Origin of the sequence: Thalassospira sp. MBR-102, assembly GCF_040549275.1 — a bacterium.
Taxonomy (GTDB): domain Bacteria; phylum Pseudomonadota; class Alphaproteobacteria; order Rhodospirillales; family Thalassospiraceae; genus Thalassospira; species Thalassospira xiamenensis.
In genome coordinates this window covers 115,344-164,519 of record NZ_JBEPTC010000015.1, presented here as the reverse complement: position 1 = coordinate 164,519, position 49,176 = coordinate 115,344, and the positions used below count along the sequence as shown (strand labels likewise).

The 49,176-nt window shown below is 55.6% G+C and carries 47 protein-coding genes (1 of these 47 cut by a window edge); 27 read left to right on the top strand and 20 right to left on the bottom strand.

Translation table 11 applies throughout. The annotated features are described in order from the left end of the window. Window positions 1–176 precede the first annotated feature (176 nt). Together ABIE64_RS20830 and ABIE64_RS20825 are read right to left on the bottom strand one after the other, a co-directional pair. Window positions 177–1,265 carry a helix-turn-helix domain-containing protein gene (locus ABIE64_RS20830; protein ID WP_354378494.1) on the bottom strand — a complete coding sequence of 363 codons (1,089 nt, stop codon included), beginning with the start codon at window positions 1,263–1,265 and terminating at the stop codon, window positions 177–179. Window positions 1,266–1,537: 272 nt separating this feature from the next. Then, entirely contained in the window at window positions 1,538–3,190 is a 1,653-nt protein-coding gene (locus tag ABIE64_RS20825; RefSeq protein WP_354378493.1) for a GMC family oxidoreductase, read from the bottom strand. A 635-nt stretch (window positions 3,191–3,825) separates the two neighbouring features. On the opposite strand from ABIE64_RS20825, the gene ABIE64_RS20820 reads away from it, so the two are divergent. Genes ABIE64_RS20820 through ABIE64_RS20805 form a run of 4 tightly spaced genes read left to right on the top strand, consistent with a single transcriptional unit; the run spans window position 3,826 to window position 6,355 of the window. After that, window positions 3,826–4,125: a BufA1 family periplasmic bufferin-type metallophore gene (locus ABIE64_RS20820; RefSeq protein ID WP_063092010.1), complete on the top strand. Its 300-nt coding sequence runs from the start codon at window positions 3,826–3,828 to the stop codon at window positions 4,123–4,125. A gap of 55 nt (window positions 4,126–4,180) precedes the next feature. Further along, complete coding sequence (gene bufB, locus ABIE64_RS20815) at window positions 4,181–5,056, top strand: MNIO family bufferin maturase (RefSeq protein ID WP_354378492.1); 876 nt, start codon at window positions 4,181–4,183, stop codon at window positions 5,054–5,056. Next, window positions 5,053–5,805, top strand: a complete 753-nt coding sequence (locus ABIE64_RS20810; protein WP_354378491.1) for an HvfC/BufC family peptide modification chaperone — start codon at window positions 5,053–5,055, stop codon at window positions 5,803–5,805. Before bufB ends, ABIE64_RS20810 begins: the two co-directional genes overlap by 4 nt. A 22-nt stretch (window positions 5,806–5,827) precedes the next feature. Then, window positions 5,828–6,355, top strand: a complete 528-nt coding sequence (locus tag ABIE64_RS20805) for a DoxX family protein (protein ID WP_354378490.1) — start codon at window positions 5,828–5,830, stop codon at window positions 6,353–6,355. A gap of 2 nt (window positions 6,356–6,357) precedes the next feature. On the opposite strand, the gene ABIE64_RS20800 is transcribed toward ABIE64_RS20805, so the two are convergent. Further along, complete coding sequence (locus tag ABIE64_RS20800) at window positions 6,358–7,074, bottom strand: GntR family transcriptional regulator (RefSeq protein WP_063091818.1); 717 nt, start codon at window positions 7,072–7,074, stop codon at window positions 6,358–6,360. 367 nt (window positions 7,075–7,441) lie between these two features. Here ABIE64_RS20800 and ABIE64_RS20795 point away from each other — a divergent pair, with 367 nt between their 5' ends. The 4 genes from ABIE64_RS20795 to ABIE64_RS20780 all read left to right on the top strand — a co-directional run bounded on the left by ABIE64_RS20795 (window position 7,442) and on the right by ABIE64_RS20780 (window position 12,244). Beyond that, the gene (locus ABIE64_RS20795) at window positions 7,442–8,572 is read left to right on the top strand and encodes a TRAP transporter substrate-binding protein (protein WP_074624814.1); all 1,131 of its coding nucleotides are present in this window, start codon (window positions 7,442–7,444) and stop codon (window positions 8,570–8,572) included. A 1-nt stretch (window position 8,573) separates the two neighbouring features. Further along, window positions 8,574–9,170 (top strand): TRAP transporter small permease subunit, encoded by a 597-nt coding sequence (locus ABIE64_RS20790; protein WP_354378489.1) that lies wholly within the window; start codon window positions 8,574–8,576, stop codon window positions 9,168–9,170. 6 nt (window positions 9,171–9,176) lie between these two features. Next, on the top strand, window positions 9,177–10,502 hold the full coding sequence (locus tag ABIE64_RS20785) for a TRAP transporter large permease (RefSeq protein ID WP_354378488.1): 1,326 nt from the start codon (window positions 9,177–9,179) through the stop codon (window positions 10,500–10,502). A 158-nt stretch (window positions 10,503–10,660) separates the two neighbouring features. Beyond that, window positions 10,661–12,244, top strand: a complete 1,584-nt coding sequence (locus ABIE64_RS20780; protein WP_354378487.1) for a gamma-glutamyltransferase family protein — start codon at window positions 10,661–10,663, stop codon at window positions 12,242–12,244. Between the two features lie 58 nt (window positions 12,245–12,302). Here ABIE64_RS20780 and ABIE64_RS20775 read toward each other — a convergent pair whose 3' ends face one another. Further along, on the bottom strand, window positions 12,303–13,295 hold the full coding sequence (locus ABIE64_RS20775; protein WP_354378495.1) for an aldose epimerase family protein: 993 nt from the start codon (window positions 13,293–13,295) through the stop codon (window positions 12,303–12,305). A gap of 205 nt (window positions 13,296–13,500) precedes the next feature. Here ABIE64_RS20775 and ABIE64_RS20770 point away from each other — a divergent pair, with 205 nt between their 5' ends. From ABIE64_RS20770 to yjfF, 4 genes are all read left to right on the top strand, one after another. Then, on the top strand, window positions 13,501–14,451 hold the full coding sequence (locus tag ABIE64_RS20770) for an ABC transporter substrate-binding protein (RefSeq protein ID WP_063091823.1): 951 nt from the start codon (window positions 13,501–13,503) through the stop codon (window positions 14,449–14,451). 138 nt (window positions 14,452–14,589) lie between these two features. Further along, entirely contained in the window at window positions 14,590–16,095 is a 1,506-nt protein-coding gene (locus ABIE64_RS20765) for a sugar ABC transporter ATP-binding protein (RefSeq protein ID WP_007092503.1), read from the top strand. 41 nt (window positions 16,096–16,136) lie between these two features. Next, window positions 16,137–17,165 carry an ABC transporter permease gene (locus ABIE64_RS20760; RefSeq protein WP_051682342.1) on the top strand — a complete coding sequence of 343 codons (1,029 nt, stop codon included), beginning with the start codon at window positions 16,137–16,139 and terminating at the stop codon, window positions 17,163–17,165. After that, window positions 17,155–18,132: a galactofuranose ABC transporter, permease protein YjfF gene (gene yjfF, locus ABIE64_RS20755; RefSeq protein ID WP_062953028.1), complete on the top strand. Its 978-nt coding sequence runs from the start codon at window positions 17,155–17,157 to the stop codon at window positions 18,130–18,132. The genes ABIE64_RS20760 and yjfF overlap by 11 nt, the downstream gene beginning before the upstream one ends. Window positions 18,133–18,578: 446 nt before the next feature. Here the strand turns inward: yjfF and ABIE64_RS20750 are convergent, their stop codons facing one another. Then, window positions 18,579–19,328: a FadR/GntR family transcriptional regulator gene (locus ABIE64_RS20750; RefSeq protein ID WP_082822678.1), complete on the bottom strand. Its 750-nt coding sequence runs from the start codon at window positions 19,326–19,328 to the stop codon at window positions 18,579–18,581. A gap of 600 nt (window positions 19,329–19,928) precedes the next feature. Between ABIE64_RS20750 and ABIE64_RS20745 the strand changes: the two genes are divergently transcribed. Both ABIE64_RS20745 and araD1 read left to right on the top strand, forming a co-directional pair. After that, window positions 19,929–20,702 (top strand): SDR family NAD(P)-dependent oxidoreductase, encoded by a 774-nt coding sequence (locus ABIE64_RS20745; RefSeq protein ID WP_354378486.1) that lies wholly within the window; start codon window positions 19,929–19,931, stop codon window positions 20,700–20,702. Between the two features lie 66 nt (window positions 20,703–20,768). Then, window positions 20,769–21,758 (top strand): AraD1 family protein, encoded by a 990-nt coding sequence (araD1, locus tag ABIE64_RS20740; RefSeq protein ID WP_354378485.1) that lies wholly within the window; start codon window positions 20,769–20,771, stop codon window positions 21,756–21,758. Between the two features lie 232 nt (window positions 21,759–21,990). Here araD1 and ABIE64_RS20735 read toward each other — a convergent pair whose 3' ends face one another. Together ABIE64_RS20735 and ABIE64_RS20730 are read right to left on the bottom strand one after the other, a co-directional pair. After that, a complete protein-coding gene (locus ABIE64_RS20735) occupies window positions 21,991–22,716 on the bottom strand; it encodes a hypothetical protein (protein WP_354378484.1) in 726 nt (241 codons plus the stop codon). Window positions 22,717–22,847: 131 nt separating this feature from the next. Continuing rightward, entirely contained in the window at window positions 22,848–23,222 is a 375-nt protein-coding gene (locus ABIE64_RS20730) for a helix-turn-helix transcriptional regulator (protein WP_354378483.1), read from the bottom strand. A gap of 290 nt (window positions 23,223–23,512) precedes the next feature. Here ABIE64_RS20730 and ABIE64_RS20725 point away from each other — a divergent pair, with 290 nt between their 5' ends. Both ABIE64_RS20725 and ABIE64_RS20720 read left to right on the top strand, forming a co-directional pair. Next, entirely contained in the window at window positions 23,513–23,767 is a 255-nt protein-coding gene (locus tag ABIE64_RS20725) for a type II toxin-antitoxin system Phd/YefM family antitoxin (RefSeq protein ID WP_354378482.1), read from the top strand. Beyond that, window positions 23,764–24,018, top strand: a complete 255-nt coding sequence (locus ABIE64_RS20720) for a Txe/YoeB family addiction module toxin (protein ID WP_354378481.1) — start codon at window positions 23,764–23,766, stop codon at window positions 24,016–24,018. The genes ABIE64_RS20725 and ABIE64_RS20720 overlap by 4 nt, the downstream gene beginning before the upstream one ends. A gap of 26 nt (window positions 24,019–24,044) precedes the next feature. On the opposite strand, the gene ABIE64_RS20715 is transcribed toward ABIE64_RS20720, so the two are convergent. Further along, window positions 24,045–26,774, bottom strand: coding sequence for an AAA family ATPase (locus tag ABIE64_RS20715; protein ID WP_354378480.1), 2,730 nt, complete (start codon window positions 26,772–26,774; stop codon window positions 24,045–24,047). 18 nt (window positions 26,775–26,792) lie between these two features. Between ABIE64_RS20715 and folD the strand changes: the two genes are divergently transcribed. Further along, complete coding sequence (gene folD, locus ABIE64_RS20710) at window positions 26,793–27,671, top strand: bifunctional methylenetetrahydrofolate dehydrogenase/methenyltetrahydrofolate cyclohydrolase FolD (protein WP_354378479.1); 879 nt, start codon at window positions 26,793–26,795, stop codon at window positions 27,669–27,671. A 351-nt stretch (window positions 27,672–28,022) separates the two neighbouring features. Here the strand turns inward: folD and ABIE64_RS20705 are convergent, their stop codons facing one another. The 5 genes from ABIE64_RS20705 to ABIE64_RS20685 form a co-directional block, all read right to left on the bottom strand. Further along, window positions 28,023–28,901, bottom strand: a complete 879-nt coding sequence (locus tag ABIE64_RS20705; RefSeq protein WP_354378478.1) for an SDR family NAD(P)-dependent oxidoreductase — start codon at window positions 28,899–28,901, stop codon at window positions 28,023–28,025. Next, complete coding sequence (locus ABIE64_RS20700) at window positions 28,861–29,574, bottom strand: SDR family oxidoreductase (protein WP_354378477.1); 714 nt, start codon at window positions 29,572–29,574, stop codon at window positions 28,861–28,863. The genes ABIE64_RS20705 and ABIE64_RS20700 overlap by 41 nt, the downstream gene beginning before the upstream one ends. Before the next feature lie 97 nt (window positions 29,575–29,671). Then, window positions 29,672–30,346, bottom strand: a complete 675-nt coding sequence (locus tag ABIE64_RS20695; protein ID WP_114110020.1) for a peroxiredoxin-like family protein — start codon at window positions 30,344–30,346, stop codon at window positions 29,672–29,674. 63 nt (window positions 30,347–30,409) lie between these two features. After that, on the bottom strand, window positions 30,410–31,180 hold the full coding sequence (locus ABIE64_RS20690; RefSeq protein WP_354378476.1) for an enoyl-CoA hydratase/isomerase family protein: 771 nt from the start codon (window positions 31,178–31,180) through the stop codon (window positions 30,410–30,412). A 53-nt stretch (window positions 31,181–31,233) separates the two neighbouring features. Next, entirely contained in the window at window positions 31,234–31,875 is a 642-nt protein-coding gene (locus tag ABIE64_RS20685) for a glutathione S-transferase family protein (protein WP_354378475.1), read from the bottom strand. A 117-nt stretch (window positions 31,876–31,992) separates the two neighbouring features. Here ABIE64_RS20685 and ABIE64_RS20680 point away from each other — a divergent pair, with 117 nt between their 5' ends. Beyond that, complete coding sequence (locus ABIE64_RS20680) at window positions 31,993–32,871, top strand: LysR family transcriptional regulator (RefSeq protein WP_354378473.1); 879 nt, start codon at window positions 31,993–31,995, stop codon at window positions 32,869–32,871. Between the two features lie 241 nt (window positions 32,872–33,112). On the opposite strand, the gene ABIE64_RS20675 is transcribed toward ABIE64_RS20680, so the two are convergent. Continuing rightward, window positions 33,113–34,321, bottom strand: a complete 1,209-nt coding sequence (locus ABIE64_RS20675) for an MFS transporter (protein ID WP_354378472.1) — start codon at window positions 34,319–34,321, stop codon at window positions 33,113–33,115. A 126-nt stretch (window positions 34,322–34,447) separates the two neighbouring features. Between ABIE64_RS20675 and ABIE64_RS20670 the strand changes: the two genes are divergently transcribed. Further along, window positions 34,448–35,389, top strand: coding sequence for an AraC family transcriptional regulator (locus ABIE64_RS20670; protein WP_354378471.1), 942 nt, complete (start codon window positions 34,448–34,450; stop codon window positions 35,387–35,389). A 19-nt stretch (window positions 35,390–35,408) separates the two neighbouring features. Here the strand turns inward: ABIE64_RS20670 and ABIE64_RS20665 are convergent, their stop codons facing one another. Continuing rightward, window positions 35,409–35,981 (bottom strand): helix-turn-helix domain-containing protein, encoded by a 573-nt coding sequence (locus ABIE64_RS20665; protein ID WP_354378470.1) that lies wholly within the window; start codon window positions 35,979–35,981, stop codon window positions 35,409–35,411. Window positions 35,982–36,076: 95 nt separating this feature from the next. Here ABIE64_RS20665 and ABIE64_RS20660 point away from each other — a divergent pair, with 95 nt between their 5' ends. Next, window positions 36,077–36,586 (top strand): GNAT family N-acetyltransferase, encoded by a 510-nt coding sequence (locus ABIE64_RS20660; protein WP_354378469.1) that lies wholly within the window; start codon window positions 36,077–36,079, stop codon window positions 36,584–36,586. 23 nt (window positions 36,587–36,609) lie between these two features. Here the strand turns inward: ABIE64_RS20660 and ABIE64_RS20655 are convergent, their stop codons facing one another. Further along, complete coding sequence (locus ABIE64_RS20655) at window positions 36,610–37,227, bottom strand: LysE family translocator (RefSeq protein ID WP_354378468.1); 618 nt, start codon at window positions 37,225–37,227, stop codon at window positions 36,610–36,612. Window positions 37,228–37,316: 89 nt separating this feature from the next. Continuing rightward, complete coding sequence (locus tag ABIE64_RS20650) at window positions 37,317–38,078, bottom strand: IclR family transcriptional regulator (RefSeq protein WP_354378467.1); 762 nt, start codon at window positions 38,076–38,078, stop codon at window positions 37,317–37,319. Window positions 38,079–38,217: 139 nt separating this feature from the next. On the opposite strand from ABIE64_RS20650, the gene ABIE64_RS20645 reads away from it, so the two are divergent. Together ABIE64_RS20645 and ABIE64_RS20640 are read left to right on the top strand one after the other, a co-directional pair. Next, entirely contained in the window at window positions 38,218–39,933 is a 1,716-nt protein-coding gene (locus ABIE64_RS20645) for a thiamine pyrophosphate-requiring protein (RefSeq protein ID WP_354378466.1), read from the top strand. Window positions 39,934–40,079: 146 nt separating this feature from the next. Next, entirely contained in the window at window positions 40,080–40,478 is a 399-nt protein-coding gene (locus ABIE64_RS20640) for a cupin domain-containing protein (RefSeq protein WP_354378465.1), read from the top strand. Window positions 40,479–41,264: 786 nt separating this feature from the next. Here ABIE64_RS20640 and ABIE64_RS20635 read toward each other — a convergent pair. Further along, window positions 41,265–42,161: a LysR family transcriptional regulator gene (locus tag ABIE64_RS20635; RefSeq protein ID WP_354378464.1), complete on the bottom strand. Its 897-nt coding sequence runs from the start codon at window positions 42,159–42,161 to the stop codon at window positions 41,265–41,267. Between the two features lie 116 nt (window positions 42,162–42,277). Here ABIE64_RS20635 and ABIE64_RS20630 point away from each other — a divergent pair, with 116 nt between their 5' ends. From ABIE64_RS20630 to ABIE64_RS20615, 4 genes are all read left to right on the top strand, one after another. Beyond that, a complete protein-coding gene (locus ABIE64_RS20630) occupies window positions 42,278–42,907 on the top strand; it encodes a hypothetical protein (RefSeq protein WP_354378463.1) in 630 nt (209 codons plus the stop codon). A gap of 237 nt (window positions 42,908–43,144) precedes the next feature. Further along, window positions 43,145–44,959 (top strand): alpha-amylase family glycosyl hydrolase, encoded by a 1,815-nt coding sequence (locus ABIE64_RS20625; protein WP_354378462.1) that lies wholly within the window; start codon window positions 43,145–43,147, stop codon window positions 44,957–44,959. 136 nt (window positions 44,960–45,095) lie between these two features. Beyond that, the gene (locus ABIE64_RS20620) at window positions 45,096–45,566 is read left to right on the top strand and encodes a hypothetical protein (RefSeq protein WP_354378461.1); all 471 of its coding nucleotides are present in this window, start codon (window positions 45,096–45,098) and stop codon (window positions 45,564–45,566) included. An 89-nt stretch (window positions 45,567–45,655) separates the two neighbouring features. Then, complete coding sequence (locus tag ABIE64_RS20615; protein ID WP_063091844.1) at window positions 45,656–46,147, top strand: hypothetical protein; 492 nt, start codon at window positions 45,656–45,658, stop codon at window positions 46,145–46,147. Window positions 46,148–46,171: 24 nt separating this feature from the next. Here the strand turns inward: ABIE64_RS20615 and ABIE64_RS20610 are convergent, their stop codons facing one another. Beyond that, the gene (locus ABIE64_RS20610) at window positions 46,172–47,401 is read right to left on the bottom strand and encodes a glycosyltransferase family protein (protein WP_007089289.1); all 1,230 of its coding nucleotides are present in this window, start codon (window positions 47,399–47,401) and stop codon (window positions 46,172–46,174) included. Further along, complete coding sequence (locus ABIE64_RS20605; RefSeq protein WP_354378460.1) at window positions 47,394–48,224, bottom strand: HAD-IIB family hydrolase; 831 nt, start codon at window positions 48,222–48,224, stop codon at window positions 47,394–47,396. The genes ABIE64_RS20610 and ABIE64_RS20605 overlap by 8 nt, the downstream gene beginning before the upstream one ends. 298 nt (window positions 48,225–48,522) lie before the next feature. Here ABIE64_RS20605 and ABIE64_RS20600 point away from each other — a divergent pair, with 298 nt between their 5' ends. Then, on the top strand, window positions 48,523–49,176 hold the 5' portion of the coding sequence (locus tag ABIE64_RS20600; protein ID WP_354378459.1) for a substrate-binding periplasmic protein. 285 nt of this gene lie beyond the right edge of the window; only the first 654 of its 939 coding nucleotides appear in the window; its start codon is at window positions 48,523–48,525; the stop codon falls past the right edge of the window.

Here is a 49,176-nt window from a genome sequence, read left to right as displayed (position 1 = left end):
CAGAAGTGAAACCTGCCTGCGCCGATGGTACTTTGTCTTAAGGCACGGGAGAGTAGGTCACCGCCGGGCCTTCTAAACACAGCTCCATATTCCCTGTTCAACGATTGAATAAACCCCTGACCTTTACTGGTCAGGGGTTTTGTCGTTTCATGCCGGTCTGGTTGCGCGAAAGGCGGTTATATTTCCCGATGCCGTTCGATTTCACGTTCAAGAGCGCGAAGCCGGATCAGGTTTGATGCCGCATCGGCAGTTGTCGAGAGCGCATCGCGTTCCGGCTGGCTCAATGATCTGGGAATTTTATCTATGACGCAGACCGACCCAAGGGCAAAGCCGAGCGGGTCGCGCACGGGGGCCCCGGCATAAAAGCGAAATCCGAAGGGCTCGGACAAGGCCGGATTGGTCGAAAAATGAGGGTCTTTCGTCAGGTCTTCGATAACTGTCAGGTCGTTTTCGTAAAGGGTTTTGTTGCAAAACGCCCAGTCGCGCGGGGTAGAGTCCCCTTCGAAACCCGTGCGGGATTTGAACCACTGTTCCGTCTGGGTTACCAGCGTGAACATGGCAACCGGCGATCGGGTGGCGAATGCGGCCAGATTGACAAGGTTGTCAAAGCTTGCCTCCGGGCCGGAGCCGACAAGGCCGGACTGTCTTACGGCTTCGAGCCGGACGCGCTCGTTCCAGGGGAGCGGATAGCCCGTGGGGGCGGCTCTTTTTTTGGCTGACGCAGTCAGATGTTTGAGGATTGCGGCACTGGTGGCCGCGACATCGGGATAGAGGGGCAATTGCAGCCGGTCATGGCCGATGGGATTGACTGCTTTTTCCGTGTTTTCCGTGTTTTCAACCGATGAGATGATGATTGTCTGCCGGAAGCGCTGATCAGCTTGCAGCTCGGCCAGCAGTTTCCTGTTGTTACCTGACGCGGCATTTTCAATAAGAACAAGCATCGGGCAGGCAAAGGAGAGCCATTTCCGGGCTTCCAGCGCGTCTTCGGTGACGTCCAGTAAAAGACCCGATCCCTTCAGGCCATGTGTGCGCCAGTCGGGAGCCCGGCCTTCGCCCGCGAGGATGATGGCCCGGGCGCTTAGCGGCAGGTATTGTTCGGGCGTGTTGTGTTCCACCAGATCCATGACTGCCTGGCGCGGTATGCGACGATGCCCGCCGGGGGTTTTCCATGAAGGGAGCTGGCCGCTTTCGACCCAGAGCTGGGCGGTTCGTATGGATACGCCCAGAATTTCCGCCGCCTTGGCTGTCGTCAGGATATCTTTCACATCAATCACCCATTTCTTATAAGCAATGAAATAGCAAAATTTGCCAAAAGTGCAAGAAATGGAAAGTTTGACGGCGCGGTTTGATCGTCGCGAGACTGCTTTTGCGCCCTTCTGGCGAGGAAGCTTCCTTATGGCCGAAGGTTGCTGCCTGCGCGATCTTTCCCGGTGGCGTTGCCGTTGGCGCGAGTGTCGGTCATCAAAGGGCAGGTCATTAAGGGTGTGAGGCCGGAAAAGAAAATCTTTCCGGCCTCACGAAAAGCAACAGCGGGGGGCTATGAGGGATCAGGGCGCTGTTGCTTTATTCCGGCGGCAAGTTGCGTATCGTGTGCGGCAAGGATCATGTCCGCAGCACGTTCGCCAATGACAACGCAGGGCGCCATCGTGTTGCCGGTCGTGATGCGCGGCATGATCGAGGCATCGGCGATGCGGAGGTTTTCGATGCCATAGACTCTGAGCCGGGCGTCAACCACGGACATTCTGTCGAGGCCCATTTTTGCGGTACAGGATTGATGCCAGTATGTGACGGCCGAGTTGCGGACAAATTCGACAAGGCCAGCATGATTGCGTGATCGTGGCGCGGTTTCGCCGCGAACCAGCGGGGTGAATGCCGAATGGTTGCCGATTTCGCGGCATAATTCGACCGCGGCAAGGGCTGCTGTCACGTCTTCGGGGGCGCTGAGCGCATTTGGTTCGATAAGCATATTATCGTACATGGTCGGACCGGATAGGCGCAGCCGTCCGCGGCTTTTGGGTTGGGCCAGTCCGGCAAACATTGTCCAGCCATGTTCGGGGGTTTCCAATTCTGCTTCGGCAGGTGAGGGAACGGGGAATTCAAGCTGGCATTGAAGGATGTCGGGTTGCTGGAGGCGGGAGTTGCTTTTCCAGTACACGGTTGCCTCGCATCCGCCGCCGCCGACGTCCTCGGGCTTGCGATATTCCCATGTACAGCCAAAGGCGATGTGATCCTGATGGTTTTGACCGACGCCGGGCAGGTGTTGACGTACCTTGATGCCATGTCTGTTCAGCTCGTCCTCGGGACCGATGCCCGATTGCATCAGCACTTTGGGGGTGTTGACCGCACCAAGAGACAGGATCGTTTCGCAGGTGGCGCGGAACTGTCGGATTTTACCGTCGAGCATGACCTCGACACCGACGGCCTTGTTGCCGTCAAGTATCAGGCTGGAAACAAGCGCGCCGGTCAGGACCGTCAGGTTTGGCTGGTGCATGGCCTTGTAGGTATAAGACCTGAAAACGGACTGGCGTTTGCCATCCTTGATACGCAGATCGGCAATCGCCGCCCCGCCGGTGCATTCCATCATCCGCCCGTTCGGGCTATCGAATACCGGTATGCCCAAAAGACCAGCGGCATCGACCATGGTCTGTGCAATGGGTTGCGGGGAAGAGGGTTGTGCGACATAGGCCGGGCCGCCTTTGCCACGGCGCGCCGGATCCGGTGTGCCCTGCCAGTCTTCGATGCGGCGATAATATTCCAGAACCGATTTATAGCCCCATTCCGGATCACCGGATTTGGCGGCGAAATAGTCCCAGTCCTCTTTGTGGCCGCGCGACCAGACCATCACGTTGATGCTTGATCCGCCGCCCAGTCCCTTGCCCATGCTGAGCGGTAATCTGCGCCCGTTGAGCGATGGGGCGGGTTGCCCCATGAAGCTCCAGTCACGTTCACTGCCAAGGTTTACGGGCCATTGAGCAGGTTCCATGACGGAGGGGGCGGTATCGTCGCCACCGGCTTCGAGCAGCAGGACGCGGATGTTTTCGCGTTCGGCAAGCCGTGCGGCAATGACGCAGCCGCTTGATCCCGCGCCGCAGACGATGAAGTCGTAATGCGAGCGCAGATTGTTGCGCAGTTCATTCTGGTTTCTAAGCACGTCTGTGTGGATCTGTATGTCTTCGCTGATCTGGTTCATGTGAGCCTCCATGACACCGGGTTATGGCAAACAGGAATCTCCATAGGGTGCTGTGTGAAAAGAGGCAACAGAAATTATCAATTTTATCAAAATTATCAAATTTGAACTAAAATTCCGTGTTTGATGATCTGTGGCGCGGGTGAGGTTTTTGTCCTGTCTGATGCAGGCGTCCGGCAGGAGGGAGAAAGCCGTGAAATGGGGGCTAATTAATTGTTTTAAAAAGATTATTTCTTGGATGTGATTCGGCGCCATTTGACGGGTTCATGGTGGTCGTGTGAGGTTTTTGTTGCCAGTAATTGTGGCTTGGGAGGAAGAGTGGTGATCACCTGAAAGTGATAATAATGATGGAAATGAAATTGAGTTTTCGGGTTTTGGGGGCGGCTGACGAGGTCTGATTTCGGATTCCCGATATCGGAGTCCGCTTATCCGCGTCGGGGATTTTGCGGTGCGAGTCCGGTGTTTGTTCGACGCACGTGAGGTGATGATTTCACGCGTCCGTGATGAAATGCCGGGAAACTCTCACACTGACTTGATATTTCGTGTGCCGAAGTTGCAATGACGATGATCCGCCCGCCTGCTACCAGAAAGACATCGCCAACACCGGCGATCGGGTTTCACGCAAGAGGGATGACATCATGAAAAATGCATTGGTATTGGGCGCAGCGCTGACGGCGGCTGTTTCGCTTGCTTCTGTTCATTCTGCGCAGGCAGAGGGTGCCAAGGAGAAATGCTTTGGCGTATCGCTTGCCGGGCAGAATGACTGTGCCGCCGGGCCGGGCACCACATGTGCCGGGACATCGAAAGTTGATTATCAGGGCAATGCCTGGAAGCTGGTCCCGGCCGGGACATGCGCGGATATGAGCTTTACGACGGCTGATGGGCGCAAGGTTATGGGAAGCCTTGAGGCGCTTGAGCGCGATCTGCCGAAGTCCTGATGTGATCATGCCGATCCGCCAATGCGGGTCGGCATCCTTTTTTCGGGGGCTTGCCATGATCAATAGCCAAAGCAGCAACAGATTGCCAAATCGGGCCGGTGTCGGCTTCAAGGGCGAACACGCCGATGACGTGATCGGCCAGCCCAAGCAGGTCGGCTGGTTTGAAATCCATCCGGAAAATTACATGGTGGCCGGTGGGCCGCGCCTGGCGGTGCTCGAAGCCTTGTGCGCCGATTATCCATTATCGATGCACGGGGTTGGACTGTCCCTTGGCGGCGGGGAGAGGCTTGATCCCCACCATCTGGCCGATCTCAAGCGTCTGGTGGATCGGTTTGAGCCCGCGATGCTGTCGGAACATATTGCATGGTCAAGCCATGACGGGCTTTACATGGCCGACCTTTTGCCAACACCGATGACGCAAAAGTCGCTTGATCAGTTGGTTGAGGCGATTGACGAGGTGCAGGTGGCAACGGGCCGTAAAATCCTGATTGAAAATCCGACCTCGTATCTTGCATTGCCGCAAAATTCGATCCCGGAAATCGACTTTATTACCGAAGCCGCGCGACGTTCGGGCTGCGGGCTTCTGATTGATGTAAACAACATTTACATTTCGGCCTGCAATCTGGATTTTGACGCGGGGGATTATATCGATGCGATCCCCGGTGATCTGATCGGGGAAATCCATCTGGCCGGGCATGAGGTGGATGCCAATGCTGATGAGAAGGTTCTGATTGATACCCATTCCCGACCGGTAGCCGATCCGGTCTGGGAGCTGTTTGATCGGTTGATTGCGCGGATTGGCGCGCGGCCGACCCTGATTGAATGGGATAATGATATGCCCGATTGGGCGACGCTTCGGGCCGAGGCGGCGCTTGCGGACCGGCATATTGCGCGGTTTTCGGGGGTTGACCCCTTGCGGGTGGTGTCATGAGCGACGTTGAGGCTTTTCAGGTGGAATTTTCCCGCGCGTTGATGGCAGGCGACCCGTCGGCGCGGCCTGTGGGCCTTGACCCCGCGATGGCGGGACGGTTTGCGATTTATCGCAACAATGTCCATCGCGGGCTTGGTGATGCGTTGATCGCGGCCTATCCGGTGGTGGCGAAGCTGGTGGGGGAAGATTTCTTTCGGGCGATGGCGCAGGCGTTTTTCCGGGGCGAGAAAGCACGCCCCGGGTCGCTTGCGCTTTATGGGGCCGGTTTTGCCGATTTCATTGATGGTTTCGATGTCGCGGCGTCAGTGCCGTATCTTTCCGATATGGCGCGGCTGGAACGCGCAAGGCTGGAAGCCCTGCATGCGGCCGATGATGCGGTGACCACGTCGGAAATGCTGCAAGGCATTGTGAATGATCTGGCGTCGGTTGCCTTTGTGCGTCATTCGGCCTGCTTTCTTGTGCGGTCCGGTTTTCCCATCCATGCGATCTGGCAATGCCAGCAGGAAGGGTCGGAAAAGCGGCCTATTGTGCAATGCGGGGAAAATATCCTGATCACCCGGCCTGACATGACGGTGCAGCAAATCCTGCTGGACGATGCCGGGGCTATTTTTGCAGGAAGGCTTTTGGATCAGGCACAGGTTGCCGATGCCTTTGCTGCCGCAATCGCCCGCGATCCGCAATTTGATGTGACATCCACCTTTGCCCAACTGATTGCCGCCGGGGCGTTTGCCGGTTTGAGGGAGACATAAAATGCAAACAGCGATCAAAAGAATGACAGGGCTGCATAGGTGCCTGTTTGGTGCACTTGAAGCGCGGACCGATGGCTGGTTCATCGGGCTTTCGGCAAGGGTGTGGTTTGCCGCGATTTTACTGCCTTATTACTTCAATAGCGCAATGACCAAGGTGGCGGGGGATAGTTTCCCCAGTGCCGGGGCGTTTGCGCAGATCGTGCCGTCGATTGCCGATCAGCATTTATATGACACGGCAGCCATTCCGTTTTTCCCTTGGCATATCATTGTGATTGCCGGGACTTTGGCGGAATTCGTTTTGCCGGTTCTGATCGTGCTGGGGCTGTTTACGCGTTTGGGGGCGCTTGGCATGATCGGGTTTGTGGCGGTGCAGACCGTGGTGGATATCACAGCCCACGGTGCGGCGGCGGGCGCGCTTTTTGACGGGCAGCCCGATCAGTTGATCGATCAGCGGATGCTATGGGTTTTTGTGTTGCTGATGCTGGCGATCAAGGGGGCGGGTAAATTTTCGCTTGATCATGTTCTGGGGCGGCGTGCGCGCGACGGATGAGGTTATTTGGCGATCAGAAGCGCCCGATGGTCGCTTTCGGCGCGGAGCGTTGCCAGATATTCCTGACTGACGTCATGGACTGACATGATGTGGGCGTAAAGCAGTTCTTCGGCGGCCTTGTGATCGCCACGCAGGATGGCATCGACGATGCCCTGATGTTCCTCGTGCGAGGAGGCGAGGCGGGGCAGGCTGTTGAATTGTACCCGGCGGAAGGGGGCGACCCGCCGACGCACGGCCTGGGTGACTTCGACCAGCACGTCATTATGGGTTCCGGCATAGATCGCATTGTGAAATTCACGGTTCTGGCTTTCATAAGCCGGGCTGTCACCCGAGCGCATGGCATGGGCCAGTTCGTGATGCAGTTCTTCGAGCGCGTGGCGTTCGCCACTTGTCATGCGTTTGGCAGCCAACCGCCCGCAGGTTGCTTCGAGTTCGGCCATGCTTTCAAACATCGCGGTCAATCGTTCCGGCGTTGCCAGCGAGACATAAACCCCGCGATTGGGGATTTTTTCGGCAAGTTCGGTCGCGGTCAGCAATTGCAGGGCTTCGCGGACCGGGGTGCGAGACACGCCAAAGCGTTTTGCAAGCTGGGTTTCTTCAAGCCGGGCACCGGGAACAAGCACGCCGGTGACAATATCGTCTTCGAGAGACTGGCAGAGTTTTTGCGCAATGCCGACCGGTTCGGGTGAAGGTTGCGGGGCCTGCTGCAGATGGATCATGTGCCGTTTCGACCCTTTGATCTTGTTGTTGATTGATGCTCGGTGCTCTTTTCGTGCTTTTTTGGCACCCTATACATCCGATGTATACATGATATTTCCCGCAAAATCCAAGCGCAACTGTCGCGTGCAGGATTCCGTCCCCGGCGTCACCCTGCAATATGTTTAATTAATATGCATATATGTAGTGCAGCAATTAAATATGATTAAAAAATAAACAGCAAAAGAAAGTCTGTTGAGGTCTGAAATAAGTTAACTTATTGAAATATAACAGATGGCACGTCGGTTGCACGGTGTATACATAATGCGGGCCAAGATCCGTTCGATGATATTATCCGCGTATTGCGCTTTCTCTATCAGGGAGACACCGATGACCAACCTTAAAAGACGCGACTTTCTGACGAAATCGGCACTCGGCACGGCGGTAGTCGGGGCGGCGGCCGGGGCGGCTGTTTTTGCGACGCCGCATATCGCGCGTGCCCAGGAGAGCTTTAACTGGAAGATGACCAACGCCTATGGTCCGGGTTCGCCGTTTTACGTGACCGGCCCGGGCAGCCCCGAGGATTTCTGCAAACGTGTGACGGAAATGTCGAGCGGGCGTCTGAACATCCAGCATTTTGCCGCTGGTGAACTGATCCCCGCCCTTGAAGGCTTTGACGCCGTTCAGGCCGGTACGGTCGAGATGAATGCGGCCAATGCCTATTTCTGGGCGGGCAAGATTTTTGCCGCACAGTATTTCACCACCGTTCCGTTTGGTTTGAATTTCCAGGGAATGAATGCGTGGCTGTATCATGCGGGCGGGCTTGAGCTTTGGCATGAACTGTATCAGCCCTATGGCCTGATTGCGTTCCCGATGGGCAATACCGGCGTTCAGATGACCGGCTGGTTCCGCGAACCGATTGAAAGCCTTGATGATTTCAATGGCCTGAAAATGCGTATTCCGGGTCTTGCCGGCAAGGTCTATCAGCAGATCGGGGTTGAGGTGAAGCTGCTTCCGGGCGGCGAGATTTTCCCGGCCCTTGAACGTGGCGTGATTGATGCCGCCGAGTTTGTCGGCCCGTATCAGGACCGTCGTCTGGGCCTTCAGAAGGCCGCGAAATATTACTACACCACCGGCTGGCACGAACCGTCCAACGTGACCGAGCTTCTGATCAATCAGAAAGCATGGGAAAGCCTTCCGGCCGATCTTCAGGCGATTGTCAAAAACGCCGCACAGGCGTGCAACCTTGACAGTCATTCCTGGTGCGAGGCCAACAATGCCGCAGCCCTTCGTGATCTGGTCGAGAATGAGGGCGTTATCGCCCAGACCCTGCCTGATGATGTCGTCAACAAGCTTAAAGGCATCACCAACGACACGCTGGAAGCCGAAGCGGCCAAGGATCCGCTGACCAAGAAGGTCCATGACGCATTCATGGCGTTCCGCGATACACACCGTGAATGGGCGGCGGTGAGTGAAAAGCCCTATCACGGTATCATTTCATCCAAAGACGGGATGAGCTGATATGAATTCGACCCGTACTGAATCGCTGGCAGAACCGCTTCCCGACCGTGTGTTGGGATATATCGTCGATTTTGCCGGATGGGCGGCCGCGTTAAGCGGTCTTGCGCTTGTTCTGGTGGTCGGCGGCAATGTGCTGCTGCGCTATGTGTTCAATACCGGCAGTGTAGCCATGCAGGAACTTGAATGGCATCTGGTGTCGCCGATTGCCCTTTTGGGGATGGCATATGGCATGCGGCATGGCGGCCATGTACGGGTCGATTTTCTTTATGACCGGCTAAGTGACCGGGCACGCGCGATGATTGATCTGTTTTCGGCGGTGCTGATGGTCATTCTTGGTGCGGCGATCATCTGGTTTGCCATTCCCTATGTGAACCAGTCGATCATGATGGGCGAGGGATCACCTGATCCGGGGGGATTGCCGTATCGTTTCCTGCTTAAGGCATTTATCCCGGTCGGGTTCGGGTTGCTTTTCGTGCAGGCAATCGCGCAGGCCCTGATCAATTTCCGGCAAGTGGCCGTGGCGGGGCAAGCCGCCGATGAGCCCGAAGATGCCGGTTACGCCACCCATAAAACCGCCACTGAAGTGCCTGGGGAATAATCGAACATGACTGGTAATGAATGGCTGGCCATTGGCATGGTCGGCGGCTTTTTTGGCTTCCTCGTGCTTGGGGTGCCGGTGGCGATATCGCTTGCGATTTCGGGTTTTGCCTTTGGCATTCTGGGATTTGGTACCGGGCTTTTTAACCTGCTGCCCGCGCGCATTTACGGGGTTGTGACCAACTATACGCTTCTGGCCCTGCCGCTTTTCATCTTCATGGGGGTGATGCTTGAAAAGTCGAAACTGGCCGAGGAACTGATTGATGTGATCGGCCATGCCATGGGCCGCCTTCGTGGCGGCATGGGGCTTGCGATTGTGATTGTCGGGGTTCTGATGGGGGCGTCTTCGGGTGTGGTCGGGGCGACGGTGGTGACGGTCGGGTTGCTGTCGTTACAGCCGCTGATCAATCGCGGTTATAACAAGGGGGTGGCGTGCGGTGTGATTTGCGCATCGGGCACACTTGGGCAGATCATCCCGCCAAGCCTTGTCCTGATCCTGCTTGCCGATATTCTGGGGGAGTCCGTTGGGACGCTTTTTGCAGCGGCAATGGTGCCGGGGCTGATCCTTGCCGGGATGCTCGCCCTTTATCTTGTCCTTCTGGGGATTTTCAAGCCCGACATGGTGCCAGCGATCCCGCAGGATGAACGCGATGCGCTCGCCACCCGTGACCTTGTGCTCAAGATCGCCAAGGTCGTGCTGCCGCCGCTGGCACTTGTTTTTGCGGTTCTTGGGTCGATTGTTGGCGGGATTGCCGCCCCGACAGAAGCCGCATCGATGGGCGCACTTGGTGCGCTGCTTCTGGCGCTGTTTACCGGGCGGCTTAATTTCGGGGTGATGCGCGATGTGTTGCGCGATACCCTGATCACCAGTGCCATGGTGTTTTTCATCCTGATCTGCGCGCAGCCCTTCGGCCTTGCCTTCCGGGGGCTGGGTGGCGAGGGACTGGTGCATGCCATGTTTGAATGGGTGCCGGGGGGCGATATGGGCAACCTTCTGTTCATGATGGCGGTGATCTTCGTTCTTGGGTTCTTCCTTGAATGGATCGAGATTTCCTATATCGCGCTGCCGATGTTTTTGCCGGTGTTCATGAATAGCGGCATCGACATGGCGTGGCTTGCGATCCTTGTGGCGATGAACCTGCAGACCAGCTTCCTGACACCGCCCTTTGGCTGGGCGCTGTTCTTCCTGAAAGGTGTTGCGCCAAAATCGGTGTCGACCATGGATATCTATCGCGGGGTCATTCCGTTTATCGGTATTCAGGCACTGGCCCTTGTGCTGCTGTTCATCTTCCCGGAACTGACAAGCTGGTTGCCCGATCTTATAGGCTGGTAGGCAACAGGTAGGTCCTGATCCGAAAATATCAGGCGATTTGTCCACGATGTGAAAATCGCCTGATACCCGGATCATTTTCACGATAGATTTCAAAGAACAACAGGGCATGCCGGACAAACGGCATGCCAAAGATTTTTGCGCCATCAGGAGGCCCCGAAATGCTTAGAACCAGAACAAGCCTTGGCGGGATGGTCACCGCCCCGCATCATCTGGCTGCCCAGGCCGGGCGCGACGTGTTGCGCGATGGCGGCAACGCGGTCGAGGCAATGATTGCAGCCGCCGCCACCATTGCGGTTGTCTATCCGCATATGAATGCGATTGGCGGTGACGGGTTCTGGCTGATTGCCGAACCGGGCAAGGACCCGGTGGCGATCCGGGCATGTGGCGGGGCGGCAGGGCTGGCGAGCCCGGAATTTTATCGTGACCTCGGGCATGACAAAATCCCGGCGCGCGGGCCCTTGGCGGCATTGACCGTGGGCGGGGCGATTGGTGGTTGGATGGAGGCCGCAAAAATCGCGCAGAAAATGGGCGGAACATTGCCCATCGCGCGGCTTGTGGCAGATGCCGTGCATCATGCGCGGACCGGTGTGCCGATCACGAAATCGCAGCATGAACTGACGCGCGGTAAACTGCCGGAACTTCTGGGTGCGCCGGGTTATGTTGCAGCCTATGCCGCGAATGGTGTACCCGAAATTGGCGATGTGTTGAAACAGCCCGCCCTTGGCGCGACGTTGGAACGGCTTGGCACCGTCGGGCTTGATGATTTTTACCGGGGCGATATCGCGCGCGCCAATGCCAAGGGGCTTGAGGCGGCGGGAAGTCCGCTTCGGTTATCCGATTTTGAAGCCTATCACGCCAAAACCATCACACCGCTTTCGGTGAAGCTATCAAGCGGCACCGTTTTCAATATGGTGCCACCAACGCAGGGGGCGGCGTCGCTGATGATCCTTGGCCTGTTTGACCGGCTGGGTGTGAAAACGGGCGAGGGATTTGGTCATATCCACGGCGTGATTGAGGCGACCAAACGCGCCTTTATCAAACGCGATGCTCATATCGGCGATCCGGGGCGGATGAATATTGATCCGATGTCGCTTTTAAGTGATGCGATGCTGGATGCCGAGGCGGCAAAGATCGATATGAAAACCGCACTGCCCTGGCCGCATATCGCCAAGCCAGGCGATACGATCTGGATGGGGGCGACAGATAAAAACGGCACGGTCGTCAGTTATATCCAGAGCATTTTCTGGGAATTCGGATCGGGCGTTGTGGTGCCCGAAACCGGGGTGCTGTGGCAGAACCGCGGGGCGAGCTTTACACTGCATGACGGCCCCAACCAGCTTGGCCCCGGCCGGTTGCCGTTCCATACGCTCAACCCGGCGATGGCGCGGCTGAACAATGGCGATGTGCTGACATACGGCACAATGGGGGGCGAGGGACAGCCGCAAACCCAGGCGGCGGTGTTTACCCGTAGTGTCCTGTTCGGGCAGGATTTGCAGGAGGCGATTACCGCGCCGCGCTGGTTGCTTGGCCGGACATGGGGCGCGGAAACCACAACCCTCAAACTCGAAAACCGGTTTGACCCGGCCCTGATCACGCAGCTTGAAAAAGCCGGTCATGCGGTTGAGGTTATCGGTGATTTCGAAGACATGATGGGCCATGCTGGCGGCATTTTGCTGCGCGCCAATGGGGTTATGGAAGGGGCCACCGATCCGCGGGCGGATGGGGTGGTTGCGGCGCTTTGAGTTTGTTGTACACGTGTTTGAATGGCGAAAAGGCCCCGCAATTGCGGGGCTTATGCTGTCAGGAAAACTCCCACTCGATCACATGCCGGTAAGTCTCGCCCGGATTGAGCCACGGGCTCGGGAAGTCCGGGCGGTTGGGGCTGTCGGGGAAGGTTTGGGGTTCGAGGGCGATGCCGCCGGATTTGTGAAGGGTTTTGCCGTCGGGGGTTTTCATTGCGTCGGTGAAATGCTGGGAGAGGTAAAATTGCAATCCGGCCTCGGTTGAGAACAGTTTCATCGTCCGGCCACTGTCGGGATCGGACAGGGTGGCGATCTGTTTAAGCAGGCCCCGCGCGCCATTGAGGCAGAAATTGTGGTCAAAGCCCTGATCGGCATTCAGAAGGTTCTGTGCGATCACGGTGGGGTTTCTGAAATCGTAACCGGTTCCCGCCACATCCTTGCGCCCCGAAAGCGGGATCAGGCGATCATCAATCGGAAGATAGGCATCGGCATCGATTTCAAGGATATGCAGGGCCGCGCATTTATCAAACCGCCCTGTGAGGTTCCAATAGGCATGGCTGGTCATGTTGACCGGGCAGGTCTGATCGCAGGTCGCCGTGATTTCAAGACGCAAGCGATTTTCAGCGACAATTGAATAGGTTGCGGTCGCCGCGAAATTCCCCGGATAGCCTTGATCCCCATCCGGGCTTTCGAGGTGAAAGGCGATTTCGTGATCGGTGTTTTGCGTGACGGACCAGTCGTGCCGGTCAAAGCCGGTAACGCCACCATGCAGGTGCGTCGGGCCTTCGTTGGCGGCCAGTGTCACCCGGTCACCATTCGGGGCGATATAGGCCGAATTGGCGATGCGGTTGGCATAGCGCCCGCACACCGCACCGATATAGCTGTCATGGGTGGCATAGGCATCATCGTCGGGCAGGCCGACGGTGATGTTGGTTTCCGTGCCGTCGTCATTGCGCAGCCAAAATTCCCGGATGCGGGCCCCATAGGGGGAGAGCAGGATTCGCATTTTTGCGGTCCTGATCTGCAGGGTTCCGGCGGGTGCCGGGTGCATCGGGATTGCGGTCGGATTTTTGGACATGTCGCCTCGTTTCATCTGGAAGTCCCTGTTTTATTTTGACTTTGCGGGTTTTTGGGCCGCTGTCAACCGCGCTTTCTGCGCGAAAGTGGGGAGGCGCATTTAGGCCGTTGAGTTCCTTCAAATCATATTGTATTACTATATGGCTTTTAGCAATAAAACAGCCTTTAGGGAGGAAATAATGAAAAGTCTCAAGCAGCTTGCGGTGTCGACGGCGGCCCTTGGTGTTGCACTTGGTCTGTCCTTTGCGGCACAGGCTGAAATGATGATCGGCTTCTCGCAGATCGGGTCGGAAAGCGGCTGGCGCACGTCCGAGACGGCATCGATCAAGGCCGAAGCGGAAAAGCGCGGCATTGATCTGAAATTCTCGGATGCGCAGCAGAAACAGGAAAACCAGATCAAGGCAGTCCGTTCCTTCATCGCCCAGGGCGTTGATGGCATTCTGCTGGCACCGGTTGTTGAAACCGGCTGGGATCAGGTGCTTCAGGAAGCCAAGGATGCCGGTATTCCCGTCGTTCTGGTTGACCGTGGCGTTGCCGCCGATGAAAGCCTGTATCTGACCAAGGTTGCATCCGACTTCGTGGTCGAAGGCGCACTTGCCGCCGCATGGCTGGCGGCGGAAACCAATGGTGTCTGCGATGTGGTCGAGCTTCAGGGCACTGTTGGCTCGTCGGCTGCCAATGACCGCAAGGAAGGTTTTGAGTCCGTTGTCGGCAATTTCCCGGGGATCAATATCATCCGGTCCCAGTCGGGCGATTTCACCCGTTCGGGCGGCAAGGAAGTCATGGAAAGCTTCCTGAAAGCCGAAGATGGCGGCAAAAACATCTGTGCGGTTTATGCGCATAATGATGACATGGCGCTGGGGGCGGTGCAGGCGATCAAGGAAGCCGGTCTGAACCCGGGTGATGATATCCTGATCGTATCGATTGATGCGGTTCCCGATATCTTCAAGGCGATGGCCGATGGCGACACCAACGCCACCATCGAACTGAACCCGCATCTTGGCGGACCTTCCTTTGATGCGATTGCCGCTGCCAAAGAAGGCAAGGAAGTACCGAAATGGATCAAGGCCAATGGTCCGCTTTATCTGCCTGATACCGCTGCCGAAGAATACAAAATGCGCAGCAAGTAAGGCCGTTATCCACGACCGTGCGCCTTACCGTGCGGTTGGGGTGACGCAACTGGCGTGATGTCTGAACGCATCCTTGTCGATGGCAAGGGTGCGTTCGGCCACATCCGGCCAGCGAACATAAAGGGAGAGGGGCTATCCATGTCTGAAAAGACGCAATCCGTGCTGTCAGTACGCGGGGCGGGAAAGTTTTTTCCCGGCGTCAAAGCCTTGCAAGATGTCGATTTCGATTTGCGATCCGGTGAAATTCACGCGCTTCTGGGTGAAAACGGTGCCGGGAAATCGACGCTGATCAAGGTGATTACCGGGGTTCATCCGCGCGATGCCGGAACCGTCCTGCTTGACGGGCAGGAAATCCATCCAAATCATCCGGGTGATGCGCAGGCGCTGGGCATTTCGACGGTTTATCAGGAAGTGAACCTGGTTCCGACGCTGTCGGTTGCCGAAAACCTGATGCTGGAACGCCAGACATTGAAATTCGGGTTTATTTCGTGGAAGAAAACCGAAAGCGATGCCAAGGCAGCGCTTGAAACGCTGGGGCTTGATATTGATGTCAACCGGCCGCTTGGGTCCTATTCGGTGGCGATCCAGCAATTGGTCGCGATTGCACGTGCGGTTGCACTGGATGCGCGGGTTCTGATCCTTGACGAACCAACCGCAAGTCTTGATGCCGAGGAAATCCGCACCCTGTTTCGCATCATGAACGAATTGCGCGCCAAGGGGCTTGGCATTGTGTTTGTCACCCATTTCCTGGATCAGGTTTACGCAATCACGGACCGCATCACGGTCCTGCGCAACGGGCGGCTTGTCGGGACGTTTGTCACCAAGGAACTGGCCCAGATTGACCTGATCAATCACATGCTGGGCCGGGAACTGGCCGAGGTCAGTTCGCACCGCCATCAGGATGAAAGCAATTTCACCGGCAAGGGCCGCCAGATCCAGATCAAGAATCTGGGTAAAAAACGCGTGCTGGAGCCAGTGACGCTTGACCTTTCGGGCGGCGAGATTGTTGGTCTTGCCGGGCTTCTGGGATCAGGCAGGACGGAGCTTTCGGAGCTTATCTTCGGGGCGAAAAAGGCCGATAGCGGCCTTGTGTTCCTTGACGGGGAGCCGGTGATGCTGCGGTCCCCGCGCCATGCCATCCGGTCGGGTTTCGGGCTTTGCCCCGAGGACCGCAAACAGGATGGCATTGTTGCCGAGCTTAGCGTGCGCGAAAACATCATGCTGGCGCTTCAGGGGCGGCGGGGCTGGCTGCGCCCGATTGCACGCGCCGAGCAGCAGAAAACCGCCGATGAGATGATCAGGGCGCTGGGTATTGCGACACCCGATAGTGAGAAACCCGTCGGGCAACTGAGCGGTGGCAATCAGCAGAAGGTCATTCTGGCGCGGTGGCTGGTGTCCAAGCCGATTTTCCTTATTCTTGACGAGCCGACACGCGGCATTGATGTGGGCGCGCATGCCGATATCATCAAGCTGATCAAGGAGCTTTGTGACGAGGGGCTGGCCCTGCTGGTGGCGTCATCTGAGCTTGAGGAAATCGTTGCCTTTGCCGACCGGGTGGCGGTGATGCGCGACCGCCAAAAGGTTTCCGAACTGACGGGTGCCGAAATCACGCAGGACAGGATCATCGAGGCGATTGCACGATGACCAGCTTGCAGGACAGAAAGAAATTACGGGAAAGCAGCACCATGTCTGCATCTTCTTTGCTGAGCCGGCAGTGGTTTGGCCCGGTGGCGGCCCTTGTGCTGATCATTCTGGGTATCGGGATCATATCGCCGGACTTTTTTGATATCCGCATTGTTGACGGGCATCTTTACGGATCGCTTGTCGATGTGGTGCATCGCGGCGCGTCAACCGCCCTTGTGGCAGTCGGCATGGCGGTGGTCATCGGCACGCGGGGCATTGATCTTTCGGTGGGTTCGGTGATTGCGATTTCAGCCGCCGTCATGGCGGTCCTGATCCGTGATACCGATCTGCATCCCGCCGTCATCATTCTGGCAGCCCTTGGGGCCGGGGTGCTTTGCGGGCTGTGGAACGGGATGCTGGTGGCCTATCTTGATATCCAGCCAATCATCGCGACCCTGATCCTGATGGTGGCCGGGCGCGGGATCGCGCAGATGATCACCGATGGGCAGATCGTGACCTTCCACGGGGCGTTTTTCGAAGGGATCGGCAGCGGGTATCTGCTGGGCATTCCGTGGCGGGTGATCATTGCCGCGGTGGTGATTGGTGCGCTTTACGCAGTGATGCGCAAAACCGCCCTTGGCCTGTTTGTTGAATCGGTTGGCGGCAATGCGCGCGCCAGTCGGCTTGCGGGTATTGATGCGCGCGGGATCAAGCTTCTGGCTTATGCGATTTCGGGGCTGTGTGCGGCCTTTGCCGGGATCATTATTGCCGCTGATATCCGGGGGGCGGATGCCAATAATGCCGGGCTGTGGCTTGAACTGGATGCCATTCTGGCGGTTGTTATTGGCGGTGCGTCGCTGATGGGCGGGCGGTTCTTTATCGGCATGACGGTGATCGGTGTTCTGATCATTCAGTCGCTGACCACGGGTATTTTGCTATCGGGTCTGCCGTCGCAATATACCCTGATCGTCAAGGCGGCGGTGGTGATGGTGGTTCTGCTGGTGCAGGCGCCGAAATCACGCGAACTGGCGGGCAAGGCGTGGGAAAAGATCGGCAGCCGGAAGGTGCGGGGGAATTCCGATGAAAATTAATGAACGTTATTACCCGTTGCTCGCCACGTTGGCGGTGCTGGCCCTGCTTTACGGTTACGGGATTGCCGAACATCGGGCGTTTTCAGATACTTATGTTCTGGGTGCGCTTCTGACCGATAATGCGTTTCTGATCATTACCGCGGTCGGCATGACATTCGTCATCCTGTCGGGCGGGATTGATCTTTCGGTTGGGTCGATGATTGCCTTTGTCGGGGTTCTGATGGCCGAACTTGTCACCGGGTTTGGCATGCATCCCTTGGTGGCGGTGGTGATTTCGATTGCGGTTGGCACGCTTTTCGGGGCCTTCATGGGGGTGATTATCGCCAAGTTCGATATCCAGCCCTTTATCATCACCCTGGCGGGGATGTTTTTCCTGCGCGGGATGTGCTTCCTGATCAACCTTGATTCCGTGCCGATTGATCATCCGTTTGTTGCCGATTTCAGCGGATTTAAAATTCCGCTGCCCGGGCGTGGCTGGATCAGTGCGGCGGCGTTGCTGATGCTGATTACGGTGATTGCCGGGGTGGTGATTGCGCATTACACCCGGTTCGGGCGCAATGTTTATGCGATTGGCGGGGATCGTCAGTCGGCTGAATTGCTGGGCATTCCGGTGCAGGGAACGATCATCCGGGTTTACACTTTATCGGGATTTTTCAGTGCCTTGGCCGGGGTTGTCTTCGCGTTTTATACCGCGTCGGCCTATCCGTTGGCAGCGGTCGGGGTGGAGCTTGATGCGATTGCGGCGGTGGTGATTGGCGGGACGCTTCTGACCGGGGGCATGGGCTTTGTGGTGGGCACGTTCTTTGGCGGGATCATCATGGGGGTGATCCAGACCCTGATCGCGTTTGACGGGTCGCTCAATAGCTGGTGGACCAAGATCATGATCGGGGCGCTTCTGTTTGGCTTTATCGTGCTGCAACGCCTGATTACACGGTCATTTTCGGGGATGCGGGCCGGGGCGGGGTGATCTGAAACTGGTCACGTCATAGCGTAAAATTCGGGCCGGGGCGGTGTTGCTGCTTCGGCCCGAATTGTTTTCAGGGGCGGTGATTCCGGCGGTCAGAATGCGGGGTTTGGGGCCGGTTTTTATGAAGTTATTTTTCATAATCGATCCGATTTTTCAATTTTGGTGAATAATGGATCGGTGAGGGGCGTGTCGAGGATCGCGCGCGGCCATTCCAGGCGCGAAAAACCGGCTTTTATTTGTATGAGGAATAGGGGATTTGGCCGTCCCGAGGCAAAAAGCGGCTTTTTATTTGTATGAGGAATACAAAAGGGGCCGTCCCGATGACAGCCCCGTTTTTGTCTTTTGCCGCGGTCTGGGCGCGATGACATCGGCCGGGCCCGTAAGTCGGGTATCAGAGCGGTATCACAGCGATATCACAGACCGGTCAAAGACCGGTCAAAGCAGTATCAAAGACCAATCACGTCCCAGTCATGTTCGCTTTTCATGCCGAGCTGCTGGCGGAGTTGCAGCATGGTGCGGCTGAGCAGGTTGCGCATGGCTTCGCGGGCGTCGCCGGGTTCGCGGTGCGCGATGGCGCGATACACCGCGAAATGGTCGGGCAGGGATTTGACATGCGCCTTTGGCCCGCCCGAAGACAGGCGGAATGAACCGATCAGGGCGGTTTCAATCAGCATGCCGAACGATTTCATGAAATCATTGCCCGACGCATCCAAAATCGCCTGATGGAAAATCAGGTCGGTGATATAGACGGCCTCGGTCCCGAGTTCGGCATTTTCCATGCCGGTATAGGCGGCCTCGATCGTGGCGAGCTGTTCCTCGGTCGCGCGTTCGGCGGCCATGGCGGCGGTGTTGGGCTCGATGATCATGCGGGTTTCAAACAGGCCATAGAGAAACGCCGGATCGGGATCGGGGAAATGCCAGGACAGAACATCGGGATCAAGCAGGTTCCAGCTTTTGCGCGGTTTGACGCGGGTGCCGGTTTTCGGCCGGCTTTCGATCAGCCCCTTGGCCGAGAGGATCTTGATGGCTTCGCGGAGCGCGGTTCGCGAGACATCGAGCGATTCACTCAAGGCCGCCTCGGTCGGAAGGACATCGCCCGGTGCCAGCTTGCCCGAGACGATCCGGGTTCCCAGATCATGGGCAACGATGCTGTGCAGGCTGCGCCTTGCATAGGTTCTTGACATGGACGATGGCATTCAAATTCCTCCGGTGCGGTCTTTTGATATCTGCGGACGGCGGTGGCTGGATCGGTGACCGCACTCTGACATTATTCATATAATATGAATTTATTTTAAGGGCAACTTCTGCGCGCCCGATAATGCCTTGTGCTGCAACGCATATAATTATTTCGGTGCGGTTTTTCGGGGACTGTTTGCACCACATCAGAGGTGTCATTTTTATAGACCACTTATCACCAAACAAGAAGCAATCAGTTGAGTGTTGTATCAGGCCTGATTTTGCCGGTTTGCGGCTTGACAGCAAGCGACATCCTGATAATTAATGTTATTGTATGAAGAATAAAAGAACAAGACTGTCAGGAGGAAGCGGCCCATCGCGCGGGACCGGGTATCGTAAACGGGTATCATAATCCGGCCCGAAAGAGGTGCGATTGTGGATTTTCGCATGCATCCATGCGGTGATCATCCCATGCGATGCCCCATCAAGTATCCCGTACAGTATTTTGGGCGGGGTGCATCCTGCCAGTTTAACCCTGATCCCGATCATGGCGTGCCGGACGGACCGGTACCCGGAGGGGATCGGCACATAAAGACCAGATAACGGGAGAGCCGACGATCATGTCCGATCGCATGCCAACGAACTATACCAGCCTTGCCGATAAATCGGTTTTCATTACCGGCGGTGCCACGGGCATTGGCGAGGCGCTTGTCACCGCCTTTGTCGAGCAGGGGGCGAAGGTCGCCTTTGTCGACATTGCCGAGGAAGCAGGCCATGCGCTTGTTGAAAAGCTGGGTAAGGATGCCAAGAACAAGCCGCTTTTCATCACATGCGACATTACCGATATCAGGGCGCTTCAGGATGCGGTGGCAACGGCGGCCAAGGCCAACGGCCCGATCACGGCACTGCTTAACAATGCCGCCAATGACACCCGCCATAAATGGCAGGACGTGACGCCGGAATACTGGGATGAACGCCAGGCGATCAATATCCGCCCGTCGTTTTTTGCCATTCAGGCGGTCGCCCCGATGATGCAGAAGGCCGGTGGGGGCGCGATTGTCAATTTCGGGTCGGTGAGCTGGATGATGGGGCAGGGCGGCATGCCGGGCTATACCACGGCAAAGGCCGCAACCCATGGGCTTACACGCGGCATGGCGCGTGACCTTGGCAAGGATGGCATCCGGGTCAATACGCTTGTGCCCGGCTGGGTCATGACGCAGCGCCAGCTTGACCTTTGGGTCGATGAAGCCGCCGAGCGCGAGATTGACGAGCGCCAGTGCCTTAAGAACAAGGTGATGCCGCAAGACATCGCGCGCATGGCGCTTTTCCTGACCTCGGATGAAAGCCGCATGGTCACGGCACAGAACTTTATCGTTGATGGCGGCTGGGTCTGATCGCGGTCTGATTGACCGGACAATACCCCCGATTTTACGAACAGCGACATTATCAGGACAGATTTCATGAGACTGGTTCAATACAAGGATACCGCCGGGGCGCAGCATGTGGCCGTGGTCGAGGATGCCAAAACCCTGACCCCGCTCAAGGCGGTTGCCTCCACGCGCGAGCTTGCCAGCATCGCGATTTCGCAAGGGGTCACGATGATCGAGGCGGCCAAGGCCCGCTTGGGCGACACCAGCGTTGATTATGACGCGGTCGCGAAATCCGGCCGGTTGTTGCCGCCGATCACCCATGCCGATCCGGCGCATTTCCTTGTCACCGGTACGGGGTTGACCCACCTTGGCTCTGCGTCGGCCCGGGCGAACATGCACAAGGCCGATAACAAGGCCGCCGATGAAACGGATTCCATGAAGATGTTTCGCATGGGGGTCGAGGGCGGCAAGCCCAACGCGGGCGAACAGGGCGTGCAGCCGGAATGGTTTTACAAGGGGGATGGATCGGTCGTGGCCAATCCGGGCGCGGATATCCCAAGCCCGTCCTTTGCCCTTGATGGCAGCGAGGAACCCGAAATTGCCGCGATTTACGTGATTGACCCCGAAGGCACCCCGGTGCGCATCGGCTTTGCGATTGGCAACGAGTTTTCCGACCATGTGATGGAACGCCAGAATTACCTTTATCTGGCGCATTCGAAACTGCGTGCGTGTGCGATGGGGCCGGAACTGCTTCTGGGCGATCTGCCAAGCCATGTTGAGGGCACGTCGCGCGTCTATCGCGATGGCAAGGTGATTTGGGAAAAACCGTTCCTGAGTGGCGAGGACAATATGTCTCACTCTCTCGCCAATCTTGAATATCATCACTTCAAATATGATCTGTTCTGCCGCCCGGGCGATGTGCATGCGCATTTCTTTGGCACGGCGACGCTTAGCTTTGCCGATGGCATCAAAACGCAGGATGGCGACGAATTCGAGATCGAGGCCGCCCCGTTTGGCCGCGCATTGCGCAACCGTTTGAAAACGCAGGCGGAACGCAAGGTGAAGATCAGGTCGATCTGATTGATCGGATCGATCTAACGGCCAAAGGGATATCAGGGTTTTACCAAGGGGCCACGATAAAAGCCCCGTCTCCCTCCAGAGCACTTCGTGCCCCGGCTCATGTTATTGGGCCGGGGTTTTGTTTTTTAGGTTGTGCTTTGGGCGTAATTCAATTTCTGCTAAATTAAATTTTGTAAATCTACTGACTTAGCGGGAGAAAATATATCTGTCCCCTTTTGGGTTTTTGTTAGATTCATTGATCGAAGCTTTTTTCTTCTATTTCTCTCAATATTTTTTTCGGCAATATATTATCCATTGATAAGGAAGGCTGTTTTATTAAACCGAGTATAACATAAAGAATATTATCATCTTTCAAAATGACAGAGCCTTTCCTAGGAGTCATTTTTAGATTTTCTAGCTCGACGAAACCATGTTTTGAAATCTCTATTCGATCAATAAAAATAAACTCTGCGTCCCACGGATTCATAAATGTACTGTCAACAGATAATGACCTAATAACAATACCGTATTCACCAATATTAAATTCAGAGGTGATTATTTTGACGTTGTCAATATCCTCTATTGATATGTATCGTGATAAATATTTTGGGAATGTTTTGTTATAATTTTCATTCCAATATTCGAGAATTTCATTCTCTGAAAAATCAATGTTGTGTACGTCTTCTCTTTCTTTAATAATGTCAAATATTGAATTGTTAACATTAATTCCCTGATTTTCTAATTTTTCTGTAGTAATATCAAATATTTTTTCTTTCACCTCATTATCTGTATTGCTGGATTTCATTGCCCACATAAGTTCATCAGGAGAAGCACTTTGATATTCATACAAGCGGATAAGCTGAGCCGCATTTAACTCTGCCACTGCGTCCAGCGCATCATTGCAGATGAGATAAAGCCCCCCTGCTATCGGCAACCACAAGATCCAAAGCCCGACAAGAAACTCGATGATCTTTTTCATAAACAACCTCTAATGCAATTTATGAGAGTATATTTTTAATTTTTTTCTCCACAAGAGTATTTTTTGCTGTTTAAGTCATTTAAGTAAGAAGAAGAATAAGGGGGCAGTCCCCTTTTATTTGTTTCATCGTCTTAATCTTGTGCCCAAGGTGTCAAATCGTCGTTGTCAACATCGAGGATGACTGCAATCTTTGCCCGGAGTTTCGGGGACATATTGCGTTCGCCGCGTTCAAGTTGCCCGATATAGACCTTTGTCACCCCGGCCTTTTCGGCAAGCTGTTCCTGTGTCAGTTCGTGAAACTCGCGATAGACACGAATGGGGGATTCACCATCCATCAGGCGGGTAACCACTTCCTGGGGGTAGCGCGTGCCATCGTCGGCGGCACGCGCCTGTTGCAGGGCGATTTCGTCGGCCTGATCTTCATCGATGGTCGCCAGCCATTCGGCATAGGGCAGAACAACAAAGGCCGGTTCGCCGTCCTGATAGATGAACTGTGGTTTGAACATGTTGTCAGGTCCTGTAAATGCTGCCGCGCGGGCCGATGTCGCGAATATCGAGAATGGGGCCATCTTCTGAAAAAAATGATGCGACAGGTGCCAACCCGTAACCGGAAATAGCCCTTCTCACCTTTCCATTTGGTATACTAAAGATAACAAATGGGAAGCAAAAGAAAATAACAAAAGAAAACAAACGGGTTTGTTTTTTGGGGCACATATCCGGCGGCGACAAGTTATCAATTGTACAATTGTGCAATATGTTGTACATTTGACTTGAGGGCAGATACAGGAGAATTGCCGTGCGAGTGTTACCCTACAGCCGCGCCAGACAGGCGTTTGCAGATTTGATGAAGGCTGCGAATACCGATCATACACCCTTTCATATTACGCAGAAATCAGGTGATGACGTGGTGATCATCAGCAAGGCGGATTACGATGCCATGCAGGAAACCATGCACCTTCTTTCAAGTCCGGCCAACGCGCATCGCCTCAACAGGTCCATTGCCGAACTGGAAGCAGGCAACGGCGTTGAGCGACCGCTTGTCGAAGAATGAAACTGATCTGGAGCGAGGATGCCTGGCAGGATTATCTTTACTGGCAGGCAACCGACAGGAAAATGGTAACGCGGATTAACAACCTTATCAAAGAGATCAAGCGCACGCCCTACGAAGGGACGGGAAAGCCCGAACCCTTGCGCCACAATTGGTCGGGATATTGGTCGCGGAGAATTAGCCAGACAGATCGTCTGGTTTATAAGCACACCGATGACGCAATTTATATCGCTCAGGCGCGATATCATTACTGACTGAATGGTTGCGAATAATACGAATATCATTGCTTGGTTCTTTGGCCGTCACGAATAGCTTTTTTTGCGACTTTCACCTGCTCGATCAAATCTTCAAGATCCTCTGGATCAGGAGTTCCGCCGGTATATTCGTCGGAGTGTGAATGTCCTCCAATCAGTCGCGATACGTTCCCATGTAGATCACGTAGCGCATCGGCGATTTCATCTGTCCAAAATACTTTGCCAAGATTGCTAATCCTAATTTGTTCATCCCAGCGAGTAACGGTGCCATTGAAAAGCTCGTGTATGATCGTTTCTTCTATTGTTCGGCGAAGCGCATCTGCGCCTTTTTCAATTAAACTAACGCGTTCCTGTCCGCCTGCTTTTCGAGCTTTGGCCAAATATTCGCTCGCAGTATGGACCGATAAATATGCCTTGTGGTTTGCTGGTGACTCATTGAGCCTCACCGCTCCTGGCTTACCTTCGTGGTCTCGCTCAACCCAGTGGATATTCATCGAGAGGTTCTCTCGGGCTTTAGCAAGCTGGGACAGCGACGTCACAAAGACTATGTCGTGCGAGAACACGATTACTTGTCGACTGGACGCTTCATCAACAAGACGCCGGGCTATGCGTTTTTTTCGCATGTGATCAAGCGATGTTACAGGATCATCAAACACGATAGCCGCGCTCGCCGGATTAAGATTCACTTCAGTCAAGAAATCGGCAAGAGCCAGTGCTCGTTGTTCACCTTCACTGAAAATGTCTTCCGGCTTGTGACCGCCCTGTACCTTTAACCCGCGGAGCGTTTTTCCAGCACTTCCGCGGGCCTGAAATTCAATGGGAAGTGAGCAATCTAGCTTACTGCATTCTTCTTCTAACCGCTCCTTATAAGCCCCTTCAATGAGCGTCTGGAACAAATTACGCCTCTTATCGGTTACGAAGCGTGTATTAGGCTTGGCCTCCTTCGCCCTTTCAACCCAAGCAAGTTCTTCAACGAACGACGCGACATCCTCGATATTGTTGCCGAGAATCTGACGCTGCTGAAGACAAATGTGCTCTGCCTTAAGCCTCGCTATTAATTCATCAAACTTTCCATCCTTAAGCGTCGTCTCTTGGACTTCGATATCTGAAATTGCGTTGCGAATATCGGTCGCTGGCAAAATCAAATCGCCGACAGGAAGACAATCAGCTTGTCCTGCATCAATTGTCTTTACGAGTGCGTCCCTGCGCTCAATAAAGGTAGACGAAACTCCGTCCAATACGGGTACTAGGTCTGGGGTGACTTTAGTCAGTTTCGAACGCACCAGACTTTCTGCGGGAAGGATTTCGAGCTCAAGCGCTCTCATTTCTTCAATATAAGCGTTAATCTTTTCATCCATCGCGATGACGTTCTGGCGTGCATCGGCGTCTAAATATCCCCACATACGCTTGATAAGAGTGGCAGAAGGTTCATCCAAAGGGCGATGGCACAAAAGACACGGGTCTGCTTCAACGGGATAGGTTTCGTGTTCGGCTTGGGCTAGCTTGCGACTTGCGTCTATAAAGGTATCCCATTCATGGCTGCCGGTCTGAGTTAGCTTTGGGTGTGAAACAGTTTCTCCGCCAGCTTTAAAGGCAGCGGCGGTTGCAGCTTGGTGTTCACCTAACAAGCCGAGTGCTTTCTTAGATGCTTCGTTACCCAATTTACGGGCAAGCTCGTTCATTTTGTTCTGCAAAGCAGTAATGATGATTTTTGTTTCTGCGAGGATTTTAAGCGTCTCGATGGGGGAATTGCTTAATAGCTCTGTCTCCTGACGTGAGACCTCTTCGAGACGGGTTTGCTCAGATTCCCCAAACATCCCAAGTGCCCTCAAAGCATCAATGTCGCTTTTGCCATTCAATTTTACCAGTTGATCTGCAACGGGGCCTTGATGTGTAAAAAGCTGATGGAATTTGTTCGGTTTTACCTTGGCTGAAATATCCGCTTCGAGCCTCTGGACGATAAGCTCGATAACGCGAGTCAACTCATCAAAAACGTCAAATCCGGCTGGCTGGAAGCCAAGCTCACTTTCTTTAGCCAAGTGAATACGTGCAACGGAAGAATCGAAGACGCTGATGCGCTGAAGATCGGCATGTTCATCCCCAGCAGTAAAAGCGACGGAATAGGGAGTGCCTACATCTTTTGCAATGACAAACTCCGCCCCTGCCGGGGTGTTTGGGGCTTTGCCATTATATATATTATGAATTATCTTAGGTTTGGATCGATTGAAACAGGCTGAAGACAACATGCGAGCAAAACCACTCTTCCCTGTACCGTTGTGCCCGTAAACCACGGTGAGCCCATCTCCAAATGTGAGAGCAGATGTTTCTGGAATAGCATTCACATTTTTCAGAGCCCTCATCTCTTGAAGTACAAATGGGCTCGCTTCGATAGTAGCAGGACGACCGGTAACTGAGGTCGGTATCTCCGGGGCCTCCTTACTTTCGTCATCAAGCTTATTGTCTCGCAAGAAAAGCTGATACGCTTCATTTATCTGTTGAGGCGAAAGCGTCCCATCTCGGACCGCGTGTGAGACGATAAAACGCTGCCAGTCTGCAAGTGCCTGCCCCCACTCGTTTAATTCATCCCATATTGTTTTCTGTGGTAATTTCAATCCCTTGAGCATTTCAGCTAAATTATCAAAGAAATCAGCGTCAACCATAAGACTCACCTTCTGCCTTTGTTTCTTCAACAACATCACTCGCTCAAGTTGAAGATAATCTAATTTAGGTGATTTTGTAATTACGGATATAGACATTTAGGAAATCAGCCAGCCATGTCATCGCAATCTAACACCCCCCTCATTCTCGATGGCAAGGCGCTGTCCAATCAGATTGAGTTGGAGCTTGCCGGTCGGGTTCAGGCGCTTCGGCAAAAGCTTGATGGCATGGTTCCGGTTTTGGCGACGATACTGGTCGGGGGTGATCCTTCTTCGGCGACCTATGTTCGGATGAAGGGCAAGGCATGTGAGCGGGTCGGGCTGGAATCCCGTCGGGTGGAGCTTCCCGAGGAAACGACGACCGCAGAATTGTTGTCTGAAATCACGAAACTGAATGAAGACCCACGGGTTTGCGGCATTTTGCTGCAACATCCGGTGCCGTCGCAAATCGATGAACGTGCGTGTTTCAACCATATCGATCTGGCGAAGGATGTGGATGGTGTCACGGTGCTGGGCTTTGGCCGGATGTCGATGGGCGAGGCGGCCTATGGATCGGCGACACCCGCCGGGATCATGCGGTTGTTAAGTCATTACAGGGTGCCGGTTGAAGGCAAACATGCGGTGGTGATTGGCCGCAGCCCCATTCTGGGCAAGCCGGTTGCGATGATGTTGCTGAATGCCAATGCGACCGTGACGATTTGCCATTCGAAAACGCAGAACCTTTCGGAAATCGTCAAAACGGCGGATATCGTTGTTGGTGCGGTCGGACGCCCCGAATTCATCAAGGGTGAGTGGATCAAGGACGGGGCGGTTGTTGTGGATGCGGGGTATCATCAGGGCGGCATTGGCGATATCGAATTGAGTGCCGTGATCGACAAATGTTCCGCCTATACGCCGGTTCCCGGAGGGGTGGGGCCGATGACAATCGCGACCCTGATTGCGCAGACGGTTGAGGCGGCGGAAAAGCTGGCCGTTAAAACGGGTAGGTTCGGTTAGAAGGCGGGTTCGTTGGTAAAGGTTAAAACATATCCGGATTTGTTTACCCATCGGCGGCAGTCGGTTTTGCCCGAAGGGGTGCAGACGTTAATCCATGAGTTAGGGTCGAAAACGGCCCTTTCTTCCGGATTGGAGCAAAGCGTTGCAGCCTATCGGTTAGCATTGCGTGAGCTTGAGCCCGGATTGATCTGATCTATCTGACGCCCAAGGGATATCAGGGTTTTACCAAGGGGCCGCGATAAAAGCCCCGTCTCCCTCCAGAGCACTTCGTGCCCCGGCTCAAGTTATTGGGCCGGGGTTTTGTTTTTGGGGAGGTTAGGTGGTTACCTCGCCTGCGGTCCGTCGCCTGTTTTAGAGTGCACTATGATCTTTTACAGCTTTCAAAAGTGCTGGTTTCAGGGTTTGAAAACGGTCGTCGAGTGCGGTCGGGTTTGTTCTATTCAGGGCGATCATCTGTAAGCGGGCATCACCGCCCCGAATGACTTCCAATTGATCCTGTTCAATCCCGTTCAGAATTGCCGCGACAACCGCGTCGACCGGTTCCTTGTTAAAACCGAGTTCGGGGCCTGCGTTGTTGCTTTGCATCATCGCTGTATCGGTTGCCACCGGAAAAACAGTCATGACACCGATGCCTTCGCCCTTCAATTCACGGCGAAGAGCCTCGCCAAACATCGCAACGCCCGCTTTCGTTGCCGCGTAAGTGGCATAGAACGGTACGCCGACAAGGCCGAGACCGGATGAGACATTGACGATAGCCGCATCCCCGCTTTTGCGGAGAAGGGGGAGTGCTGCGCGGGTGAGAAGAATTGGTGCGGTGAGGTTCACCGCAACCATCTGCATCAGCTCGGGCTCGGTGATATCTTCGAGCCGCCCGCCCCGCACGCCGCCAGCGTTGTTGACGAGCATGTCCAAACCGCCGAGTTTATCCTTGATTGCCGCCAAGGTGTTTGCGCGTCCTTCGGCTGTTGTTATGTCGGCGGCGATGAAATGTGCGATCCCGCCTGCATTGCTGATGCGGGCTGCTGTATCTGCGGCGGCCATTTCGCGTCGGCCGATTATGAGGACTTCAGCACCATTCTTTGCAAGGGCATTGGCCAAAGCTTGGCCGATGCCGCTTGAGGCGCCAGTGACGGCGATCTTTTTGCCTTTAATGTTCATGGGGGGGCTCCGCACTGAGGTGCAAGGTGGTTTAAAATGAGGCTTTGCCGATTGAAGCACCGCCGTCGACATGGATGGTCTGCCCTGTTATGAAGGCTGCGTCGTCCGAGAGCAGAAATGCCATGACGGCCGCGATTTCGTCGGGTTTGCCAAAGCGGCGCATTGGCACCGCAGCAAGGTAGCGGCTTTCACCGGGGCTGCCCGGTGGGTTGTTTTCCCGAAACAGTTCCGTTTCTGTCGGCCCCGGCGATACCGCGTTCACGGTAATGCCGGTTTGCGCAAGTTCCAGCGCCCAGCCTCGTGTGAAGCTTACGAGGGCTGCTTTTGCTGCGGCGTAGGCTGTGCGTTCAACACTGCCCAGCACGGTGAGGCTTGAGACATTGATGATCCGCCCCCAGTTCTGCGACTTCATGTATGGAAGGGCGGCCTGAGCGGCAATAAGCGCGGGATGGAGGTTGACCCGCATCACTTCGTCAAGTGTCGCCACATCGATTTCACCAAGTGGTGCCGCGCCAACCAGCCCGACATTGTTCACGATGCCGTCAACCTGATTTTCCTGAACGAGTTCGGCAAGCGCATGGGCGGATGTCGTATCGCCCATATCCAGAGCATGAAGTTCACCGGGAAAGTCATCGGTCTTTTTTCGTGCGACACCGATCACCCGATGGCCAATATTTACAAGGCGTTTGGAAAGTGCCAATCCGATGCCCTTGCTGGCACCGGTAATGAGGATTGTACGTTGCATGGTGCATTCCTTTGGTGGTGCTGGTCACCTGTTCGAGACGACGGTGCCTCGAACAGGCGATTTAGCGGTGTTTTGGGGGTGGGCAGCGTTATCAGGGTTAGACGGTCAGGCCTTGGGCGCGGCGAAGTGCGGGGAGCATGTCGGATGGTTCCGGTCGGCGGGTATAGTCGGGATTGACTTCGGCATAGAGGATGGTGCCGTCCTGACCGACGACGAAGCGCGATGGCATTGGCAGTGTCCAGCTATCGTCACCGTTAAAGGCCGGAAGGTCGTTCTTCATGGATTTGTAGAGATCAACCAGATAGTCCGGCATTTCAAAACGGATGCCAAAGGCAGCGGCGACGTCGTTGTGGGTGTCTGACAGGATCGGGAATGACAGCGCGTTTTGGCGGACGGATTTCCGGCTATTGACCGGGTTTTGCGGCGAGATGGCAACCAGGCTGGCGCCAAGGGCCTTGAATTCCGGCTGTGTTGCTTCGAGTGCCTGAAGTTCCATGTTGCAGTATGGGCACCAGACGCCGCGGTAGAAACTGATGACCAGCGGGCCTTTTGCGAGAAGGGCGGCAGAGGAGACCTTTGTGCCATCCGGGTCGGAGAGGGTGAAGGCGGGGATTTTATCCCCGGCCTTAAGGGCGTTCTCTGCTGCGCCGGATGCGATCAGTTCTGCTGTTGCCCGGTGCATGGTTTCGATGACAGAGGCCGGTGCATTATATGGGGGCTTTCCGGCTTCGAAGTCAGCCTTGAATCCATCCAGTTGTGCTTGAAGAGACATGATTTTGATCCTTGTGGAATTGGTTGATTGTCCGAGCGAGTTGATTTGGTTTGCTGCGGTGCGTTAAGCGTTTTCGGCCATTGAACGGGCAATTTCGGCAGCACTGATGCCTTCGAGCGCAAGGCCGTAACCGGCACCCTCGTCGATGATGCGGCGCAGTTTCTGCGTCAGGGCGATGCGGGTGTAGCTGCTGGTCAGGGGTGGAAGAGCGGCAATGCCTTCGGCGATTTCATGGGCGCGCGTCAGAAGGTTGTTGGCCGGTACGATTTCGTTGACGGCCCCCCAGTCTTTTGCTGTCTGTGCGTCAAGTATCTGGCGGGTCAGGATGAAATGGCGTCCGCGGATGCTGCCAATGACTTCGGGCCAAAGCAGATTGACGCCATCACCGGGAACGATGCCAAAATCGAAATGTGGCTTGTCCTGAAAGACCGTATCGGGTGTTGCAAGGATGATGTCTGTCAGCAGGGCGTATTCGCTGTGCAGCAGGACCGGACCGTTAAGTGCCGTGATCATCGGGACCTCGATATCCAGGATATTCATCAGCACCTTTTTGCCTTCGCGAAGGATTTTGTCATAGCCGCGCGGCGTGAAGAAATCGAAGCCTTCGGGGTCAATGGCGTCCATAAAGGCGTCGCCCGAACCGGTCAGAATGACGACGCGATTGTCGCGATCAGCGCCGATCTGATGAAAAAGATCCACGAACTGTTCGTGGGTGTGGCCGTTAAAAATCAGCTTGTCGCCATTGGTATGGAAGCGGACTTCGAGGACGCCGGTTTCAGAACGGGTCAGTTCGGCATTTGCGAATGAATTTTTGTAGCTATCGAAACGTGACATGGTTTTGCTCCTTTTGAGCGAATCAGGTTTGGGGATGTGTTGGGCAGGATGGATCAGGTGGCGGGAATGAGGGCTTCGGTGCGCGCGATTGCACGTTCGACCGCGGGGCGCGCCGCGATTTCGTCGTACCATCGGGAAAGGCTGGGTTTGTCGTCCAGTGTTACGCCGGGAAACTGCCTGCGCCACAGCCAGCCAAAATGGGCGATGTCGGCGATGGAGAAGCTGTTGCCAGCGATAAAGCGCTGCTCGGAGAGTGTGTGTTCGATAAGACCCAGAATGCGCTCGGCTTCAGTTGAAAACCGTTCTTCTGCAATTGGTTGAGGTTCAGGTGAGGAGCGCTTGAAGAAACCGGCATTACCAAATGCCGGACTTAAGCCAGAGGCGTGGAAGAAGAGTTGTTCGAAAACTCTGGCCCGAGCGGCAGATTCTAGCGGTAACAGCGTTCCCGTCTTTTCAGCAAGGTAGACGAGAATGGCAGCACTTTCGGTCAGGATGAACGGTGCTGCGTTGTCGGCATGGTCGGCGTCGACCAGAACAGGCACTTTGCCGTTGGCATTGAGGGCGAGGAAGTCAGCCTGCTTTTGTTCGCCTTCGCGAACATTTACGGATTTAAGCTCGTAAGAAAGTCCCATTTCTTCAAGGGCAATTGGAACCTTGACGCTATTGGGGGTGGCAAATGCGTAGACCGTGAACATGCTGGTTTCCTTTGTCGAGTGTGATTTTGTCCTGTTAAGGATCATTATTGATATTCCGAATGGATTGTGGCAGTCGGCTTGAGGTGATATTGGTTATTCCTGAAAGGAATGGGTGGGATGGATCGTTTACAGGCAATGTCGACCTTCGTCAGAGTGGTCGAAACGGGGTCATTTTCAGCGGCGGCGAGGCTGGTAGGGGTTGGGCAACCCGCGATATCCAAAGCGATTGCGGGGCTGGAGGACCGGCTTCAGGTACGCTTGCTCATTCGTTCGACGCACGGTTTGACACCAACCGATGCGGGCCTTCGATTTTACGAGAGGGCGAAGTCGGCGATCCGCGAGGCAGAGGAAGCCGAACTGGAGGCCCGCGGCGAAGGGGCGGGGCTTTCGGGGCGGTTAAGGGTTTCTGCCGCGACGACCTTTGCGCGGCTTTTGATTGTGCCGCAACTGCCCCGGTTTCTTGCCGAGCATCCCGAACTGGAAATCGACATTCTTCTTGATGATCGGGCTATCGACCTTGTTGCCGAGGGGATCGATCTAGCACTGCGTATGGGGCAACTCGCGGACTCGTCTGCCGTCGCAAGAAGGATTGGACGAGGTCGAAGGTCTGTGATGGCAACGCCTGAATATCTGGAGCGGGCGGGCACTCCTTCAGTACCTGCGGACCTTGCGGCCCATGAGGCAATTATCTACAGCCAGTTAGCCAACAGTTGGACGTTTCACAAAGCCGGTGCAGAGGCATCGGTTGCGGTAAGCGGTCGGGTGCGTCTCAGTGCTGCCGAAGGTATTCGGGCATCAGTGCTTGCCCATATGGGGTTGACGGTGAACTCCGATTGGATGTTTGCGCCCGAGCTGGAAAGTGGTGCCGTTCGTCGTGTCCTGACCGATTGGGAGTTGCCGCCAGTTGATCTGTGGGCCGTTTTTCCGACCGGCCGATTGGCGAGTGCCAAGGCAAAGGCATTTGCCTCCTTTGTCGAAGCTTTGGTCAAGGAATGAGTGAGACGGCGTGTCACTTTATGGCGAAAGTTAAAAGCCTGTTTTCCAATAGGAAACTTTAGAAGTATCCCGGTTCAAGAAATTGAATCGGGTGTTCTTTTGGAAGGCGGGCGAGGCTGGTGTGCTGTGCCGGTTGTGAGTGGCTGCATAAAGAAAACCCCGGCAGTCAGGGGAGCTGCCGGGGTGCTGGGTCTGCGCGTCAAGCATCAGGGTGGGGGTGGGGCGATGCCTGTTATCCCTATTATCCCTGTTCGGTTGCGGGAACAGGGGCGGTCCGCAGGCCCAGTGTGACGATGATCGATGCACCGACAAGCAACATGCCGGCGATGGTAAAGACGCCCAGCGCGCCGCTGGCGTCAAACAGAAGGCCGCCAACGCCGGAACCGGTGGCAATGGCAAACTGGAAAGCTGCGACGAAAAGGCCGCCGCCGCTTTCGGCTTCGTCCGGCACGGTGCGCGTGATCCAGGTGGACCATGCGACCGGAACGCCGCCAAAGGCCATGCCCCAGATCGCGACAAGAACGGTGGTCGGGACAATCGCGCCCTGAATGGTGACCATGCCGATCCCGGCCAGGCCGATGACCATCGGCATCAGGGCAATCGTCATGCGCAGCGACCGCGCAACCAGCGCGCCGCCGACATAGGTGCCGATGAAATTGGCAAGACCAAAGCCCAGCAGAATGCCCGAAACACCCGCCGTGGCAACGCCGGTGATGTTTTCAAGGAACGGCCGGACATAGGTGAACAGCGCGAAATGGCCGGTAATGATCAGGACGAGCGAAAACAGGCCGAATTTCATGCGCGGGCGGCTGATGACCTCGACCAATGTCCGCAGCGTTGCCCGGCCCCGCGGCGGCATTTTCGGCAGGGTCAGGAACTGCACGACAAGGGCGAGCACACCGAGCAGGGAAGCGAGCAGGAACACATCGCGCCAGCCGATCACATCGCCAAGATAGCTTCCGAGCGGGGCGGCAAAGATGGTGGCAGCCGAAACGCCGCTAAACAGGATGGAGAGCGCACGCGGAATGCTTTTTTCCGGCACAAGGCGCATGACGGTGGCGGCCGACATGGTCCAGAAACCGCCAAGTGCGATCCCCAGCAGCACACGACCGGCCAGCAGCACCGCGAAACTTGGTGCGGTGGCGACCATGATGTTGGAGATGGTCAGAAGCACCGAAAAGCCCAGCAGGACATAGCGGCGGTCGATGCTGCGGGTTACGGTTGCGGTCAGAAGGCTTGTGATCAGGGCCAGAATGGCGGTGGTTGACATCGCCTGACCGGCGAGGCCTTCGGTAATCTGCAGATCATCGGCCATCGGGGTCAGCAGGCTTACGGGCAGGAATTCGGCGGTGACCAGCCCGAAAACCCCCAATGTCATGGAAATAACCGCCCACCAGGCCGGCGCGCCTTGCGCAGCAGCGGCCGTGGGCTTATTTACTGTCTCAGTCATCGAATGTCCTCTCGGATAGAGTGTTTGTGCATTGCAAACAGAATAGAGTGGACGTGCCGGACGGGCTATGCCAGTTTCTCCTTGATTATTGATCAATCGTCCGAAAAAAACACCGGAACGGATGACATGCAGATGCTTTCCAGTGACCTGATCAGCGAGCTTTTGCTCGGCATGCGGCTTGACGGGCTGCATTACAACCGCATCCAGATTTCCCCGCCCTTTGGCGTGCGATTTGGCGAGGACCCGACGCGCGCGCAGTTTCATTTCATCGCGCGCGGGCGGGTTTACCTGCGCACCGATAGCGGGGTTGTCCATACGCTTGAGGCCGGTGATGCGGTGCTTTTGCCGCGCGGGGGCATTCATGCGCTGCTGTCTGATCCGTCCATCCCGTGCCTTGACGTGACCGATTACAGTGTGACGACGATCTGCCGCCGGGTGGATGATATTCATGCCTGCAAGGCGGAGCAGTGCCGCAGCACCGATACGCTTATTTTCAGCGGCTGCATGGAATTTGACCTTGGCGGGATGCATCCGCTGGTCAGCATGATGCCCGAGGTGATGCAGGTCGGCACCCTGATTGATCGAAACCCCGAACTTTTGCCGGTGTTAGAAGCCATGGCGCGCGAAGTTTCGACCGAGCGTGCCGGTTTTGCCGGGATCCTGACCCGGCTTGCCGATGTGGTATCGGCATCAATCGTGCGTGACTGGGTCGAATGCGGATGTGGTGATGCGCAAGGCTGGGTCGAGGCCTTGCGCGACCCGCGCATGGGCCGCGTGATTGCCGCCATCCATCGCGATCCGGGCCGCAACTGGACCGTCGAGGCGATGGCATCGGAAATGGGCAGTTCGCGGTCGGTCTTTGCCGAACGGTTCCTTGATGTCACCGGGGTGACGCCGCTTCGTTATGTCACCGAGCTTCGCATGCGGCTTGCCAGCCAGTGGATCACACGTGATCGCATGGCGATTGATGTGGTGGCGGAGCGGCTTGGCTATGGCTCTCAGGCGGCATTCAGCCGCGCGTTCAAACGCACGACGGGCAAATCACCGGGCACCATGCGGGCGGCATAGCCAGCCGCGCGGTTTATCGTCAGTACGAGTTGCGCACGACGGCGACCAGATAGCGGCAGTTTTCGGGGCTTTTATTTTCAAATATGCAATCTTGCGGCGGGCCGAGTTCAAGGCTATCGCCCGTGTCGAGGTGATGCACCCTGTCGCCTTCGTGAAACAGCAATGTTCCCTCAAGCACCCAGATGGCCTGCTGAATGAAGCTGTATGCGGAGGCGGGCATGGTGACCTGTTTGCCGGGTGGCAGGGTGACTTCGACAAGTTCGAGCGGGATTTTCTGCCCCGATAGCACCTGACGGCGGTTATAGCCGGTTTCGGGATCCGACCATAATGGCTGCTTTGCGTGTTTCCGTACACCATGATGGACGGGGCTTGCCGACGAGAGCAATGCCGAAACCGTAAGCGACAGGGCCCCGGAAAGCCGCCCGAGAACCGTTGCCGTCGGGCTGGCTTCGCCGCGTTCGATCTTGCTGATCATGGCCTTGGAGACGCCGGATTTATCGGCGAATTGACCCAGGGACCAGCCGCGGATTTCGCGTTCGCGCTTAAGCCGGGCAGCAAGGGTGGCGGTGGTTTCGTCTTCTATAGTGATCATGGTGATTTTTATTTTCCGTAAAATCGATATTGACTGTCTACTATAATGGATTATCGTCGGCAAGAGATTATCGGTATGAAAAAACGGAGACGATGATGCTTGTGCGCAGTGCGACGGAACGGGACCTTCCGGAAATTCTTGAAATTTATAATCAGGTTCTTCGCGATAGTACGGCGATTTATGATGATGTGCCATCCAGCCTTGAGGAGCGGCGCGAATGGTTTGAGGGACGCAATCAGCAGGGCTTTCCGGTGCTTGTCGCGGAAGACGATGACAAGGTTCTGGGCTTTGCGTCCTATGGCCCGTGGCGGGCGCGCTGGGGATATCGCTTTACGGTCGAGCATTCCGTGCATGTGCATGTCGATCATCGCGGGGCGGGAATGGGCAGGGCGCTGTTGACGGCGCTGATCCCGATGGCCAAAGAGGCCGGTATGCATGTGATGATTGGCGGCATTGATGCGGAAAACGTCAATTCCATTCGATTTCATGAGCGGTTTGGTTTTGTCGAGGTCGGCCGTGCCAAGCAGGTTGCGCGCAAGTTTGACCGGTGGCTTGATCTTGTGACGATGCAGCTTTTTTTAAACGAGCCGGATGCCCGCGCGTAAATGACGCAGAAGATTCCTTGCCGTCAGGATAACGACAGCAGGGCCATGGCGAGGGATGCGATCAGCAGGGCGGCAAACAGGATATTGATCAGCCGCCCGAAACGCGGATCGGAAAGCAGGCGCGCAAAGCCCGCCCCGAAAACCAGCCACAGACTATTGACCAGCACGATCACCAGCGCCAGAGCCGCAATTTTAAGGGCGTTATCAAGCCATAGGGAATGTGGCGCGATGGCATGGGCGGCATAGACCGCGCCGATGGCGGCAAAGGCCTTGGGATTGGCGATTGCCAGCATCACGCCGCCTCGGAAATCTGGGGCTTTGGGTTCAGGCTGATGGGCTATTCTGTTGGCGGGTCTGATCGGGGCGGTGGCGATTTTCCATACCAGATAAAGGATATAAAGCGCGGCAATCGCCGTCAGGACCTGACCGGCTATCGGATGGGCGAGAAGGGCGGTGGCAATACCGGTGGCGACCAGCAGCAAAACCGCAATCGTGCCGGTGACGATCCCGCCGAGATAGCCAAGGCTTGGCCGAATGCCAAAGGCCGAACCACTGGCGGCCAGGCTTATGGTGGCGGGGCCGGGGCTTCCCATCAGCGGCAGGGCGGCAAGCCAAAGCAGCAGCAGATTTTCAATCATCATTTTGCGCACCTTTCCGGTTTTGGGGCCATCGCCGGAAATGTCGCATGGTTTGCCGGATGTCGTCTTGAACGATTGTGACGCGACGTGCTCTAGAAATGCCCGTAAAGGGCGCGGGTGGCGTTTTCGGCGGCGTCGCGCAGGGCCGTCAGAATGTGATCGCGTTTCTGTTCGATCAGGGTCGGGGAGGCGCCAAAGACCGAAATGGCGGAAACCATGCGGCCATGCTGGGTCAGGATCGGGACGGCGACGGCGTAAATGTCGCTTTCGCGTTCGCCGTTATTCATTGAAAAGCCCTGTTCGCGGATGGTGCGCAGTTCGGATTTGAGCGCCGCCAGATCGGTGATGGTGCGCTCGGTCATGCCGGTCAGGCGGACCTGATCAAAATAACGATCCTGTTCATCGGTCCCCATGAAGGCCAGCCACAATTTGCCATGCGCGGTGCAAAAGGCATCCAGGCGCGATCCGATGCGGATATCGACATAAAGCGGGCGGTCGGGCAGGGCCTTGGCGATGCAGACCGCCATGTCGCGGTCAAATTCGGTGGCCATGCAGGCATCCCCCACGTTACGCGCCAGATCGTCCAGCACCGGCTGGATCAGGTTGGGCAGGCTGCCATCGCGCAGCACACGATCCCCCAGATCGGCAAAGACATAACCCAGCCGGAACACCCCGCGCGCGACCATGCGAAGCGCCCCGGCCTGTTCCAGCGTATGCAGGAACCGGTGGGCGGTGATGGTGTTGATGCCAAGGGCGGCCGCCGTGTCGCTTGCGGTCAGTTCAGACCGTCCCTCGGCAAACAGTTCAAGAATGCGGAAGGCCTTGAGCACCGATCCGTTTAGCTGGCTTGTCATGATCCGTATCCTTTGACCCGGGAGGCATATGTTGCACGCGCATGATTTTGCGTCGCGGTGCCTTGACGCATGCCCGATTTCGATAATAAACTATATTATAAATTAAATTTCAAATATAGAAATGTGGCAGGAACGTCAAATGAAAAAAGACAAGGCGGGTATCACGCTGACCGCGGGCGGGGCCATTCTGGCGCGGATGAAAGCGATCGGGGTGGATTATATCTTTGCCAATTCCGGCACGGATTTTCCGCCGATCATCGAAGGGCTGGCCGAAGCCAATGCCAAGGATGTCGAGCTTCCCAATGCGCTTGTCATGCCGCATGAAAATGCCGCGATGGGTATGGCGCATGGCTATTACCTTGCGACGGGCAAAACCCAGGCGGTGATGGCGCATACCAATGTCGGGTTGGCCAATTGCGCGATTGGCGCGATCAATGCCGCGACCGAGCATGTGCCGGTGATCCTGATGTCAGGACGCACCCCGGTTATGGAACAGGGGCGGCTTGGTGCGCGCACGGTTCCCATTGGCTGGGGCCAGGAAATGCGCGATCAGGCGGCGATGGTGCGCGAGGCATCGAAATGGGAATACGAGCTTAAATTCCCCGAACAGGTGCCCGACGTTGTTGACCGGGCCTATGCGATTGCGTCCTCGGTCCCTAAGGGGCCGGTTTATGTATCCCTGCCGCGCGAGGTTTTGTGCGAACCCTGTCCGGGGGATGCGATTGACGCGCCGCTTCGCATGCAGCCGGTCCGGGTGATGCCGCCCAAGGAAAGCCTTGAAGATGCGGCGCGTATCCTTGCCAATGCGAAAAACCCGGTGATCATCGCCCAGCGCGGCACGGGTACGGCCGAGGCGTTTGATCGCCTGTCGTCACTGGTTGATCAGTGGGGCATTCCGGTGGTGCAATATTGGGCGATCCAGCTTGCCCTTGGCACCGATCATCCGATGATGGCGGGCATGGACCCGGCACCGTGGCTTAAAGACGCCGATGCGGTTCTGGTGATTGATTGCCTTGCGCCATGGTCGCCGGAAATCCATAAATTGCGTGATGATTGCAAGGTGATCCAGATCGGGCAGAACCCGCTTTATTCCCGTTTTCCGGGGCGCAATTTTGCCGCCGACCTTTCGCTTGCCGGGGAAACCGGCGATGTGATCATGGCGCTGGCCGACGCGCTGGATCGTCATCATGGGGATCATCGCGAAACCTGTGCCGACCGGCGCGAAAAGGTCGCGGCGATCAATGCGGGGACGCGCAAAAAGGCGCTTGCGGCGGCCGATGCCGGATCGGTTGATCCGATGAGTAAGGCGTTTGTGTCGCGGTGCCTGTCGGAGGCGATTGCCGGGCGGTCGGCAACGGTGTTTTCGGAACTCGGCTGCCCGCTGGAGCCGCTTTCGCTTTCGGAGCACAGCAGCTGGTATCAGGAGCCGCATTCCGGCGGGCTTGGCTGGTCCTTCCCGGCATCGATGGGTTATCAGTTGGCGGATAAAAACAAGCTGGTGGTCGCGACCATGGGCGATGGATCATACATGTTTGCCAACCCGACGGCGTGCCATCAGATTGCCGAGGCGCTGGCGCTTCCGATCCTGATCCTTGTTCTGAACAATAATGAATGGGGGGCGGTGCGCCAGTCGGTGACGGGGATGTATCCCGATGGGTATGCCGCGAAAACCAACCAGATGCCCCTGACCGGGCTTAAACCGAGCCCCGATTTCACCAAGGTCGCGGAAGCCAGCCGGGCATGGACCGCCAAGGCCGAACGGGCGGCCGATTTGCCGGAAATCCTGCGCCGTGCGATTGCGCATATTGATACCAACCGCACCCATGCGCTGGTTGAGGTGACGATTGCGCCGTAAGGGACGGTGATACTGAGCCGATGATGAAACCGGGTATCAAGGTAATGATGCCCGGTTTTTTATGATTTAGGCGCGTCATCGGCCTATGATTTACCGATTATGGAAATCAATCGACGCGGGAGCGTTCGCAGAACATGGAAAATCTGATGGAAAAACATCCGGAGAAAAGCGTGCCCGCCAAGGATGTTCATGACGGGGTGAAGCTGCTTGATAGCGGTGTGAATTTTGTCGGCGAGCAGGTTTCCTATCCGTCGGGCAAGGCGCGGATCAGGTCGGTGCTGGCGACGATGGCGCCGGGGCAGAAAACCGGCTGGCACAAGCATGGCGTGCCGACCTATGGATATATCCTTGAAGGGCAGATTACAGTCGATTACGGCGACGGGGGAAAAACCACCTATCGCGCCGGGGAAGGGGTGCTTGAGGCGATGGATTACTGGCATGAGGGGATCAATGATGGCGATATTCCCGCGCGTGTCGTTGTCGTCTTTATGGGTGCCGAGGGCGCGGAAAACGTGATCTATAAGCCCGAAGATGCATCCGACTGAATTTTGATTTTATGGGAAAGAAAGTAGCTTGCTTGGTTCTTTCTGGTGAAGGAATAACCGGGCAGCGATTTCACTCCTGTAGGCAGGTAAAGGTAGTGATTGCGCCTCACAAATGTTCGAGGTGGTGAATTTTTGAAACTTGTACTGGAGATATTGGCCCGTTTTTTATTTTTCCGTCGGGTTTTCGCGTTATGATTGTGGCTGGGGTTTGGGTATGTTTCGGGGAATTAAAGCCCAGTGCGATACGGATTTCTGAGACGTTATGTCGAGATGGTTAAAGCCAAGCCTCTCAGGGCTTTAGTGTATGGTTGTCTCCTATGGTCGATTGTTTCCGGGTTTCTTATTTATAATGATCTCTACGCAACCTCGGTGGTTGATCAGGTCATCATTGCAGTGGTGGGTTTTTTTATCACCATAGCGACACCTTTTCGATCAAGAACAATTAACGCTACGTTGATCCGCCCGGCTATCGTTTTCAAAGGATCGCAGGTTCGAAAAAGGTCGTGTCCGACGTGCTTTATGGTTGCAGGGCATTTCTTTGGATTGTTTGCTCTTCTGCTAAGGGAAGCTGTGATCGAAAAAGGGCATGATTGGTGGTTGCCTCTCATTGCATATTTTATCGGGTTTGGGTTTTCCTATCCTTTGCTGTTCTGGCGCCCGCTAATCTTGAGGTTGTTATTTGGTTTCGAGAAGCGAACCCGATTTGCACGAGTGTTAGGTTGGGGAAGAGCAAGATAGATCATTGTACCTTTCCGGTGTCTTTTGTGCATAGCATGGCGGGTTCGATTACCGGGGTGCATCTTTTAGCTGGTCAAAAATCCACTGCCCAACCGGGCCAAGTGGCCTGTCCTGACGGTGGGCGACGACAATGTCGAGGACCGGCATGTGATTTAGTCCATCCCAGCTTTCGGGGTCGAGCAGGGCGAGGGTTCCGTTGCGGATATGATCGGCGACCATATGTTCGGGCATGCCACCCCAGCCAATCCCGCGTAAAATCATAGCAAGTTTGGTTTCAAGGTCATTGACCTTCCAGTAATTCAGGGCCTGAACGGCGTGATTGCGTTGCAGGGTCGGGGCATCGCGCGCCGATGTGATGATCTGGGTGTGGGCGTGCATCGCATCGATATGGATTTTTCCCGGAAACCAGGCGAGCGGATGGTCCGGTCGTGCCACGGCGCACATTCTGACCTGCCCGCAGGCAGCCCGGGCATAGTCGGAACCAAAAGGAATGAATTCCGGCAAAATCGCAAGATCGGACGCGCCGCTATCAAGGACTTCGGTTGTCTGGATCGTAACCGTCGACAGGCTTACGCGGACTGTCGGGAATTTCCGGGCGAGAACCGCAAGGACATCCATCAGCGGGGCGTTTGATGCAAACTGGCTGATTGTAATCGTGATCGAAGCTTCGAGCCCGTCAGCGATGCCTTTGGCGTGTTGGCGGTAGCTGGAAATATCCGCCATGACCTTGCGTGCATGGGGCAGCAGGGAATGTGCCGCCTTGGTCAGGGTCGGGCGATAGGCCGTCCGGTCAAACAGTTCCAGATTGGTCTGTTCTTCGAGTTTCTGGATCGTGTAGGTGACCGACGATTGTGTCCGGTTCAGATGCCGCGCGGTGGCGGCAAAGCTTCCGAGGTCGGCAATGGTGACGAAGACCCGCAATTGATCAAGGGTGATGCCAGACATAAAGCTTCAACTTTTTTGAATGAGATAATCATAAATATAGAATTTTTTTTATGGTCTGACACTCGTAAATTTTGTGCAGGAGCGAAATAGGGGAGGGGCACAAGGAGTGTAAGATCGTGCTGGGCGTTGATCCCCATGAGTTTTTAGTGCCGTTGATCCGGCAGTCGGTTTTGATGTTGCACCTGTTTGCGTTCGCATTTGCGTTTGTTCTGGTGGCGCGGGCAGACATTGCGATGCTGCGTGGTCAGTATCAGGAAGGCAGGTATGACCTAGGCAGGGATGCCGTTTACACGGCTTTGCTGTTGGGGGTGCTTTGGGTGTCCGGGGTGGCATTGATCGGGCTTGGTATCGGGTTTGATGTTGCTGCCATTGCCGCAAACGGCAAGGTATTTGCCAAGGTTACGGTCGTCACTATCCTGACGATCAATGGCATTTTCCTTCACCTTTATGCTTTTCCGGTATTTGCCGATAAACAGGAAAAAGCGTCATCGGTCCGGCTTTTGATATGCACGATCCTTGGCGCGGTAAGTTCCGTGTCGTGGTTTTGTGCATCTGCGTTCGGGGCCGCACGCGTGGTTGCGCCGTGGCTGGGATATCAGCATTTCATGCTGTTTTATGGCATCAGTCTGTCGGCAGGGCTGTTCGTTGCGATTTTGTTCGTAAGGCCGGTGTTGCGGCGTCAGCTTGAACGTCGGTCATCGGTTGTGCCGTCTGCCGGCTTTGTTGCAGGGGCGGTTGCCGAGTAGTCATGAACAGAACCCGGAATGCCTTCTGCCGGATGCGGATTTTCAGATTTCAATCACTACCCGGCCATGTGCCGGGTAGGTTTTTTGTTGCGTGATTGATTGTCTTTGGGCCGGGATCAGCTTTTGAAAGGTTCGGCTGCCTGCTTTGTTAGCACTTTGAAATCGTTGCTTGCATCATAGGCAAAATCATTATTTGATTAAGGTGAATTCCTGATTTGCCTGCCCAAAGGAGCCAGCATGGATCGCGTTATTGGAACCTCGGGGCGTATTGCGTTCGCAAGTGCAATGCGCAATCTGCTTGCGGATGTGTATCCGGAACATGATCACGCCGATCTGGTGCGCCGGGTTTTTGATGTGCTGGACCTGCCGCTTGAGGGGGACGGGGCGGAGCCGTGCGAGGAATATCTGCGCAAATGGGATCAGCGTGATGCGTTTCTGATCACCTATGGCGACAGCATTTCGCGCGACGGGCATCATGGTTTGCAAAGCCTTGGCGATTTTTATCGCACGTGGCTTAAGGACTGGCTTTCGGGGATTCATATCCTGCCGTTTCATCCCTTTACGTCCGATGACGGGTTTTCGGTCAGCGATTTCAGTACGTTGCGCCCGGAGCTTGGCACATGGGACGATGTGAAGGCATTGTCCAAAGATGCCACCGTGATGGCCGATCTGGTGGCGAACCATATTTCGGCATCGCATGTGTGGTTTCAGCAGTTCCTTGCCGGGGAAAAGCCCGGTGTCGATTACATCAAAACCGCCAGCCCCGATGATGATCTTTCCGATGTGGTCAGGCCGCGGAGCCATCCGTTGTTAAGCAAGGTCACGACATCGGACGGGGAAAAGCATGTCTGGTGCACGTTCAGTTATGATCAGGTTGATCTGGATTACGGCAACCCGGATGTGTTTTTTGAAATCCTGAAGATCGTTCTGGAATATCTTAAACATGGCGTCCGGGTCGTGCGGCTTGATGCCATTGGCTTTATCTGGAAGGTGGCCGGGACCAGTTCGATCAATCTTGATCAGACGCACAAGATCATCAAGGCATTGCGGCTGGCGACGACGGCGGTACATCCCGATGTTTTGTTCATTACCGAAACCAATCTGCCGCTGCTTGAAAACCTGTCCTATTTCGGTAATCAGGACGAGGCGCATCTGATTTACAATTTCAGCCTGCCACCGGTGATCATTCATGCGCTGTTATCGGGGCGCAGCGATTATATCCGCAAATGCATCATGTCGATGCCACCAGCACCGGCGGGTTGCACGTTTTTCAATTTCACCGCCAGCCATGATGGCATTGGCCTGCGCCCGGCCGAGAACCTGATCCCGGATGCGGAGATCGAGGTGATGACCGACCATGCGCGCAAGATGGGCGGGCAGGTGAGCTACCGGTCGCTGAAGGGCGGCGGGCAGAAGGCCTATGAACTTAACGTCACGCTGTTTAGCATGCTGGCGGAAAGTTTTGGCGGGGATCGTACCTTTGGCCTTGAACGGTTTGTGATGAGCCAGGCGATTGCCATGTCGCTTGAGGGCGTTCCGGCGATTTACGTGCAGACGATCTTTGCCACCGAAAACGATCAGACGGGATATGAGGAAACCGGCATTCCGCGCAGGCTTAACCGCAAAATCTGGCAGCTTGAGGAGGCCGAGGCGCGGTTATCACAAGAAGGCATCGCCAAGCGGGCGTTTGACCAGTTGCGTGCATTGATGTCGATCCGCATGGGGCAGCCGGCGTTCCACCCCAATGCGACGCAATATACGCTTAACCTTGGGCCGGAATTGCTGGGCGTGTGGCGGCAAAGCCATCTGAACGATCAAAGCATTTTCTGTGTTTTCAACCTGACCGATCAGGTGCAGGACCTTGATCTTTCGAAGATCAATCTGATCATGACCGAGGGCTGGACCGATCTGCTGTCCCAGCAGGTGATCGAGGATTTCAACGGTATCCTTGCGCTGGCACCCTATCAGATCGTGTGGATTTCAAATATCGACGGGCGCAATCGCATTGATAGCCGGTTGCTGCAACGTTATCGCGATGCGATGCCGGTTTGAGGAAAGTTTTCGGCCCGGTAGATACGCTGTAATACTTAAAATCAGAAAAAACTGATGTTTGCGCCTTGCATTGCGGCGTGATGCGTTCCTATGATCGACAAAGATAGAATGGACGTGTCGGGGAGCTTGTTGCGCGATGGCCTATGCGCAGGAAATTCGGCTGGATGACCTGCCGGACGATGTGGACGGGCAGGTTTCCCGATTGCTTGCGCTTTGGCAGGATGCCTGCCGTGACGGGGATATTCCCGACCGGCGTGATCTGGGTTCCGACATGCTGGCCCCATGGCGCGATGATATCGGCATTTACGAATATCAGCCCGATCGCAACGATTTCGTCATTCGCCGCGATGCGCCGAACATGATCGCGGCCAGTGGCGAGAATTATCAGGGATCAACCCCGCGCCAGATCGATCTGGATTTCGGAACAACGGTTTATCGTACATTGTGCGAAGTGATCAAAACCGGGCAGGCGCAAATCCACATGATCGGGGTCGAGCGCGCGCAGTGGGAAAACTGGTTGCGGTTGATGTTGCCGGTGCGCACAAGATGCCGGAAGGGCGATCCGGTCATTCAGGTTCTGGTGGTGCATTTTCTGCACAAGGTATGAGGCGGCGGATTTAATCAGCCGCATCTTGTTATTTCACCTTGTATTCCCAATTTTACTAATGTGGGAGAAGCAGAAGGTCACGCAACAGAATGGCCGAGACGACAGATTTCGAACTTGATGAATTGCCCGAAAATATCGGACCGCATGTTGCGGATCTGGTCCGGCTCTGGCATGAGGCGCGTGCAGAAGACCCGGAGCAGATCGTGCCGTCGCGCGACATTCTGAGTGCAGAGCGGTTGCATCGCTGGCTCGACGATATCACCATCTATGAATATATGCCGATCAAGGAAGATTTCGTGGTGCGGATCGATGCCCCGTCGATTGTGTCCCTGAACCGGGAGAGTTTCCAGCGCGCCAGCCCGCGCGAGATCGACATGAAATACGGCACCTGCCTGACGGCGGCATTGTTCAACACGATGATGTGCGGGGAGCCGAAATTCTATCATGTCACCCTTGCCGTGCGCACCGATCAGCACTGGTTGCGCGTTTTGTTACCGGTGCGCACGCGCAATCGGGACAGGGACCTGATTGATCAGATACTTGGCATCCGGTTTGATTATGAATGCCAGTATCATATTTGACCTATTGCGATGGGCAGGTGCGCGTCAAGTGCCGATCCCTGCATCGTTCAGGTCGTCTTCGACAGCAGCCGAGAGCTGTTCGAAGATATCGCCCATCGCACTTTCAACGCGCTGCCAGCTTGGAATGAAGGGGCTTTCGAGCGGGTTATCAAGGTAATGCTGGCCGGCACTCATGATGACTTCGGCCAGCACCTCGACGCATTTTTCTTCTTCGTCGCGATTGATTTTAAGGCCGTTAAACAGCGCGTCCGCGCGGTATTGTTCGATCAGGTCAAGGGCGGTGCGATAATAGGTTGCCTTGAGGGTTCGGAAGGTTTCATGCGAGAAAACCGTGCCCTGGGTGGCGAGTTTGCGGAACAGGGATTTGGCGATATCGCTTGCCATGCGTGACAGGCCATCATCCTTTTCAGCCGGATCAAATTCGCGGTGCTTGTGATCATAGATATCGGCGATATCGACCTGGGCCAGACGGTGAACCGTGTGGTTGCGATACATTTCCGAGAGCATCGACACTTCGAGGCCCCAGTCGGACGCCACACGTAGCCCATAGGCAACGTCGGTCCTGATCGCCATTTCCCCCGATAGCGAATAGCGGAAGCAATCAAGGTAATTGAGGAAATCTGTTTTGCCGACGACCTGTTTGAGCGCGCGGATCAGGGGGGTGACAAACAGGCGGCAGACCCGGCCCTTGAGCGTGCCATTGGCAACGCGGGCGTAATAACCCTTGGCAAAGGCGAAATTAAACGCCGGGTTGGCAATCGGATACATCAGGCGGGCCGGCAGGTCGGGCTTATAGGTTGCGATGTCGCAATCATGAATGCCGATGACCGAGCTTCGGCCCGATGCCAGCGTATAACCAAGGCAATACCAGACATTGCGGCCCTTGCCCGGTTCATAGCGGGCCAGATCATATTCGGCCAGACGATCATGGACGCTGCGCAGGCGCGGGCCGTCATTCCAGAGGATGCGGACATGTTGCGGCAGGTCTTTGAAAAATTCGCGCGCATAGGCGTATTGTGTCGCGTCGGCCCGGTCCAGCCCAACGACGATCTGATCGATATAGGTGGCCTGTTTCAATCCATTAAGGATGGTGGTCATGGCCGGGGTTTCAAGTTCGGAATACAGGCAGGGCAGGATCAGGGTTTGCCGACGCTGGCGGGCGAAGGCGGTCATTTCATAAGCGAGTTCTTCGGGGTTGCGGTCGATGATGCGGTGCAGGGTCGTGATCGGCCCGCCCTGATGAAAATCAGCCATGAAGTACCTCGCTTTTGTTATTGGTATTGGTCAATTGATCGAGAAGGGAATTGATTGCCGCGTTCCAGCCCGAAGGACCCGGTTCAGGCGCGATGATCAGTTTTGGATCCTGTATCAATGCGGTTGTTGTAGATGCATGTTTTTGCGGTATCTGGATTGCGACATCGGCCGCTGCCAGCATGGTGGCGTCATTGGCGGAATCCCCCAAGGCAATTGTGCAAGGCGTTAAACCCGTTGAAGGCAGAACGCTGTTTTGCGCCAATAGTTCCAGCATGCGCGCCATGGCGGCCCCCTTGTCGGTCGTGCCACAAAGGGTGTGGAAACGCCCGCCCTTGACCAGTTTGAGGCCGAATGTTTCGGCAATGGCGCGCGCGATGGTGACATCTTTGTCCGTCGGTGCCCAGATCAGCGGATCGGAGCAGTGCCGAAGTCCGGCGCGCGCCGCATCATCGGGGGAAAGGCCGGTTTGGGCGGCGATGATTTCGGGCGATGTGCTGCGGAAACTGGTGACGGGAATGGAGAGGGCAGCCCGGATGGCATCGCGGGCGGCATCGATGGTTTCGGTGGCGGGGCCGGGTTGTTCGGTTTGATCACCAAGGCGGATCACGCCGCCATTTTCGCCAATCAATCCATCAAACAGATGATCCGTGGCATTGAGATCGGAAAGTTCGGCCAGCGTTTTTGACGAGATCGCAATCAGCGGAATGCCGAGCTTTTTTATGCGTTCAATCGCCGGGACCGCCGGGGCCCAGGAATAGGTGTCATGATCAAGCAGGGTGCCGTCAAGATCGGTGAAAATGGCGCAGTGGCTGTGTTCTGTCATTGTCCCGTTTGGTCGGTTTCAAAAGGCTTTTGACGGGGCCGGTGCAATAACCGGAACTTACCTTAGCATACAGGTCAAGACAGGGCGACAGTGGAAAGGTTAAACTTTATGCGTCGTTACATGTTGATGAAATTAAAGGCATTTTGATCCGGTATCGTGATCGCGCGTATGAAAAATATCGAATTTGGCGTTTAATAATCCGTCAGGCTTATCAACATAAGATAAGTTCAGAAAAAACAATAAAGTGACCTATCGGGGTAAGGCGGCAGCATATGCCGGAACCATGCAGGAGTATGGTGTGGGGAAAAGACGAACGGGTATTGTTTTGCCGGTACTGGTGTTGATGGTGCAGATCGTGTGGGGGGCGGTTTGCGGCATGGTCCCGGGTTTGACAGGGGCGGTCGCGCAGGAAGTCGGCAAAATCACAGAAGCATCGGCGCAGAAGCCCGAAGTTCTGTTTGCGGTAGGCGAATGGCCGCCGATGATTACGGAAAATGCCGCCGGATACGGCATTCACACCAAGCGGGTGACCGAGGTATTCGAGGCGATGGGATACCGGGTGCGGTATGCTTTTGTACCGTGGCGGCGTGCTTATGAGCAGACCATTGCGGGGCAATATGCCGCGACATTCAGCTGGATCTGGACCGACGAACGCGCGGCCGAGGTCCTTTATCCGCGCTATCCAATCGCAAAGGCGCACCAGATCGGATTTTATCGCAAGGACAGGTTTCCCGCCGGGCTTGATATTGACGCAATCGCCGATCTTGGCCCCCTGGGGGTGCGTCCGGTCGGGGTTGCCAGTTATTGGTACGAGGTTGAATTTCGCCGTCTGGGCATTCAGGCTGATATTGTCACGTCATCGGAAGCCGCATGGCGGTTTCTGGATGCCGGGCGGGCTGATATCTATTTTGACGAAAAGGATGTCGGCCTGATGGATATGGCGCGGGTTCTG

Excerpts from the sequence above, each read along its gene's own strand:
- ABIE64_RS20825 (WP_354378493.1), bottom strand. The coding sequence starts at position 3,190 with ATGAACCAGATCAGCGAAGACATACAGATCCACACAGACGTGCTTAGA.
- ABIE64_RS20820 (WP_063092010.1), top strand. The coding sequence starts at position 3,826 with ATGAAAAATGCATTGGTATTGGGCGCAGCGCTGACGGCGGCTGTTTCG.
- bufB (WP_354378492.1), top strand. The coding sequence starts at position 4,181 with ATGATCAATAGCCAAAGCAGCAACAGATTGCCAAATCGGGCCGGTGTC.
- ABIE64_RS20810 (WP_354378491.1), top strand. The coding sequence starts at position 5,053 with ATGAGCGACGTTGAGGCTTTTCAGGTGGAATTTTCCCGCGCGTTGATG.
- ABIE64_RS20805 (WP_354378490.1), top strand. The coding sequence starts at position 5,828 with ATGACAGGGCTGCATAGGTGCCTGTTTGGTGCACTTGAAGCGCGGACC.
- ABIE64_RS20800 (WP_063091818.1), bottom strand. The coding sequence starts at position 7,074 with ATGATCCATCTGCAGCAGGCCCCGCAACCTTCACCCGAACCGGTCGGC.
- ABIE64_RS20795 (WP_074624814.1), top strand. The coding sequence starts at position 7,442 with ATGACCAACCTTAAAAGACGCGACTTTCTGACGAAATCGGCACTCGGC.
- ABIE64_RS20790 (WP_354378489.1), top strand. The coding sequence starts at position 8,574 with ATGAATTCGACCCGTACTGAATCGCTGGCAGAACCGCTTCCCGACCGT.
- ABIE64_RS20785 (WP_354378488.1), top strand. The coding sequence starts at position 9,177 with ATGACTGGTAATGAATGGCTGGCCATTGGCATGGTCGGCGGCTTTTTT.
- ABIE64_RS20780 (WP_354378487.1), top strand. The coding sequence starts at position 10,661 with ATGCTTAGAACCAGAACAAGCCTTGGCGGGATGGTCACCGCCCCGCAT.
- ABIE64_RS20775 (WP_354378495.1), bottom strand. The coding sequence starts at position 13,295 with ATGCACCCGGCACCCGCCGGAACCCTGCAGATCAGGACCGCAAAAATG.
- ABIE64_RS20770 (WP_063091823.1), top strand. The coding sequence starts at position 13,501 with ATGAAAAGTCTCAAGCAGCTTGCGGTGTCGACGGCGGCCCTTGGTGTT.
- ABIE64_RS20765 (WP_007092503.1), top strand. The coding sequence starts at position 14,590 with ATGTCTGAAAAGACGCAATCCGTGCTGTCAGTACGCGGGGCGGGAAAG.
- ABIE64_RS20760 (WP_051682342.1), top strand. The coding sequence starts at position 16,137 with ATGTCTGCATCTTCTTTGCTGAGCCGGCAGTGGTTTGGCCCGGTGGCG.
- yjfF (WP_062953028.1), top strand. The coding sequence starts at position 17,155 with ATGAAAATTAATGAACGTTATTACCCGTTGCTCGCCACGTTGGCGGTG.
- ABIE64_RS20750 (WP_082822678.1), bottom strand. The coding sequence starts at position 19,328 with ATGCCATCGTCCATGTCAAGAACCTATGCAAGGCGCAGCCTGCACAGC.
- ABIE64_RS20745 (WP_354378486.1), top strand. The coding sequence starts at position 19,929 with ATGTCCGATCGCATGCCAACGAACTATACCAGCCTTGCCGATAAATCG.
- araD1 (WP_354378485.1), top strand. The coding sequence starts at position 20,769 with ATGAGACTGGTTCAATACAAGGATACCGCCGGGGCGCAGCATGTGGCC.
- ABIE64_RS20735 (WP_354378484.1), bottom strand. The coding sequence starts at position 22,716 with ATGAAAAAGATCATCGAGTTTCTTGTCGGGCTTTGGATCTTGTGGTTG.
- ABIE64_RS20730 (WP_354378483.1), bottom strand. The coding sequence starts at position 23,222 with ATGTTCAAACCACAGTTCATCTATCAGGACGGCGAACCGGCCTTTGTT.
- ABIE64_RS20720 (WP_354378481.1), top strand. The coding sequence starts at position 23,764 with ATGAAACTGATCTGGAGCGAGGATGCCTGGCAGGATTATCTTTACTGG.
- ABIE64_RS20715 (WP_354378480.1), bottom strand. The coding sequence starts at position 26,774 with ATGTCTATATCCGTAATTACAAAATCACCTAAATTAGATTATCTTCAA.
- folD (WP_354378479.1), top strand. The coding sequence starts at position 26,793 with ATGTCATCGCAATCTAACACCCCCCTCATTCTCGATGGCAAGGCGCTG.
- ABIE64_RS20705 (WP_354378478.1), bottom strand. The coding sequence starts at position 28,901 with ATGTCGACGGCGGTGCTTCAATCGGCAAAGCCTCATTTTAAACCACCT.
- ABIE64_RS20700 (WP_354378477.1), bottom strand. The coding sequence starts at position 29,574 with ATGCAACGTACAATCCTCATTACCGGTGCCAGCAAGGGCATCGGATTG.
- ABIE64_RS20695 (WP_114110020.1), bottom strand. The coding sequence starts at position 30,346 with ATGTCTCTTCAAGCACAACTGGATGGATTCAAGGCTGACTTCGAAGCC.
- ABIE64_RS20690 (WP_354378476.1), bottom strand. The coding sequence starts at position 31,180 with ATGTCACGTTTCGATAGCTACAAAAATTCATTCGCAAATGCCGAACTG.
- ABIE64_RS20685 (WP_354378475.1), bottom strand. The coding sequence starts at position 31,875 with ATGTTCACGGTCTACGCATTTGCCACCCCCAATAGCGTCAAGGTTCCA.
- ABIE64_RS20680 (WP_354378473.1), top strand. The coding sequence starts at position 31,993 with ATGGATCGTTTACAGGCAATGTCGACCTTCGTCAGAGTGGTCGAAACG.
- ABIE64_RS20675 (WP_354378472.1), bottom strand. The coding sequence starts at position 34,321 with ATGACTGAGACAGTAAATAAGCCCACGGCCGCTGCTGCGCAAGGCGCG.
- ABIE64_RS20670 (WP_354378471.1), top strand. The coding sequence starts at position 34,448 with ATGCAGATGCTTTCCAGTGACCTGATCAGCGAGCTTTTGCTCGGCATG.
- ABIE64_RS20665 (WP_354378470.1), bottom strand. The coding sequence starts at position 35,981 with ATGATCACTATAGAAGACGAAACCACCGCCACCCTTGCTGCCCGGCTT.
- ABIE64_RS20660 (WP_354378469.1), top strand. The coding sequence starts at position 36,077 with ATGCTTGTGCGCAGTGCGACGGAACGGGACCTTCCGGAAATTCTTGAA.
- ABIE64_RS20655 (WP_354378468.1), bottom strand. The coding sequence starts at position 37,227 with ATGATGATTGAAAATCTGCTGCTGCTTTGGCTTGCCGCCCTGCCGCTG.
- ABIE64_RS20650 (WP_354378467.1), bottom strand. The coding sequence starts at position 38,078 with ATGACAAGCCAGCTAAACGGATCGGTGCTCAAGGCCTTCCGCATTCTT.
- ABIE64_RS20645 (WP_354378466.1), top strand. The coding sequence starts at position 38,218 with ATGAAAAAAGACAAGGCGGGTATCACGCTGACCGCGGGCGGGGCCATT.
- ABIE64_RS20640 (WP_354378465.1), top strand. The coding sequence starts at position 40,080 with ATGGAAAAACATCCGGAGAAAAGCGTGCCCGCCAAGGATGTTCATGAC.
- ABIE64_RS20635 (WP_354378464.1), bottom strand. The coding sequence starts at position 42,161 with ATGTCTGGCATCACCCTTGATCAATTGCGGGTCTTCGTCACCATTGCC.
- ABIE64_RS20625 (WP_354378462.1), top strand. The coding sequence starts at position 43,145 with ATGGATCGCGTTATTGGAACCTCGGGGCGTATTGCGTTCGCAAGTGCA.
- ABIE64_RS20620 (WP_354378461.1), top strand. The coding sequence starts at position 45,096 with ATGGCCTATGCGCAGGAAATTCGGCTGGATGACCTGCCGGACGATGTG.
- ABIE64_RS20615 (WP_063091844.1), top strand. The coding sequence starts at position 45,656 with ATGGCCGAGACGACAGATTTCGAACTTGATGAATTGCCCGAAAATATC.
- ABIE64_RS20610 (WP_007089289.1), bottom strand. The coding sequence starts at position 47,401 with ATGGCTGATTTTCATCAGGGCGGGCCGATCACGACCCTGCACCGCATC.
- ABIE64_RS20605 (WP_354378460.1), bottom strand. The coding sequence starts at position 48,224 with ATGACAGAACACAGCCACTGCGCCATTTTCACCGATCTTGACGGCACC.